General features: G+C 50.0%; 46 protein-coding genes and 2 pseudogenes (1 of these 48 running past the window's edge). 26 read left to right on the forward strand and 22 right to left on the reverse strand.

All coding sequences use genetic code 11. The features are described from left to right. Positions 1–152: 152 nt before the first annotated feature. Positions 153–1,748 (reverse strand): NuoM family protein, encoded by a 1,596-nt coding sequence (locus EKK48_14395; protein ID RTL41128.1) that lies wholly within the window; start codon positions 1,746–1,748, stop codon positions 153–155. 281 nt (positions 1,749–2,029) lie between these two features. Here EKK48_14395 and EKK48_14400 point away from each other — a divergent pair, with 281 nt between their 5' ends. The 4 genes from EKK48_14400 (at position 2,030) to EKK48_14415 (ending at position 7,607) form a co-directional block, all read left to right on the forward strand. Then, positions 2,030–4,054 carry an NADH-quinone oxidoreductase subunit L gene (locus EKK48_14400; GenBank protein RTL41199.1) on the forward strand — a complete coding sequence of 675 codons (2,025 nt, stop codon included), beginning with the start codon at positions 2,030–2,032 and terminating at the stop codon, positions 4,052–4,054. 20 nt (positions 4,055–4,074) lie between these two features. Then, positions 4,075–4,476, forward strand: a complete 402-nt coding sequence (locus tag EKK48_14405; GenBank protein RTL41129.1) for a hypothetical protein — start codon at positions 4,075–4,077, stop codon at positions 4,474–4,476. A gap of 223 nt (positions 4,477–4,699) precedes the next feature. Then, positions 4,700–6,694 carry a 2-oxoacid:acceptor oxidoreductase subunit alpha gene (locus EKK48_14410; GenBank protein RTL41130.1) on the forward strand — a complete coding sequence of 665 codons (1,995 nt, stop codon included), beginning with the start codon at positions 4,700–4,702 and terminating at the stop codon, positions 6,692–6,694. A 34-nt stretch (positions 6,695–6,728) separates the two neighbouring features. Continuing rightward, on the forward strand, positions 6,729–7,607 hold the full coding sequence (locus EKK48_14415; GenBank protein RTL41131.1) for a 2-oxoacid:ferredoxin oxidoreductase subunit beta: 879 nt from the start codon (positions 6,729–6,731) through the stop codon (positions 7,605–7,607). A 268-nt stretch (positions 7,608–7,875) separates the two neighbouring features. On the opposite strand, the gene EKK48_14420 is transcribed toward EKK48_14415, so the two are convergent. Next, the gene (locus tag EKK48_14420) at positions 7,876–10,113 is read right to left on the reverse strand and encodes a hypothetical protein (GenBank protein RTL41132.1); all 2,238 of its coding nucleotides are present in this window, start codon (positions 10,111–10,113) and stop codon (positions 7,876–7,878) included. 24 nt (positions 10,114–10,137) lie between these two features. Further along, positions 10,138–11,562, reverse strand: a complete 1,425-nt coding sequence (locus EKK48_14425) for a LytR family transcriptional regulator (protein ID RTL41133.1) — start codon at positions 11,560–11,562, stop codon at positions 10,138–10,140. Between the two features lie 310 nt (positions 11,563–11,872). Here EKK48_14425 and EKK48_14430 point away from each other — a divergent pair, with 310 nt between their 5' ends. Beyond that, on the forward strand, positions 11,873–13,105 hold the full coding sequence (locus tag EKK48_14430) for a hypothetical protein (protein ID RTL41134.1): 1,233 nt from the start codon (positions 11,873–11,875) through the stop codon (positions 13,103–13,105). Between the two features lie 1,394 nt (positions 13,106–14,499). Here EKK48_14430 and EKK48_14435 read toward each other — a convergent pair. Continuing rightward, positions 14,500–14,601: pseudogene (locus EKK48_14435) on the reverse strand (demethylmenaquinone methyltransferase). A 977-nt stretch (positions 14,602–15,578) separates the two neighbouring features. Between EKK48_14435 and EKK48_14440 the strand changes: the two are divergent. After that, positions 15,579–15,842, forward strand: a complete 264-nt coding sequence (locus tag EKK48_14440) for a hypothetical protein (GenBank protein RTL41135.1) — start codon at positions 15,579–15,581, stop codon at positions 15,840–15,842. A gap of 173 nt (positions 15,843–16,015) precedes the next feature. Then, complete coding sequence (locus EKK48_14445) at positions 16,016–16,624, forward strand: hypothetical protein (GenBank protein ID RTL41136.1); 609 nt, start codon at positions 16,016–16,018, stop codon at positions 16,622–16,624. Here the strand turns inward: EKK48_14445 and EKK48_14450 are convergent. After that, positions 16,614–17,546, reverse strand: coding sequence for an alpha/beta hydrolase (locus EKK48_14450; protein RTL41137.1), 933 nt, complete (start codon positions 17,544–17,546; stop codon positions 16,614–16,616). The genes EKK48_14445 and EKK48_14450 overlap by 11 nt on opposite strands. 150 nt (positions 17,547–17,696) lie before the next feature. Between EKK48_14450 and EKK48_14455 the strand changes: the two genes are divergently transcribed. Continuing rightward, entirely contained in the window at positions 17,697–18,560 is an 864-nt protein-coding gene (locus EKK48_14455; GenBank protein RTL41138.1) for a cytochrome c, read from the forward strand. A gap of 158 nt (positions 18,561–18,718) precedes the next feature. After that, positions 18,719–19,996, forward strand: coding sequence for a tetratricopeptide repeat protein (locus tag EKK48_14460; protein ID RTL41139.1), 1,278 nt, complete (start codon positions 18,719–18,721; stop codon positions 19,994–19,996). A gap of 17 nt (positions 19,997–20,013) precedes the next feature. On the opposite strand, the gene EKK48_14465 is transcribed toward EKK48_14460, so the two are convergent. Then, a complete protein-coding gene (locus tag EKK48_14465; GenBank protein ID RTL41140.1) occupies positions 20,014–21,717 on the reverse strand; it encodes an ABC-F family ATP-binding cassette domain-containing protein in 1,704 nt (567 codons plus the stop codon). Between the two features lie 529 nt (positions 21,718–22,246). Here EKK48_14465 and EKK48_14470 point away from each other — a divergent pair. Further along, positions 22,247–22,534: a hypothetical protein gene (locus tag EKK48_14470; protein ID RTL41141.1), complete on the forward strand. Its 288-nt coding sequence runs from the start codon at positions 22,247–22,249 to the stop codon at positions 22,532–22,534. A 67-nt stretch (positions 22,535–22,601) separates the two neighbouring features. Here EKK48_14470 and EKK48_14475 read toward each other — a convergent pair whose 3' ends face one another. Continuing rightward, positions 22,602–24,062: a hypothetical protein gene (locus EKK48_14475; GenBank protein RTL41142.1), complete on the reverse strand. Its 1,461-nt coding sequence runs from the start codon at positions 24,060–24,062 to the stop codon at positions 22,602–22,604. 335 nt (positions 24,063–24,397) lie between these two features. On the opposite strand from EKK48_14475, the gene EKK48_14480 reads away from it, so the two are divergent. Both EKK48_14480 and EKK48_14485 read left to right on the forward strand, forming a co-directional pair. Further along, positions 24,398–26,494, forward strand: a complete 2,097-nt coding sequence (locus tag EKK48_14480) for a 4-alpha-glucanotransferase (GenBank protein RTL41143.1) — start codon at positions 24,398–24,400, stop codon at positions 26,492–26,494. A gap of 174 nt (positions 26,495–26,668) precedes the next feature. Further along, positions 26,669–27,685 carry a DUF4331 domain-containing protein gene (locus tag EKK48_14485; protein ID RTL41144.1) on the forward strand — a complete coding sequence of 339 codons (1,017 nt, stop codon included), beginning with the start codon at positions 26,669–26,671 and terminating at the stop codon, positions 27,683–27,685. A 95-nt stretch (positions 27,686–27,780) separates the two neighbouring features. On the opposite strand, the gene EKK48_14490 is transcribed toward EKK48_14485, so the two are convergent. After that, positions 27,781–28,755, reverse strand: a complete 975-nt coding sequence (locus EKK48_14490) for an aldo/keto reductase (protein RTL41145.1) — start codon at positions 28,753–28,755, stop codon at positions 27,781–27,783. Positions 28,756–29,407: 652 nt separating this feature from the next. On the opposite strand from EKK48_14490, the gene EKK48_14495 reads away from it, so the two are divergent. Together EKK48_14495 and EKK48_14500 are read left to right on the forward strand one after the other, a co-directional pair. Next, complete coding sequence (locus EKK48_14495; GenBank protein RTL41200.1) at positions 29,408–31,432, forward strand: M13 family peptidase; 2,025 nt, start codon at positions 29,408–29,410, stop codon at positions 31,430–31,432. A 358-nt stretch (positions 31,433–31,790) separates the two neighbouring features. After that, positions 31,791–32,030, forward strand: a pseudogene (locus tag EKK48_14500) (termination factor Rho). Positions 32,031–32,167: 137 nt separating this feature from the next. On the opposite strand, the gene EKK48_14505 reads toward EKK48_14500, so the two are convergent. After that, positions 32,168–32,389 (reverse strand): hypothetical protein, encoded by a 222-nt coding sequence (locus EKK48_14505; protein ID RTL41146.1) that lies wholly within the window; start codon positions 32,387–32,389, stop codon positions 32,168–32,170. Positions 32,390–32,668: 279 nt separating this feature from the next. Continuing rightward, positions 32,669–34,111: a hypothetical protein gene (locus EKK48_14510; protein ID RTL41147.1), complete on the reverse strand. Its 1,443-nt coding sequence runs from the start codon at positions 34,109–34,111 to the stop codon at positions 32,669–32,671. A gap of 330 nt (positions 34,112–34,441) precedes the next feature. On the opposite strand from EKK48_14510, the gene EKK48_14515 reads away from it, so the two are divergent. Continuing rightward, positions 34,442–36,172: a M4 family peptidase gene (locus tag EKK48_14515; protein ID RTL41148.1), complete on the forward strand. Its 1,731-nt coding sequence runs from the start codon at positions 34,442–34,444 to the stop codon at positions 36,170–36,172. Positions 36,173–36,608: 436 nt separating this feature from the next. Continuing rightward, positions 36,609–38,006 carry a hypothetical protein gene (locus tag EKK48_14520; GenBank protein ID RTL41149.1) on the forward strand — a complete coding sequence of 466 codons (1,398 nt, stop codon included), beginning with the start codon at positions 36,609–36,611 and terminating at the stop codon, positions 38,004–38,006. Between the two features lie 20 nt (positions 38,007–38,026). Here the strand turns inward: EKK48_14520 and EKK48_14525 are convergent, their stop codons facing one another. From EKK48_14525 to rplU, 7 genes are all read right to left on the reverse strand, one after another. Then, positions 38,027–38,683 carry a hypothetical protein gene (locus EKK48_14525; protein ID RTL41150.1) on the reverse strand — a complete coding sequence of 219 codons (657 nt, stop codon included), beginning with the start codon at positions 38,681–38,683 and terminating at the stop codon, positions 38,027–38,029. Between the two features lie 19 nt (positions 38,684–38,702). Continuing rightward, on the reverse strand, positions 38,703–39,959 hold the full coding sequence (locus EKK48_14530) for a 1-acyl-sn-glycerol-3-phosphate acyltransferase (protein RTL41151.1): 1,257 nt from the start codon (positions 39,957–39,959) through the stop codon (positions 38,703–38,705). A gap of 197 nt (positions 39,960–40,156) precedes the next feature. After that, positions 40,157–40,855, reverse strand: a complete 699-nt coding sequence (locus EKK48_14535) for a polysaccharide deacetylase family protein (protein RTL41152.1) — start codon at positions 40,853–40,855, stop codon at positions 40,157–40,159. Beyond that, complete coding sequence (locus EKK48_14540) at positions 40,848–41,669, reverse strand: DUF4388 domain-containing protein (protein RTL41153.1); 822 nt, start codon at positions 41,667–41,669, stop codon at positions 40,848–40,850. Before EKK48_14540 ends, EKK48_14535 begins: the two co-directional genes overlap by 8 nt. Positions 41,670–41,744: 75 nt before the next feature. Beyond that, the gene (locus EKK48_14545; protein RTL41154.1) at positions 41,745–43,355 is read right to left on the reverse strand and encodes a UDP-N-acetylmuramoyl-L-alanyl-D-glutamate--2,6-diaminopimelate ligase; all 1,611 of its coding nucleotides are present in this window, start codon (positions 43,353–43,355) and stop codon (positions 41,745–41,747) included. Next, positions 43,292–43,543 carry a 50S ribosomal protein L27 gene (locus tag EKK48_14550; GenBank protein RTL41155.1) on the reverse strand — a complete coding sequence of 84 codons (252 nt, stop codon included), beginning with the start codon at positions 43,541–43,543 and terminating at the stop codon, positions 43,292–43,294. Before EKK48_14550 ends, EKK48_14545 begins: the two co-directional genes overlap by 64 nt. A 44-nt stretch (positions 43,544–43,587) precedes the next feature. Then, positions 43,588–44,055, reverse strand: coding sequence for a 50S ribosomal protein L21 (gene rplU / locus EKK48_14555; GenBank protein ID RTL41156.1), 468 nt, complete (start codon positions 44,053–44,055; stop codon positions 43,588–43,590). Between the two features lie 396 nt (positions 44,056–44,451). On the opposite strand from rplU, the gene EKK48_14560 reads away from it, so the two are divergent. The 4 genes from EKK48_14560 (at position 44,452) to hemL (ending at position 47,349) form a co-directional block, all read left to right on the forward strand. Then, the gene (locus EKK48_14560) at positions 44,452–44,673 is read left to right on the forward strand and encodes a hypothetical protein (protein RTL41157.1); all 222 of its coding nucleotides are present in this window, start codon (positions 44,452–44,454) and stop codon (positions 44,671–44,673) included. A 110-nt stretch (positions 44,674–44,783) separates the two neighbouring features. Next, complete coding sequence (locus EKK48_14565) at positions 44,784–45,323, forward strand: peroxiredoxin (protein ID RTL41158.1); 540 nt, start codon at positions 44,784–44,786, stop codon at positions 45,321–45,323. Between the two features lie 194 nt (positions 45,324–45,517). Further along, on the forward strand, positions 45,518–45,991 hold the full coding sequence (locus EKK48_14570; protein ID RTL41159.1) for a redoxin domain-containing protein: 474 nt from the start codon (positions 45,518–45,520) through the stop codon (positions 45,989–45,991). Positions 45,992–46,065: 74 nt separating this feature from the next. Continuing rightward, positions 46,066–47,349 carry a glutamate-1-semialdehyde-2,1-aminomutase gene (gene hemL / locus EKK48_14575; protein RTL41201.1) on the forward strand — a complete coding sequence of 428 codons (1,284 nt, stop codon included), beginning with the start codon at positions 46,066–46,068 and terminating at the stop codon, positions 47,347–47,349. 44 nt (positions 47,350–47,393) lie between these two features. On the opposite strand, the gene EKK48_14580 is transcribed toward hemL, so the two are convergent. Further along, the gene (locus tag EKK48_14580; protein RTL41160.1) at positions 47,394–48,167 is read right to left on the reverse strand and encodes a hypothetical protein; all 774 of its coding nucleotides are present in this window, start codon (positions 48,165–48,167) and stop codon (positions 47,394–47,396) included. 196 nt (positions 48,168–48,363) lie between these two features. Between EKK48_14580 and EKK48_14585 the strand changes: the two genes are divergently transcribed. Genes EKK48_14585 through EKK48_14595 form a run of 3 tightly spaced genes read left to right on the forward strand, consistent with a single transcriptional unit; the run spans position 48,364 to position 49,503 of the window. Next, complete coding sequence (locus EKK48_14585; GenBank protein ID RTL41161.1) at positions 48,364–48,606, forward strand: hypothetical protein; 243 nt, start codon at positions 48,364–48,366, stop codon at positions 48,604–48,606. Then, positions 48,599–48,943 carry a hypothetical protein gene (locus tag EKK48_14590; GenBank protein RTL41162.1) on the forward strand — a complete coding sequence of 115 codons (345 nt, stop codon included), beginning with the start codon at positions 48,599–48,601 and terminating at the stop codon, positions 48,941–48,943. Before EKK48_14585 ends, EKK48_14590 begins: the two co-directional genes overlap by 8 nt. Positions 48,944–48,963: 20 nt before the next feature. Further along, entirely contained in the window at positions 48,964–49,503 is a 540-nt protein-coding gene (locus EKK48_14595; GenBank protein RTL41163.1) for a cyclase, read from the forward strand. A 53-nt stretch (positions 49,504–49,556) separates the two neighbouring features. Here the strand turns inward: EKK48_14595 and EKK48_14600 are convergent, their stop codons facing one another. The 3 genes from EKK48_14600 to EKK48_14610 all read right to left on the reverse strand — a co-directional run bounded on the left by EKK48_14600 (position 49,557) and on the right by EKK48_14610 (position 52,252). After that, positions 49,557–50,816 (reverse strand): type II toxin-antitoxin system HipA family toxin, encoded by a 1,260-nt coding sequence (locus tag EKK48_14600; GenBank protein ID RTL41164.1) that lies wholly within the window; start codon positions 50,814–50,816, stop codon positions 49,557–49,559. Further along, on the reverse strand, positions 50,816–51,160 hold the full coding sequence (locus EKK48_14605; protein ID RTL41165.1) for a hypothetical protein: 345 nt from the start codon (positions 51,158–51,160) through the stop codon (positions 50,816–50,818). The genes EKK48_14600 and EKK48_14605 overlap by 1 nt, the downstream gene beginning before the upstream one ends. 180 nt (positions 51,161–51,340) lie before the next feature. Then, a complete protein-coding gene (locus EKK48_14610) occupies positions 51,341–52,252 on the reverse strand; it encodes an AraC family transcriptional regulator (protein RTL41166.1) in 912 nt (303 codons plus the stop codon). A gap of 247 nt (positions 52,253–52,499) precedes the next feature. On the opposite strand from EKK48_14610, the gene EKK48_14615 reads away from it, so the two are divergent. From EKK48_14615 to EKK48_14625, 3 genes are all read left to right on the forward strand, one after another. Further along, positions 52,500–53,516: an aldo/keto reductase gene (locus tag EKK48_14615; GenBank protein RTL41167.1), complete on the forward strand. Its 1,017-nt coding sequence runs from the start codon at positions 52,500–52,502 to the stop codon at positions 53,514–53,516. Positions 53,517–53,580: 64 nt separating this feature from the next. Next, positions 53,581–54,636: an NAD(P)-dependent alcohol dehydrogenase gene (locus tag EKK48_14620; protein RTL41168.1), complete on the forward strand. Its 1,056-nt coding sequence runs from the start codon at positions 53,581–53,583 to the stop codon at positions 54,634–54,636. Between the two features lie 149 nt (positions 54,637–54,785). Next, positions 54,786–56,858, forward strand: a complete 2,073-nt coding sequence (locus tag EKK48_14625) for a glycoside hydrolase family 15 (protein ID RTL41169.1) — start codon at positions 54,786–54,788, stop codon at positions 56,856–56,858. Between the two features lie 52 nt (positions 56,859–56,910). Here EKK48_14625 and EKK48_14630 read toward each other — a convergent pair whose 3' ends face one another. After that, a protein-coding gene (locus tag EKK48_14630; GenBank protein RTL41170.1) for a thioredoxin crosses the window boundary here: on the reverse strand, positions 56,911–57,671 show its 3' end. 1,165 nt of this gene lie beyond the right edge of the window; only the last 761 of its 1,926 coding nucleotides appear in the window; its start codon lies off the right edge, out of view; it ends in the stop codon at positions 56,911–56,913.

Here is a 57,671-nt window from a genome sequence, read left to right on the forward strand (position 1 = left end):
AACCACTGCACGATGCTCAACCACTGCACGATGCTCAACCACTGCACGATGCTCAACCACTGCACGATGCTCAACCACTGCACGATGCTCAACCACAACACGATGCGCAACCACAACAAAACGTTGAGCCGAAGCCCTAGAGTTGATACGCCTTATTGAACGTGTTGATTTTCCAGCATTCCAAGGTTCATGCGCTGTTGAATCGAATAAGCAATACGGTCGGCAACCGGTCCATACTCTTTGATCAGAATGTTCGGGCAGATTCCCAGTATCAGAATCATTGCGCACATTGACCACGCCAGAGCTTGTTCCAGACGTGTAGCATCGCTGAGATGACCAGCCCACTTCGGCTGTTCCGGACCATAGAAGAGTCTCTTCAATAGCCAGAGCATATAGCCGGCAGTGAGGATTACACCAGTTGCTGCAAGCCAGATCCACAGCCTTGTAACTTCTGCTTCGGGACTTGCTTGCGCAATCCACGAAGTGTAAGAACCGTAGAACACAGCTACTTCGCCAACGAATCCTGACAAGCCTGGCAAGCCAAGGTTAGCCATCGCGCAGAACATCCAGAAGTAGAACACCATCGGCATCTGCTTGGCCAGACCGCCACCAATTTCTGGAAGCAGTCGAGTGTGTGTTCGTTCGTAAACGACACCGACGAGGAAGAAGAGTGCAGCCGAGACGATACCGTGGCTGAGCATCTGGAAGATCGCTCCATTGATACCGGCGGCAGAGAGGCAGCCGATGCCGAGCAGGCAGAAGCCCATATGGCTGACGCTAGAGAAAGCGATGATGCGCTTCATATCCTGCTGTACGAGACATGCCATTGCGCCCCAGACGATGTTGAACGCGCCGAGTGCCATGACCATCCAGCCATATTTGATCAGTACGAGCGGGAAGAATCCCATGCAGATGCGGATCAGACCGTATCCGCCCATCTTGAGAAGCAGTCCAGCCAGAATCATTGATATCGGAGTTGGTGCTTCGACGTGCGCATCAGGCAACCATGTGTGGAATGGGAAAGATGGCAGCTTGATGATGAATGCCAGGAAGAATCCGAGGAACGCGATTACTTGCACGTGCGGTGCCAAAGTCGGAGCCAGACGAGTCAACTCGATGATGTTGAACGTGGCGCTTCCTGGACCTTCTGCAGCTAGCTGGAAGTAGAGATACAACAGCGCAGCCAGCATGAGAACGCCACCAAAGAAGGTGTACAAGAGAAACTTCATGGCTGCGTAACTGCGTCTTGGACCGCCCCAGATGGCGATCAAGAAGTACATGGGCACCAGTTCGAATTCGTAGAAGATGAAGAATTGCAGCAGGTTGAGTGAACAGAAAACTCCCATCAGCGAGAAGGCGAGCAGCATCAGGAAGCTGTAGTACAACTTCGAGCGTGTCTCGCCGAGCTTGGCGCTCGCGTAGACGGAGAGCAGGGTCACAACAGCGGTCAATACACACAGACAGAGGCTCATGCCGTCCACACCGACGTAGTACTCAAGTGGGAACGGTGTTGAAATCCAGTGCGCTTTCGACTCGAATTGCAGCGCTACCTGGTTCGGATTGAACTGGAAAGCCATCATGCCGGCAGCGATACACATCACTATCGACGTGATTCGCGCCACTGTTTTGGCAGCTGTTTCGCTCGACAACATGATGATGAATGCGCCTGCTAGCGGCAGGAAGAGCAAGATGTTTAGTAAGTTTGGTGCTTGTGTCATGATCCTGGCAACGTCAGTGCTAACCGGCATCAAGTATATCGGGGCCGGCGCAGCCTCTCTACACTAAATAGTTTGATGAAGTTTGAAAGCCGACAGCTCCAACTCAGCTTTGGCCGCTAATTTAGGCGCTGGCGCACGTCTTTTCTGTTGATAACCATATTGAAGAATTATTGAATCGAAGAATCTTTTCACACCGGTGCAACCTTCCTTTATCTAGCGTCTTCGCGCATGTATATTGTGTAACGTTTAAGTAGTGTGAGTCGACTTACCACTTTGAATTTGGAGTACCAGGTTTGTTTTCGCAAGAAGTTCTGCGGTCTTTCCTTAGTAACGCCGGTTGGATTGTCCTGGCGCCGTTCCTCGTCGGGCTGACAATCATCCTCTTCGCGAGGCGCTCAAAGCCGTTGTCAATGTGCCTTTCGCTGGGTGCAGTCATATACGGTTTCGCGCATTCGCTGCTCATTTTTTATGCGTTAAACCAACCAGGTGTTACGGGTGGTGTCGTCCTTGACATGCCGTATTTCGTTTCTGCATCGCTCAATCTCCATGTTGGTGTTCTGGTTGACAACCTCGCGGCGATGATGCTGATTGTCGTGACATGCGTGAGCTTGCTGGTGCAGATATATACGCATGGATATATGCGTGAAGATCCTGGCTACTCTCGCTTCTATTCCTATCTATCTTTGTTCACCGGTTCGATGCTCGGGTTGGTAATTTCTACCAATCTCTTCCAGATGTTCTTCTTCTGGGAGCTTGTAGGTGTTTGCAGTTACTTGCTGATCGGTTTCTGGTGGTACAAGGATTCGGCAGCCGCTGCCTGCGTCAAGGCTTTTGTCATTAATCGCGTTGGCGATTTCGGATTCCTTCTTGGAATTTTGATGTTGCTTGCCATTACTTCCGGTTATCAGCAAGGTCAACCAACCAACCTATGGGGTTCGACACCACTACTCTCTTTCTACGGCGCCGGCGGTGGTCCTGACCTGGCTGCGGTGATCAGACGTGCATACGACATCGGTGCCGTTACCTACTGGGGCGTCAACGGTCTGTTTGTAATGGCGTGTTTGATGTTCATGGGACCGATGGCCAAGTCTGCTCAATTCCCGCTGCATACCTGGCTTCCTGATGCTATGGAAGGTCCTACGCCGATTTCCGCACTGATCCACGCTGCCACCATGGTTGCTGCCGGTGTCTATTTGGTCGCGCGCGCTTACCCGATCTGGGTGGCACCACCTGAGGTTCACGGACAACCCGCACTCTTTGTAGTTGCAGCCACAGGCTGTCTCACCTCATTTATGGCCGCCACCATTGCCATGAGCCAGTTCGATATCAAGCGAACTCTGGCCTGGTCAACGGTATCTCAGCTTGGATACATGTTCGTCGGGCTGGGCGCTGGTGCGTTCACCGGCGGATTGTTCCACTTGTTCAACCACGCCTTCTTCAAAGCCATGCTCTTCTTATGCAGCGGCGCCGTCATCCACGGACTGCACGGTGAGCAAGATATGCGCAACATGGGCGGACTGAAGAAAGATATGAAGGGCACTGCCATGTGCTTCCTCATTGGTTGTATCGCTATCTCAGGATTCCCGCCATTCAGCGGCTTTTTCTCAAAAGACGAAATCATCGCATCGGCGTGGAACTTCAACCACTTCATCGGCGGCATGATGATTCTCACCGCTGGCTTGACCTCGTTCTACATGTTCCGCGCTTATTTCATGACCTTCTCGGGCTCATATCGCGGCGGCGACGTCAAACCGCACAATTCGGGACCAGCGATGGTTTATCCATTGATTGCTCTGTCCTTGCCATCAATGCTTTCCGGATTCCTCGGCGCTAACTTGAATTCCTTCGCCAGCATCAACTGGAGTGGGGAAGAAGGCGGCGTCTTTGCCAATCCGTTCGGCAGCTTCGTGTATTACTTGCATCCGCACTTTGAAGGTATCAACGGGCTGATTATGCTTGTTTCAATTGCCTTTGCTACAGCAGGATGGTTCGTTGCATTCGTCATGTACAGAGAAGGTAAGCTGAATTGGAATACCTCCATTGCAAACAGCAAGTCACCGTTGGTTGGCGGAGCTTATCGCTTCTCGTTCAACAAGTGGTACTTCGACGAAGTCTACACAGCCTTCTATCAAGCCGTTCTTAACATGTATAAGGCAGTGTGGAATTTCATCGACATGATGATCGTCGACAACATAGTCAACGGCACCAGCCTGGTGACAGCCGCTCTCGGTCAGTTTTTGAAATATTCGCAGACTGGACGCGGTCAGTCTTACGCGCTCGTCATCTTTGGATGGGTGGCGATATTGACTGTGGCTGCATATTTTATAAAACCGTAATTGTTGAGGATTGATCCGATATGTCTGACGAACCTAAACACGACGATAAGGCGGAAGCCAAAACCGACGAGCACACGCACTCACACGGCGACGCTCAGGCGCAGGGTGACAGCCATGGACATGACGACAGCCACGGTCACGGAGACAGTCATGGGCACGGCGACAGCCACGGGCACGGTCATGATGACCATGCTGTGCCGGCCGACGCCATACCAGAGAACAGCGCCTACGACTCGGTTCTGTCAATGTTGGCACTGCTAGTCGGCGCCGCTCTTATTGGATTAATTGTTTACTGGTGTAGCTTAAAACCCGCTGTTGTTGCCGAGGGAGAAGCAGGCGCGGAACACGGCGCACAGCACGCGGTTGAGCATGTGACCGAGCCGGCAACTGCTCCAAATTCAGCTCCGGCCGAGTCTCACTAGCTCTCAATCTGGCGTTACGTCAAGAGATTCACTTGCCATCCGTATGCTATCTTATTACGCTGGGAGTTCAGATTTGCACGCCCATAGCGACGCCGCTGTAGCAGGCGGCTGGATCAGTTGTAGTCAGCGAATTCACGGATTCGACTTAACTGCAATTCATTTATTCGGCAACGAGTAGACACGCTAAAAGAAAGTCCTGACATAAATTTGGTGAGGAGATCAAATGCAGGAAGTCACAATCGGAATCGCAGGAGCTGCCGGAGACGGTCTGGACAAGTCCGGCGACACCCTTGCAAAAACATGCGGCAGACTCGGTCTTCATGTGTATGCATACAACAGTTATCAATCAATCATTCGCGGCGGACACATCTGGCTGCGAGTTCGCATTGGTTCAGACAAGGTCTATTCACACGGCGATCATTTGAACGCTGTGATTGCTCTCAATCAAGATTCAATCGAGCGTCACGCTCCAGAAATTGAAGAAGGTGGAGTGCTCGTTTTCAATTCGGACAAGTTCAAGTGCGATCCTTCGCTGGTTAACAAAGGCGTGCAAGTTTTGCCACTGCCGATGAAGGAAATCACCGCCGAAGTCGAGAAAGAACACGGCGCATTGCAGCCAATCATGCAAAACACGGTTGCTGTCGGCGCGATTCTCTATCTCGCTAATCTCGGTCTTGAAGAAGCATCAGGCGTTATGTCCGATACTTTCAGCCACAAAGGTCAGAAGGTTATCGACCTCAACGTCAGCTTGTTGAAGGTTGGATACGAATACGCCAAGAAGAACGCCAAAACATTCACCTCTGAGTGGAAGTTCTCGAAGAGACGTCGTCCGTTCATCACAGGCAACGAAGCAATTGCTTTCGGTGCGACAGTAGCAGGATGCAAATTCTACTCTGCATATCCGATGACACCAGCGTCAACCATTCTTCACTGGATGGTCAACCATGCCAAGCAAACCGGTGTTTGCATCAAGCAGGGCGAAGACGAAATCGCAGTAATCAACATGGCAATCGGAGCCGGTATCGCTGGCGCTCGTTCCATGTGCGCAACTGCAGGTGGTGGCTTTGCATTGATGACAGAAGCAATCGGAATGGCCGGCATCATGGAAGTGCCGGTCGTTTGCGTTGAAGTGCAGCGTGGCGGACCGTCAACCGGTCTTCCGACTAAGACTGAGCAAGCAGACTTGTATCAGTGCCTGGGCGCTTCGCAGGGCGAGTTCCCTCGTATCATCGTTCATCCATACGATGTCGCCGACGCCTATCAGACAACAATCGACGTATTCAACTACGCCGACAAATATCAGCTGCCAGTCATCATCATGTCTGACTTGCTCTTGTCGGAACACCCCGAAACCGTCGACCCAGACAAGTTCACGCATGATCCTAAGATCGACCGCGGCGAAATCGTCAAAGAGTGGAATCCTGAAGAGAACGGCAAGTTCAAGCGCTTCAAGTTCACTCAATCGGGCATCTCACCACGTGCATTGCCTGGTACCCCGAACACCGTGTTCGTCAACGCATCAGACGATCACGACGAAGAAAGCATCCTGATTTCAGACATGTTCACTTCACCACCTGTACGCCGCATGATCATGCAGAAGCGTATGCGTAAGATGGAAAACCTGCTCAAGGAAATTCCAGCACCGCAACTCGGTGGCGAAAAAGACGCTGATGTCACGCTGGTTTGCTGGGGCTCCACATACGGTGCCGTCAGAGAAGCCGCTGAGCTTCTCACTGCTCAGGGAATTAAAACTAACTACCTGTGCATCAAGTGGATCGTTCCGTTCCACGCCAAAGAAGTTAGTGAGATTCTCAGCAATGCGAAGAAGAAGATTTCTGTTGAAGTCAACTTCACCAGCATGATGTCCAAGTACATCAAGGGCGAGACCGGCATCAGCATGGATCACCACATAAACAAATATGATGGTGAGCCAATGGAGCCACACATGATCGTCAATGGTGTCAAAGAATATATCGCCAAGAAACAGATTAACCTCGAGTTGAGCGAGCTGGAAGCGAAAGAAATCGCTTATCACTACTTGCGCACTCACTATGCTGAAAAGCTCCGTCCGACCAGCGTCACTCGTGAATCAGCCAATGGTCACGGTGAACCGGTTTACAACGTTGAGCTCTCTGAGCGCGCCACCGGTAATAAAGGTGGAACGATCAGAATCGGCACAATGACCGGCGCGACGTATTCGTTCGAAAAGCATGACTAGTCGTTGCAATCGCAAAATTTTAAGAGGATAAAAGATGGCAACTGTTATTGAACTCCCATTAGATACATACAAAGGACCAGTCGATCCAGACTGGTGTCCAGGTTGCGGCGACTTCGGCGTCTTGCGTTCAGTGCAAACAGCGGCTGGCCGACTCGGCATCAAGCCAGAGAATCTGTTGATTGTCTCTGGTATTGGTTGCTCGTCGAACTTGCCCGGTTTCATTCACGCTTACGGCGTACACAGCTTGCACGGTCGCTCTGTGCCTGTAGCAACTGGTGCTCACCTGGCGAACACCGATTTGAAGGTAGTCATCACTGGTGGTGACGGAGACGGATACGGTATCGGCGTCGGTCACTTGATTCACGCGATGCGCAGAAACCTCGACGTTACTTACGTTGTGATGGATAACCAGATCTACGGCTTGACCACTGGTCAGACCTCACCGACAACCGGTATCGGCATGAAGACCAAGTCGACACCGAACGGCAACTTTGAATCACCGTTGAACCCGCTCGCTCTAGCCATTACTTCAGGCGCAACATTCGTTGCTCGTGGATTCTCTGGTGAAGCGAAGCAGTTGGCTGAATTGATTCAAGCCGGTATGGCGCACAGAGGCTTCTCGTTAATCGACGTGTTCAGCCCCTGCGTAACATACAACAAGGTCAACACTTATCCGTTCTTCAAAGAGCGCGTGTATAAGCTGGAAGACGAGAATTGGGAAACCGGCGATTTCCACAAGTCGCTTGCAAAAGCGTTCGAGTGGGGCGACAGAATTCCTCTGGGCGTCTTCTACAAGAGCGAGCAACCAATTTACGAAGACAGCGAACCGGCCTTCAAGAATGGACCGCTCACCAAGCAGTCTCTCGGTTTGGACAAGAAAGTCTTCGATGAATTGATCGAAGAGATGATCTAATTCCTGGAACGCATGGAACGCACTCGTCCCGAGTGCATCTAAAAATCACTGAAAAGCCCTCGATTATTCGGGGGCTTTTCACTTCGTGCTCCAACAGAATTGTTGAGCGAACATGACTTCGGTGTTCCCCCTTAAGGAACGCAGTGACCGGCTCATGATGTGGCGCAGCGTTGAAGTCGCGATCTAGTCCCGCTCAGACTGTAGGGACTCGTTGTAGTCCTGTTGTAGTCCTGATGTAGTCCCGATGGAGTCCCGATGGAGTCCCCGCTCAGAATGTAGCGTCTGCGTTGAAGTTGAGTTGTAACCCCGCCGTCACGGGGCGTGTCGTCAGATTCTTCAATTTCAGCGCATCGAAATTCTTCTTTCCATTTGGAAATAGTTTGACTTTCTTGTCATTAAATTCGAGGTGCAGTGGTTTGATTTTTTGAATGCTTTTCACGACCGCATTTCGTTCGGCCTTCTCCAGCAGTCCATCATTGACCTGCGACCAATCGAGATCAATATCATCAGGCAGTGGCAGATCTACCGAAGCGCTGTAGTCTAACTCGCTGTTGCTCAACGAATTGTTGGCGAGAATTTTGTAATTCACTACTCCCGTGCCTACTAGACGCGCAGAAGCTGACCATGGGCGTTTCTCCCATTTGGCTGGACCCTTTATGACTGAGAGAATTCCGCCTTTTTCGATTGTGCCTTTGGCGTCGGCATCACCGCTGGCTGTGAATTTCGCTACACCCGGTGAAGTCATCTCGATTTTATCGAGTCTTGGATCATGCAAGGTGATGTCACTGACAACGGCGTTCCTGTATCGCCATTTCCGTTCGGCAAGCATTGTTTTATTGACCGGAAAGACCTTGTCGTCTGGCAGGTGTTCTTCGATTTGATCTTTGAGCGCTGCTGTCGGAATAACCACGCTGCAATTTCTGAGTTGAGCTCTGGAACTGCCGTTCTTAGATTCGACACTGAGCCCATTGACGGTCACGTCAGTTTTGTTTGACCCAAAAAGATTCGAGTTGGCAACAGAGAAATTTATTTTGCCGTCGAGATCGACACCTTTGTCTATTTTCAAAATCATGTTGCCAGTTAAATTCGACAGACCGAGTTTCATTGCGTTGCTGGAGAGTTTCGCCTGCCCTAGTTTAAGCGTCATTGGCAGAGTGCAAGTGATTCCTTCCTGATCCTTCACAAGGTCCATCGACATGCCCTTGGTGATGGAAAGTGTTGAGCCGCCAGATGTGTCGAGAGTGAATCCGTGATCGTCACTTCCCCAGCTTATCTGCCTCAGTTTGGCATTGCCGTTAGCTAGTGAAAGCTGCAAGTCACCGAACTTCGTAATTGATATTGGACCCACCAGTGCATCTGCGAGTTTGACGTTGACGTCCTCAGTCTGGCGGTGCATCGTGATATCTGCGTTAGCAGCCGGAACAAGATTTGGAGTGTTGAAATTAGTTTCCATCAACCCCTCCTCCTTCCTGTCTATGTCGAGCTTGGCGGGCACAGAGCTCGGGAAATTGGCAAGTAAGTTCAACTTCGTATTGAGAATGTGCAAGATTGTCTTTTGCAAGACCATGTCTGACGAAAAGTGGATGGCCGGCTTGTCTGTACCTTCCGTTTTCTGCCAAACGAAGCGCTTTTCGTTTAACAGCACCACTTCAGCGTGTGCGTTTGATTTCTTTTCTCGTCCGAAACGATAGATGCAGTCGGTAAGGCGAATTGGTTTTTGCTGACCTGGCGCCGTTAGCGTCACAACGCCGTTTTGACGTTTGGCGTTGAAGTTTATGAGCATCGACCCGCCGTTAAAATCCAGGTCGATTTTGGTGCCTCTGTAGGTGTTTTGATCGGCAAAATTTACGTCAACGATGCACTGACCGGTGTAGTTGAAATCAGAGTCGACAATCAGGTCTTTAAATGTCAGTCGTGAGTTTTTGCCGATGTGAACGTGTTGCTTGCCGAGCTCCATAGTTGAGTTGGGGCGCATCTCCAACGATGACTTATTGATTGTCAATTCTGCAAACGCTTTCTTCCAGTCTCCGCCTCCTTCCGCCGCTACATCTTGATGTTCCAGAACATTGAAGATAAATATGCCGATCGTGCGAACGATGTCGACGTCACCGGTGACGGTGCCTTTCTTGAGAATCAATTTTTCAGGCGCAGGAATTCCATTTACAGAAATAGGTTGAGATGTGGTTAGTTCACCAGTAGCACCTTTGGTGCTGATTATGTTGGGATCATCAATGGGCAGTGTCAGTTTGAGAGTAAAAGTGGTATCAGGGGCGAATTTCATGGTTTTGTCGCGCACCATGAAAGAACCGCCTTTGAATTTCCCCGATGCTTCCAGATCGAATCGATCGGTTATGGCGGTGATTCGGCGCACAACCGGATCTTCCACTTTTATTCGAACATCGGCTTTGACAGTTTGTTTTTGAGGTTTGATTTCTGCGCAGCCGTGAACAAGCAGCATGGACGCAATCAGTGTGACAATCTGACGAAATATGTGGGTGTTATGCACCGGAGGTTCTCTATGACGGCGGTCTTACTGGCTGACTGCAGTCAATTCGGTACGCTTTTCAAGAGACGTGGGCGTAACCGGTTTAGCTGTGTTTGCCGTGAGAACAATAACAAAATCTGACGCGGCGTGCTCGTCTAAATTCACAACAACCGGAAATGACGCGAGCCCGGGCGATGACTCTAACAATTTCTTGGTCAACAGATCGTCCGCCTTGTAGCTGTTCTGCACGATTTGCTCGTGTTGGCAGTCGCCTACATCAGCCCGTAAGACGTATTTTATTTTGTAACCGGCAAGACCAAGTTGCTTTTCGTAAGCCCGGGCTGTTTTTTCGAAGCCTCTAGGGTATTTGATCGTAACTGTCGTCGGTTCCGCATTTGTTGAGGCATCAGGCATGGTGGCAGCATAAGCGCTGTTCGACGGAACGGACGGCGCGGCGGCAGTATCTGAGTCAGGCGTCATCGGATTGCCCGCCAACCGGTTCAATACGACTGCTGAACCTTCATAATCGGGCAGCCAGTAGCTGCCGCCGTGAATGCAGGTCGCGTGTCCGGGCAGCGTCGCTGAAGCGATTTGATTCGGTTTGATATCTTTGCCGAATGAGGCGATTTTTGCCATCTCTTCTGCAGACAAATCCGTCACAACATATTGGTTCGCTAGCTTGAAGAGCTCGGGCAGTTTCAAGAGCACCGACGGTTCCTTAAATTTGTTGGCAAGAGCCCGCAAGAACCATTGCTGCCGCTCGGTTCGACCTATGTCTCCTCTAGGGTCATGCCGAAATCGCACGTATTCTTCGGCCTGGACCGGGGTTAGCCTGTGGACGCCTGGCTCGAGAGCAACATGCAGCCCGCCGGCCCAGTCGTTGTAATGCATGGGGCGCTCGACGACCACTTCTATCGGCCCAAGCACCTCAAATACTTTCTTCAGACCCTGTACATCAATGACCATGTAATGGTCGATTGGTATGTTGAAGTTCTCTTCTACAGTTTCGACTGATAACTTGGGTCCACCCAGCGCGTGTGCGGCGTTAATTTTGTCGACCCCGTGATCGCCAGCTAGCTTCAGCCGGCTATCTCTCGGAATGGAGATCATGCCGACCTTCTGGCTTTCAGGATCGAGGCTGACCAGAATCATCGTGTCAGAGCGTGTTCCGGTGAAACGTTGAGTTCCGCGCCCATTGGAGTCGACTCCCATGAGCAGAACGTTCATGCGCTTTGACAGGGTTGGAATGACCGAAAGATGCTGAGCCGTCGATTGAATATCCTTGCCGACCTGTTCGATCTGCTGGACTGTGCTGCGCTGCTGAACGACTGTCCTGACTGGTGCGGGGTACATGCTCTGCACATACCTGTTGCCGACCAGTCCCAGGCAGACGCCGATCGCGGTGGCGAGCAAAATTTGGCCGGAGGTGACCGGCCCGCCTGAAGATGAGCGATTGTCAGAAGACTTCACTGGATGTCGACTACTGAAACGATTGCCTAATGGTAACGCCTGACAAGTTGGCTATACCACGCCAGGAATAACTTTTCCCAAGACTTTACCCAGTCTTATCAGAGGTTTTAAGGTGCAAGGTGATGACGCGGTTCGGGAGAATTTAATGGTTGACCGGTTTTGCTGTTGTCATGAGCGCCCCGGGCTTCGTCTGAAAAGTCCGCAAATCGGGTTGGGTGTTGAGCAGCCGTTCTTGCTACAATCGGCTTACTGATTCATACACGGATAACGCATCGGACCGTTAATCGGATTTATCCTTTCTCGAGTGGATATGACAGCTGTGAGCTCTGTGGAACCGCATAAAGTACATGGACCGAGTGGGTTCTTAGAATTGCACGGACACATGTTGGTGGTCGACTACGGGCAGGTTTACATGGATGGAAACCCGGTCGGCTACTTGTTTGAAGACGGCTATTTGAATCAAGCGAAAATTACCAAACCAATTGAAGAGATTCATGGCTGCGTTTTTCGGGGCATCGACGCAAACGGAATCGCTCTTGAACTCCCGACCGCGAATAACGGACCGACCGGCAAGTTGACATACAACGGTGTCACCCTCAACGTCACCAACGGGCGTATCGGCACTCCTGATCACCGTCTTGTCGGTGAAATGGATGACGACGGCACCATTTATATTCGCGACACAGTCAACAAAGTGGCGCGCGTTAAGTTGGATGAAAACAGTCAGCTGACCACGATTTTCGAAGGACACAAAAGTGATGGTGAGCCGTTCAAGCATGAATTTGTGCGACCACTATATCGCAAAGACAAGTCTTACAGCGACAACGAAATCATTCGTTATTTTGCTGATTTCGATAAGCTGAAAACAGCGCAGAAAAAGTATGTATGCGAAAGTATGAATATCTGGGCTGCGTCCGGTGTGCTGCAGGTGGTGCGAAAAAGTGAAGGCAATTGCATGCTGGGCAATGTGAAACATGGTGCTGCCGGGGTGACGGGGGTGCGCACAGGTTACGTCACTCTTGACCGGGAAGAATTCGAAAAGGAAATTACGCTCTTTGCGAAGTTTGGCTCATCGGCAGTCGTTTCCACCAGGTTTAAGCCATATCTCGAAGTGCGTATCAATCTCGTTGTCGCTCATGAATTTGGCCACCAGCTCGAATTTTGCTTGTCTCAAGCAACCCAAAATCGGATTCGTGATTTGTATGAGGCGCGTGTTCGTTTGTGTGATAGCAAGCATCCGCTCCCTCCTGAGTACGAAGGCATGTCTGAACTACTGACACCACAGCAGGTGCCGGAACGTTTGTTCATTTCCGGTTATGCGCGCTCCAGCAAGCATGAATATTGGGCTGAGTGTGTGGCTGCGTTTTCTGTCAAAGACAGTCGCGACTATTTGAAAAAGCTAGACCCCGAGATCTACGAGATCCTGCGAGAAGTTATTACTAAGCCTGAAAACGTGATGAGAAGAGTGTTCTACGACAACGTTCTGGAACTGCAATCTAGCTTGCGCGTTGGCGGCGAACTAACTGCCAATCTGATTAATTAGTATGGCTAATGAATTGATGAAATTGGGCCTGGTGTCGCTTTTGCTGTCATCATATTGCACCCCGTTGCTCTCTTTGGCTGCCGGATCCCCTGCACTGCAGGCTATCGATCCATCACAAGCCAAGACTGATAAAGCACCTGCTGCAGCAGCGCCGCCACCAAGCCCGAACCCTCTCGGACGTGTCAATGGAACGCCTGTCTCGGGAAATCGTCAGCCTCCGGGTGTTCCTCAGGCACCATATCCGGTGCAGCCTGGTTATCCATACCCTTATCCTCCGGCTGGATATCAGTATCCGCCAGGGTATTATCCTCCGCCCGGTTACGCGTATCCGCCACAGGGATATCCAGCCGGGTATCCGCCGCAAGGTTATCCCCCTGTCTATCAGCAGCCTTACGGTCAGTCGGCTTACCCACCGCAGGGCTATGCCCCTCCGGCTTATCCGCAAACTGGTTATCCACCACAGGGCTATGCCCCTCCAGCTTATCCGCCGGCTCAACAGGGATACCCTGCACAGCCCGGATACCCTGCACAGCCCGGATATCCTGCACAGCCAGGATTCCCAGCTCAGCAAAGCGCCTATCCGCCATCCGGATATCCGCAAGCAACGTATCCACCCGCCGGTTCGTACCCGCCTCAAACGTATCCGCCTGCAAATGGTGCATATCCACCGGTCGGTGGAGGTCAACCCGCTGCGGGACAGCCTTCTTACAGTCAGCCGACAGCTCCCACGGTGAGTCGATCGCCATCCGGGTATCCCAGTGAAAACATGATTCCCGACTACAATAACCGAGCACTACCGGCGGTGCCGCCGCGACCGCCTGGATCACCTGCTTTGCCACCGGGTGGTCAGGGTTGGGCAACGAATGTTCCGGTTCCGACGCCTGCAAACAGCGACGAAGACAGAGTGATGCGGCTCGAGCAAACCGCGTTTGGATCGACCTATCCTGAGCACGAGGTTGAAGATCGCGTTGACCACCTTGAGAAGGAAGTTCTGGGCGGAAAATCTGATGGTTCGATGTCAGATCGTATCGCCAAACTGGAAGCCAAATTAGGCGGGGCGGGTGCGTTCGGACATACGAATACGCCGGGAGCGAGCACGCCTTCATCCAGCCTGCCTGCCTCGGGTCTTCCTTCATCGAGTCTTCCGGCGTCGGGACGTCCGTCATTACCTGTGTCTGGAACGCCTCTATCGAGCATGCCACCTTCCACTGTGCCTTCATCGGCGCCAACTCTGTCTGATGTCGGCCCTGCTGATGCCGACCATGCCTCTGGTGACCGCGGAAGTCAATCGCAGGTGCCCTTCCCGGCTGCACAGGACGAGCAACAACCGCTAGCGGCGGTGGCTCAATCTCTGACCGGTCCGACTCCTGGTCAGGGTCTCTCGGCTGTGCCGCCCCAGAATCAGCCGTCCCAGAGCAAGCCGCCCCTGGGCATGCCGCCCCAGAGCAAGCCTCCGCAGGGCCAGCCGCCCCAGAGCAAGCCGCCCCAGAGCAAGCCTCCGCAGGGCAAGCCGTCACAGAGCAAGCCGCCCCTGAGCAAGCCCCCGCAGGGCCAGCCACCGTTGAGCGAGCCGGCGACGGGTACGCCGCCCACGGGAGCGCCCCTGCCGCACGTTCCTGTGACTTCGCCGCTTGAGCCTATTCCTCTACCTCAATCGTCGAAAGCGTCGGCGAATCAGCCTCCAGCTCCGGTTCGGGGCTCGGGTGCCCATCCCTCCAGGAACTCGGCGGCGCATCAGCCGAAAAATGCCGTCAATCCTCCTGAAGTTCAGGCAGTGGTGGACACAATTCCCTTCGATGCAAAAGCAGGAGATTATTTCGCCGCTGTAAAAAAGTTCGATGGCGACACTGTTGCACGTTGGACTTCGTTTCCTATAACGCTGAAATTGCCGGCTGAATCGCCCGATTCATGGAAGAAAAATCTGCACTTTGGCATTACGGAGTGGAATCGCTATATCCCCCTGCAAACCGTGACAGGTACAGAGAATTGTGACGTTGAAGTTTCATGGGTCAACAAATTGTTGCCTGGCGTGCTCGGTGTCACCCGTCTGACCACGCCGAAAAAGGGCAGTATTCACGTTGAAATCTGGCTCTTGCGACCGACTTTCTATCCGCCTGATGTTCCGGAGCATGCATTGCAGGTTGCCTTTCTTCACGAACTTGGTCATGCGATTGGCATATTCGGGCATAGCAGCGGTCAGGACGACCTTATGGCCAGCGCCGAACTGTCTCTAGCGGTGAAGGGCAAGGCATCAGCAAAGTCGTTGACCGTTGAACCTAAAGACCTGAACACGCTTAAGCAAATCTATAGTGCCCCTGCGCTGCCCAACAGTTTCATGCTTCCCGTTCCTCTCGAGTGGTCTCTTTCACCGCGACATTAAATGTGTCGGGCTCTGTCGAAAATTGTGTGGAGGCGTATAGACCTAACCACGCGATGGAAAAGCGCTTTGAAGACAGACCTAGAGGACTCAGTAATGATGAACGAGCAAGCAACTCAAGCAACTTACGGTTCCGGTGCCGACAACAGTTTTTCGGCTGCAAGCAACTTCCTCTTCAACGCCGGCAGAGATGTAGCCAATTACTATGAAGGGAAGACCGATTTGTTCACTATGGGCAGGGACATTCTCGGAAATACGAGAGATGGTGCCTTCGCTATTTTCGGCGCCGCCGGTGACAGAATGACAGCAAGATTTGACCCCCGCAACACTTTCAACAATGCATTGTTGAACGGCTATTAAAATTGTCCGCAGCAATTTCTTGCTGGATGATTCTATTGGATATTAAGACTGCCAGTGGCGTTTCAATAAAGGATCTAAAAGTTCCGGCTCCAGGTCGGAACTTTTCTCTTTGGCGCTCGCCACTGTTTCAGAGACCAGGCAATTGCGCTGGATAGCGGCGCTACAATATCTGTATGTTGAATACTCATCTGTCTGCCGAACAAACTGGTCTTATCAAACTCGGCAATAAGTTCGAATATTGGACGATGCTCTGGAATTTGCTGGGGCTCGGAATATTCTCGTGGGCAATAAGTCTGCACCCCTCTATAGCTTTGCTTGGGATGCAGATTCTCTCGCTCATTCATCTCTTCGCCTCCGCTGTAATTCTCTCTCAGATCACTGGAATTGACAGATATCGAGAGCATCTTGCTTTGAAGGTAATTGCCTTCGCATATGGTGCCGCTACGTTGTATATGCTATCCAAAACAGTTGTGAGTTTGATGATCGGAAAACATTACGACGACAATTATCTGGGCATTCTATGGCTGGGTGTGACATATTTTGTCATGTTGACTTTGTCTCGAAAAAAGCGACGAATTGGACATTCACTTCAAAATCAGCTATTCATCAATGTTTCGGACATGAATCGCGTTGATGCATATTTGGCGCTCGTAGTGGCCGCGGGACTGCTTCTCAGTGCCATTTGTAAGTTTTTCTGGGCTGATCCTGTGGCATCTCTGATTGTCGTTGGTTATATGTGTGAAGAAGGAATAGCCGCATGGAAAGCCACAATTAGTTCTTAGGCAGTGAGTTCATGAATTGTGCAATGCACGATTGGAATGCGGCCGATAGACAGATATCGTTGTGCCCGCTACCATCGAATTTGACAAACTTCTTTGGCTCGCTTGCGCCTGCAAATGACTTGTAGGCATGCTTGATGGGAAGCACTACATCAGCGTCTCCATGCATAATCAGTAACGGTGGATGCGGTCCATGCAGGTATGCTACGTTATCCATCTCGACTCCATTGAAGCAGAAAGACGGATAGAGTTTAAGCCAAATCAAACGGTCTTTTGCTGCATCACTCAACGAAGAAAACCCAGACTGAATTACAATTGCTGCTGCTTTCCGATTCTGGGCTATATAGGTCGCCACACCAGATCCAAGAGATTCGCCGTATAGAACGATGTTTTCTGGCTCATAGTGAAGAACATTGTGCACATAGTCGTATGCAGCCAGCCCGTCCTGTTTTACTGCTTCCACCGAGGGCTCGCCTGTACTTTTCCCATAACCTTCGTAGTCATAGAGCAAGACTGAACCATTTGAATACAACAGTGGAGCGAGCAGCAACACTCTATTTGCAATATCGCCGCCATTTCCGTGATTCACTATAAAGATTTTAGTGGCGCCTGATTTTTTCCATAGCATGGCATTCAGTTTTTGCGTGCCACTAGGAATGGTGACGTCGATTTTCTTCGATTTTGTGCTCGCCTCGATCTTGGCATAGATTGCCTTCATATCCGGAGCATTGCTGAATGGGACAAACAGCAAATGCTTATAAACGACCATTCCAATACTCGGAGACAGGACAATATACAAAAGAAGCAGTTTGGCTACGTCGAACTTTGACAGCTTGAAGGCATGGAAAAATTTTTCCTTTGCCGTCAGTGAAGATGTTAATGAATTTTTGTCAGCAGGCATTGTGGAGTCGGCAGATAATTGCATGGCTGCGAAGTGACCTCATGTTCTGATTTTACAACCCTATTTGGTCTAAGCAGGTTTCTCCAGTTGCGGCCAAACAGTTTGGCAACTGTTGTTCGGAGGCTTTATAGTGTAAGTCGATGCGTCACTGGGCAATAACTGTAGAGTAAGTGCATGAGGAAAGTAGCATTGAAGCAAATATCGATAGCTTCGCTACATGTCCGGTCGCTCCTCATTTTTGCGATTTGCGTTATTCCGATTGTCGTCTCGCACCCGTGTAATGCGCAGAGTGGCAGCGATCCCGCGAAACTGGATGATAAGTCTCCGCACCTGGTGAAGGTTCCTACGTCCGGCTATGTCCCTGCGGCGACATCTGCAGAGAGCAAGCGTGGCCAGGCGCTTTTTCAGAATGTCGGTTGCATGTCCTGCCATTCCGTCCACAATGTCGGTGGTGATCTGGCTCCGATGCTAGATGGGGTCGGCGCTCGACGGAGCGAGGACTTCATGATTGCGCATCTTTCCAATTCTCCGGCTGCAATAGAACAATACAAAAATATGCGTGGGAAGAATTACATAAGTCCGTTGCCTCATTCGCGCTATTCGCTGGAGACAGTGAAGGCACTTGTCGCTTATTTGAAGACGATTCCTGAGCCGCCTGACGGGTTTGTTATCGAGCCGCACGTTCCGCGGCTTCCAGCTTCGCCCCCGTCGCCTTCCGGTCAAAAGTTTAAGCCCGAGAAAAGCTCTGAAAGCAGCATTGAGGGACAGAAAGTTTTTAACAAACGAGGGTGTGTCGCATGTCATGCCGTTGGGGATGTCGGCGGATGGCTTGCCCCCCGATTAGATGGCGTCGGCGGTCGTCACTCCAGAGAATTCATTCAGGCGCACGTAACCGACGCCCAGGCACATGCTGCAGCTCTTTCAACCAAGTCGGGCAAGGTATCTTCGAAGATGCCGCGATTGACACTTTCGCCGTTGGAATCAAAGCAAATTACCGATTATCTAATGACGTTGCCGGATCTCTCTAGTGATAAGTGACGGGTGCTCTAAATTCCAGATGCGCAAGTGAAGAAGCATGCGTTCGTTGACAGGCTTGTTGGCGTTCGCTGACAGTTTTGTTGCTGAAGATGCTTATACTATCGAGATCGTAGTGGGCATATTAGTGAGGGTTGGCAGACAAAGGATTCTTCCGAGCTATGGAAAGCACACAAGACACGATCACCTGGGATTCTTACATCAAGGCTGCATCTAAGGCGGCAGAACTATCGCAATATAGTGATGCCGAAAAACTTTATCAGAAGGCTCTGGTGGAAGCTGAGACAGTCGGAAAGGAACGAGGTGACGGCAGCACAGACGATGTGAAGGCGCACATCTTGCTCTCCCTTGGAGATCTTTATTGGACTCAAGGGTGGCACGCTGAAGCCGAACAGGTCTACAAATCGGCACTTGATCTGCGTCAGAAAAATGAGGGAGAACAGTCACTCGGGGCCGCTGAGTGTCTGAATAAAATTGCCATGGTTTACAGAGCCCAGGGGCGCTATGGCGAGGTCGAACCTTACTTCCGTAAGGCTCTTGCGATATACGAGGTTGCCGCTGATCCCGATGACTTGAAAGTGGCGAGCACGCTCGAAAGTCTTGCCGACTTCTATAAAGCTCATGGAAAGTACGCACAGGCAGAGCCACTTTTTCAAAAATCAGTTTCTATTCGCGAACGTGCTCTCGGCGAAGAGCACCCGAGTATCGGCGATGATCTGACAAATCTGGCACTCGTCTATCATGCTTCTGGAAAGTACGACCATGCAGAACCGCTCTACGAGCGTGCCTTGAAAATCGCCGAAAACAATTGGGGCTCTGACCACCCGAGTGTTGCGACAGTTTTGAACTACCAGGCTGAGCTTTATCGAATGAAGAGTAAGTTCGAAGAGTCGGAGCGAGTGCATTGGCGTGCTCTGAAAATTCGGCAGAAGGCGCTTGGATTGGAGCACCCCAGTACTGCTCAAAGTTTGAGCAATCTGGCGCTTCTTTTTCATTTGCAGTGCAAATATCATCAAGCAGAGCCGCTCTATAAAACTTTGCTCGAAATCCGCACCAAAGATTGGGGTCCCAATCATATGCACGTTGCGGAAATTCTGAACAATTTAGCCGAGGTCTATCAGGATCAGGGCAATTGCGCGGAGGCTGAGCCACTGTACTGGCGCGCTTTGACGATTACGCAAGAAAACCTGGGGCAAGAGCATCCGAGTGTTGCGAAAGCACTTCGAAATCTTGCCGAATTGTATGAAGAGCAAGCGAATTTCGATGAAGCTGATCGGCTCTATAAATGGGGCTTGGGCATGAGTGAATCATTGGGCACTGAACATCCCGATGTTGCAGCGCTAATGTCGCGCTACGCCGCATTGCAGAAGAAGATGATGGATCACGAATTCGACGAAGACGCAGATGATGCGCCGCCATGGCGAGATAATTCGAACTGAGACGATGCCAGTCTCCACTAGATCTCCAGTATCCACCTCTCTGTGATTGTTTTATTGTGAACATGCCAGATGCGGTCCGGTGAGAGTTTTTCCAGAAAATATCTATCGTGGCTTACAACTATCATTGCGCCATGATAAGCCTGCATTGCCTGTTCTAAACAGTCTATGGTCTCCAGATCGAGATGGTTCGTGGGTTCATCCATGATAATCAAGTCGAGGTTGCAAGCCATAAAACTAGCGAGGACGAGCTTGGTGCGTTCCCCTCGGCTCAGTACTTCTGTCTTCTTGAAGACGTCGTTGCCGGCGAATTGAAATCTGTGCAACAGGGTTCGAATGTCACCGTCGGCGGTGAATTGGCTATGAGTTGAGTTTGTTCGCATAGTTGACGAAAAATCCGACATACGATCATCGTGAAGCGCTATGAGAGCCTTAAATTGCTCGATTACTGTTTTGTTGTCTGCAAGTTGGCTGATTTCATGATGCTGTGGCAAGTAACCGAGCCTCAGTCCATTTTTGCCGGTTACTGTGCCAGCGGAAGGAGCTAATTCCCCCGTAAGCAGTTTCAGCAAAGTTGACTTGCCACTGCCATTGTCACCAGTGACTGCAATTCTTGATGAACCGACGATAGAGAGATTTAGATCTGAAAGAATCGTCTCTTCATTTTTGTATGTCAGATTCCGTGCTTCGATCAAATTTGATGAATGCTGATTGCAGCCGCTCAAGGATATTTTCGGGCGTTGCACAAATCTCGGACTTTCAATCTTTTCCAGATCCAGTATTTTCGTCAGCCGCGTTTCACGTGCCTTTGCCTTAGCAGCAACCTTCTTCGAACGACCGCGTAGATAATCGTTCTGTGTGCTTCGTTCGGTGGTTAGCGCCTGGTGTTTCACCGCTTGAATATCTGCAGTTAGCTTTTTTATCTTGATTTGCTGTTCTTTGAACTGGCGCAATTGACGGTCTTCTTCCTGGCGCTTGCGCTCTCTGAACCAGCTATAGTTGCCTGAGTAGTTTGTTATGCGAGAGTTGGTGCGATCGATTTCCAGAGTTCGAGTTGTGACGCGGTCGAGGAATGTTCGGTCGTGCGACACGATAATGCAGGCAGATTTTGATTGCTGTAAATTTCTCTCGAGCCATTCCATACCTGCTTGGTCAAGATTGTTCGTTGGTTCATCGAGCATCATTAGATCTGCAGACTGCAACAGAAGCCGTCCCAGCGCTACTTTTGTCCGTTCGCCGCCGCTCAAAGTCTGAAAGTTGCGATAAATGTCGATGTTCGCAATGCCCAGCGACGCGATAATTTCGTTGAGTCGATTTTCCAATTCGTATCCGCCGTTAGCCTCAAATTCGGCGAATGCAGTGGCGTAACTATTCAGCAGATACTCTGTCACATTCGCCTTCGAGGGACTTTTCTGCATCTCGCGTTCTAGAGATTGAAGCTTGTGAAGCGCGTCGAACCAGTCGTGCGCCAGATAGCTTCCAACGCTGATGTCGAGCAAATCGTCGAATTGCTGCGGCAAGTATGTTGTTGAAAGCGGTTTAGGCACATGGATGTGTCCGGTATCCGCATCAATCAGCCCTGCTAGTATCTTCAACAGGGTAGATTTGCCGCTGCCGTTGGCTCCAACAACTCCTATCTTCTCGCCTTCTTTGACGGTCAGGTTGACTTGCTCGAAAAGCAGAGTTTCCCCGTAGTGTTTGCTTATGTTTGATATTCGCAGCATAAAATTTCCCTTCACAATAGAATTTGCTCAGGAAGGCGAATCTGTGCGGCACCATTTGCGGTGCATAACTTCACGAGGCAAGACAAGCTTGCGTCACGATGATTATGCATCCTGATGGCGCCCGTGGCTTATTGTTGAGACGTTGCTCTGCGGGTTTGCAGCCGACTATTGCAATTTTAAGTGCGAAAGCACGAGCAATAATTAGTGTGAGATCCCACACGTGTTTACAAAACAACGCCGCCACAAGCCAGACCATTCACTTGCATCGAAGTGAACTATTTCCTGAAACCTGCTTAGCGACTTGCTTTGTCAATCATCGTGGGCGTTCCTCTGTATGATGTTCCGGTCTTTTACCGGTGAAATTTTGGTGCGTTTTCTGCAACGCAGATTTTCAATATACATTAAGACTACATCTAAGTCAAAGTTGCTACAGGCAATTTTACGCTCATTTTATAGTGACTCCGCCAAACTTTAGAGGCTCAGCCATAGAACTAATGAAGTGGCTGCATCCGATTTTTGAGGTTTTCTGATGAGCATACACGAAGCCCGTCCCGAGCGAATTAGTAGCGCAGCCGTCGAGTCACATGGCGCAGCAGCAGCAGCAGCAGCTCATTCTGCTTTCCACGCTGAAGCTTACGGTGCTTTTGGTAGAAGTAGTTCTCAATCTGAGAGACAAGCATTAGCGAGTAACGACAAGTCACCGGAGCACTACGTTCCCGCACCGGGAGAGATCGTTCATAACGGTCATTTTGTGGACGAAAAGGGCGAAAAAGTGCCTGTGCTCATCATCGAGCAGCCTTTCGACGACTTTAAGTAAGTTTCGCCTATTGCTGTGATGACGTGCTGCGAAGACTGTTTCCACTCGCTTTTTTCTGGCTGCAGTTTTATCTAACTGCTGTCACCGCAGCGGTAGTGGTTGTCGCTGCCGCAGGTTTGACGGCTTCTTTCACTTTTTTGCGCACGCCTTCACCGGCCAGAAGTCCACTACTTGCTGCTTGTCCTACACCGCGCGTCCAGCTGCTCGAGTCGCCGATGATGAACAGGTTCGGAATGGTAGTTTCCATGTTTTTGTTGACAGTGATGGAGTCCGGATAGCTCTTGCATTCCGGCGCATACAGCAATGTGGAGTCGTCGGCAACGCCGGGGCAGATTTTGTTGAGTGCATCGAGATACTCGACAATGCCCTCCAAAATGCGATGTGGATATGCCAGCGAAATGTCTCCGCATTCCGCCTCCAGCGTCGCTTTGATCAAGTTGTTGGTCAGGCTTTTGGTTCTGCGTCCTGCGCGTAAGTCGCCGAGCCGCTGAATCAGCGGTCCGCCGCCGGCAAGCATGTTGGCGATCTTAGCAATCGTCTGTGAGTAAAGCTGCGGATCTTTGAACGGTCTCGTGAATGTTTTCGATACGAGTACGGCGAAGTTGTTGTTCTCCGATTTTTCGTACATTTTCGAGTGTCCATTGACCAGCACATAGTCGCGGTGATTCTCGGGAGTGACGAAGCCTTTTGGATTCGAACAGAAGTTACGCACGACGTCGTTTGCGTGTTTGCTTCGATAATAGAGTTTTGGTTCGTAGAAGCGTTTGTCGACTTCTTCGGTGAAATAGCAGCTCGTTTCGACGCGCACGCCGATATCGACCTGGCCCGGGTGAATATCCAGCTGTTTGTAAAACTCTTGCTGTGTTAGCCAGGTGGCACCGCCACGTCCGACAGAAAGAATGCAGTAATCGTAAGCTTCTGAACCCTCGTCTTGTCCGGGATTTCTGTACCGCGAGTGCTGAACGACGAATTGTTCGCCTTTGCGTGAGACTGAGTCGACCTTTGTATCCCAGTGGAAGATTATGTTCGGTCCCTTCTGGATGATTTCGTCGAGAATGCTCGAATTGATGGCTGGCGCGTTGTCGGAGCCGCAGTGCAGCAACTCCTGGTAGTGATAGACCATGCCTGCTATCGTGGCTTTCTTCTTGATCCACTCTAAATCTTCGCCATTGGGGCTGACCACGGGAATTTCGCACGGAGCGTGGTCCAGAATTGTCGTGCGGATTGTGTCTAACCGCTTTTGCAGTTCTTGCTGCCCGATCAAGTCATAAAGGCGTCCGCCGATTACAGGCGAGGCAGAGAGAATAACTTTGAAATCGTTCCAGCTGCCCGCCGATTGCCCCGGTGCGCAGTAGCTGCACGCTTTGGGCGGGCAAACGGTCAACTTACCCTGGTCGATCGGGCATGCATATCGCTTCTCGTAGACAGGTCCAACATCGAATACGTGTACTTCAACGTCGGCTCCTGCTAATTCCTTTAACGCAAAGAGACCTGACGCACCTAAACCTACAAGAGCTAGTTTTTGCATTACCTCTTTCTACTTTGTTGACTGTTAGTTGAAACTAATGAAACTTAAAAATCTGACTGGCGCCCGGAATTGCGACATCTGGCACCGGTTGACCACTTATCAATATATCACCGTTTACCGCTTTTGCCGCGCTTTTCTCTTCAAAACTAAACGAAACTCAATGTCTGGCGAGCCGCATTAGCCGCATCTCACGGGGCTTTGAGAGGCTGGCTCGTGATCTCGTCGTCGGAGTGACGACGATAGCGATGCTTCGGTTTCCTCTTGCTGGCACCAATAGCGGTGCGTTGCAGGCGATTGCTGAGAAATAGGTAAGCCAATATAAGTCTTGCAACGAAATGGATGAGGTTCCGACTCCAAATCACTCCGCTCTGTACAATACGTTGCTGTTATTTCGCGACCGAGCGCAGTATGCTCCACACAATCAAATGCCAATAAAAGAATCTTCTGCCGCTTCGCCAATGAGCAAACAAAAACCCGGAATCAGAACATACTGCCCTGTGCAGTTGGAAGTGCGGGAAGCGCTATCGCTTTTGGGCACTGACCGGCTCGTTCTTGCCATACATGACCAGAGTTTTCCCAGTGCTGCTGAGGAAGAGATCGGCAGAGGCTCACCATACACAGAAGGTGGTACCAGGTTTATTCACTTCATTCGGTCCCTGGGATTTACAGGTATTCAGTTTGGACCGCAGGGAAAAACTTCGCAAGGAAATCCATCACCTTACGATGGAACACTTTTTTCTAAGAGCGAATTGTCGATATCTCTCAAAGCCCTTGTTGAAAATCCAGAGTGGTGCGGCTTACTGGACATGGCCACTGTAACTGAAATTGTTGCGGCGTGCCCAGCTTCAAGTCCACAGAAGAAGGGGGCTTTCGATTACAAGTATGCATGGCATGCACAGCAAGCTGCTTTGCGAAAAGCCTTCAAAAAATTCATGAACAGTGAACGCGAAGTGCCGGATCTCTGGAATTCCTTCAATGAGTGGACAGAGGCGCAGCGCGCACTGGGAGAGGATTGGCTTTTCCGCGACGCTATTTTCGAAGTGTTGACAATTGAGTACGGAACAGATGATTGGCGACGGTGGTCTCTCCTTGATCAGCGGCTGTTCGATCCTGCGCCGGGCGACGAAGCCGCCAGTCAAGCTCGTCTGAGTGATTTACGTGAGCAGCAAGGTGATGAAATTCGCTTCTATTTTTTCTGCCAGTTTGTCGTTCACACTCAGCATGCGGCGTTGCAGAAGTTCGCGGCTGACATCGGCTTGCGCTTCTACGGCGATTTGCAGATTGGCTATTCATCGTGCGATACGTGGAGTTGCAGGCACCTTTTCTTGCCCGGCTACTTGATGGGTGCTCCGCCAAGTCGGACTAACCCTGATGGACAGCCGTGGGGATTCCCTGTTCTGGACCCTCGCAAATATTATGCCGATGGAAAAAGTTCAAACTCGAACGATGGAGATGAGCCTCTTGGCCCAGCGCTCTCTCAGTTTAAGAGTCGTATTCAGAAAATGTTGAAAGAGTTTGATGGTATCAGGTTGGATCATCCTCACGGGTTGGTTTGCCCGTGGGTTTATAACAGCACTGATTCCAACGCACTACACGCGGTGCAAAACGGGGCGCGTTTGTTTGCATCGCCAGACGTAGAAGGGCACACTAATCTCGCGAATTTCGCCATCGCACAGAAAGAGCAACTGAATCCAGACAAGGACACTCCCAGGTACGCTGACAACTGGGTGGTTGAGTTACGCGATGAACAGGTTGCAAGATTCGCTGTGTTGATTGACCTGGTTATCGATGTAATGTCCCGGCAGGGTTCACCCGCATCTGATGTTGTTTGCGAGGTTTTGAGCACCTGTCCGTACCCTCTCCGACGAGTAATGGAGCGGCATTCGCTTGGACGGTTTAGAGTCACCCAGAAAGCTAGCTTGACTAATACCGACGACGGATATCGCAGTGAGAACGCAAAGCCTTCCGATTGGATAATGGTTGGTAATCACGATACGAAGCCAGCCTGGCGTATCGTCAATGACTGGAAAAAATCGGGTGAGATCGAGGCGAGAGCTAAATACATGGCTGAGCGTCTTGAGCCGGATGCTGAAAAACGCGCCGATTTCGCTGCTGAGTTGATTCGGAATCCAAATCGGTTGTGCGAGGCAATGTTCGCAGATCTGTTTGCCAGTCCGGCTCGCAATGTTTCGATCTTCTTTCCCGATTTGCTCGGTATGACAGATGTTTATAACGAGCCAGGCACCATTAGCGATACTAACTGGTCCCTGCGGGTTCCGCATGATTATGAATCTTTGTATCACGAAAGACTCAGCGCAGGCGCAGCGATTTCCATTCCACGCGCTCTCATTATGGCGCTTCATGCCAGGTATCCGGAGCCCACTGCCGAGGTGACCGATTTGATTGAAAGGCTCAAAGCGGTACCGGCTTAGACTTTTCGATTTGATTGGGTGGCGCTCGATCGGATCGGCTTAGACCTTGTCGATTTGATTGAATGGTTCTCGAGCGCACCGGATTTAGACTATTGCCGGTTGAAATAATCGTATTTGCGTTGTAGGCTGTCAGCTTCATTTTGAAGAACCGAATTCGCAGTTAAGGAGAGCTAGATGTCGAACCATTTCACTGGACTGAGCCTTGGACCTCCTCTTGGTGACCAGAGGCTCGATTTGTGTGACCTCTATGCCTTTCAGTCGCCCAAAGATTCATCTAGAACGGTTTTGATTCTCAATGCAAATCCGCAAGCTGATGCGTTGCATCCTGATGCGATTTACAGATTGGCTGTGGACAATAATGGCGATTTGCTCAACGATATTGCCTTCAGCTTTGTCTTTTCGAAGCCTGAAGGTGGAAAGCAGACGTACAGCGTCTTTGTCGCGAAAGGTGAGGAGTCGAGATCTGCTGAGGCTGTCGGAACGAAGGTCGTTTCCGATGCAGAGGTTTCGTTCGGACAGACGCCGAATATTGTAAAAGCTGGACAGTACACCTTTTTTGCTGGCGCTCGAAGTGATGCGTTTTTCTTTGACTACGACGGCATCAAAAATTTGTACACAGAGAGAGGCGAAAAGAACTTTACCGCGCTGAATTATGAGCCCGGAAAATCCCCATGGACTGGAGTTGACTCGAATACAGAAGCCAATGTTTGCTCGATGGCTGTTGAATTGCCGACGAGCGAACTGCAAGCGAATCCGATGGTACGCATCTGGGGGCGCTGCAGCATTCGTGAGAACGGTAAGCTTGTGCACGTAGATCGCGCCGGTCACCCTTCCGTTAGCAGTTTTTTCAACACTGATGAAACTAAAGAAGAGTACAACGCCAGTGAACCGGTCAATGACTACAAGCGATGGCTTGAGCTTTTCGTGCACTTGATGGGTCACACGGGTGACTACACGCGAGAAGAAGCGATCAAGGCGATTGAGGACACGAGTTTGTTGCCTGATATGCTTTGCTTCGATCCATCCAAGCCAGCTGCTTATCCGAATGGTCGCACGTTCAAAGACGATGTGATCAATGCCCGCCTGGCATTTTTATCGAAGGGTGAAATTCCGCCTGATGGTCTGAAGCCGCACACTGATACGCTGCAGGAGTTCCCTTATCTTGGAACGCCTCATGCGTTGAAGGGATAGCAGCTTCAGAGCGTGTTATGTCCGCGCCTAGGCGGAACAAGGCGGGCGCGTTTTTGTTTCCTGTTTGAGCGGCCCTTACTGCGTGTTGCCTGCGCCTATGCTCCGGCCTTTGCGCCGGCATAATCACTAGCTTCGTTGAGCAGTGCAAGTGATGTCCTATCCAGCTCAATAATTGTCGATGCGATCAAATCTTCCAACTGTTTTTCGTTTGTTGCACTTACTATCGGTGCTGTGACGGAAGGCTGCGCCATCAGCCATGCGAGTGCCACCGCTGATGGTGTTGAGTCGACAGTCTTCGCTACTTTCTCGAGCGCATCGACTACTCTGAATCCTCGTTCATTCATATATTTTTCGACGCGTGAACCTCGGTCGCTTTTTGACATATCCTCTGATTTCTTGTATTTCCCGGTGAGGAATCCGCTTGCCAGCGAGAAATAGCTGATCACTGCGATGTTCTCTTTTAAACAAAGCGGAGCGAGATTCATTTCGAAGTCTTCGCGCTCCAACAAGTTATACAGAGGCTGAAGACTTTCGTAACGCGGAAATTTTTTGTCGGCGCTTACTCTCAGTGATTCGTTCAATCGTTCCTTTGTGTAGTTCGATGCACCGATGACGCGTACTTTCCCGGCTTTGACGAGATCGGCATAGGCTCCGAGCGTTTCTTCTACGGGCGTGCTTTCGTCATCTTTGTGTGACTGGTAAAGATCGACGTAATCCGTTTTTAGTCGCATTAGTGAGGCGTCAATCGACTTTCTGATGTAGTCTTTGCGCAGCCCGCTTTTACCCGGTGCCATTTCCATTCCGACTTTGGTTGCGAGAATGACCTGGTCGCGGTTTTTTCGCTCTTTAAACCATTTGCCAATCAACGTTTCTGATTCACCGCCCTGGTTTCCTGGCACCCAGGTCGAGTAGATATCAGCGGTATCGATGAAATTGATTCCGGCTTCCAGGCAGCGATCTAGAAGTTTGAAAGATAGTTTCTCGTCAGTTACCGTCCATCCGAAGACATTGGCTCCGAAGCATAAAACAGATACGTTGAGTTCGCTGTTGCCGAGCTTTTTCTGACGCATATATTGTCTTTTATCCCCATCTATATTGATTCTTGTTCCCTGATATTCGGGGCATTGTAGCAGCACCCTTTCACAGCGGTTTCAGTCCTATAACACGCACTTGCACGCTTAATCTTAAACCTGCAAAAAGCACCGTTTGAGGGATAGCATTTCGGAAGATCTTTTGATAGATATAAGTAATGGAAGGTTTCGCATCCTTCCGGTTTAGGTCAATACGTTTGGAGGCATTCCTAGCGACCATCCTAAGCGAATAAAAAAATACGAATTTCATCAAATAACACCAGCGCATATAAGCTGGATGAACGACGTATTAGGGCAGCTGCACGAACTTGCGGCTGCACTGTCGTCTTTAATTGTTTGTGTGGTGTTACACTTGTCTGCACCACTGGTGGTGCCCAAATCAATCGGATGTATTAACCCCTTTGCGGCTTTGGCCAAAGCGCACGTCATTTTTTTCGCGCGCAGAGATTTCTCGCTATCTAAATTGCCTTGTCTCTATTTTTTCGGTGCTATTCCTGCATAGATTCTTTGCTAATGAAAAGATGACTTAGCCCACAAGACGGGTTTTCAGGCTGCTAAAATGTGCCTCTCCCAATCTTTTCAAGGTAGGTCTATTTTGCTTCGGATATCGAATTTTCTCAGCCGCACGGCAATTGCCGGCACTTTGACTGTTATTTCAGCTTTATTGGTTCCGGTCTGCGCCGCTCCGGAAAAGTCGTCCACGATAAATGTCGCCAACATGGATAAGAGTGTCGCTCCTTGCAAGGATTTTTTCCGATACGCAAATGGCACCTGGCTGAAAAATACTCCGATCCCAGACGAATATGCCAACTGGGGCGTTTTGAACATTATTAACGAGCAGAATCTGAACCGCGTCCATAAGATTCTTGAGGATGCCGCCGCCAAAACCAACCTCGAGCCTGGAAGCGTCGAGAAGAAAATCGGTGATTTTTGGTACAGCGGCATGGATACCAAAAAAATCGAAGCTGACGGTGCTAAGCCGCTTAAAACTGCGTTTAAACGGATAAATGCCATTGCGAATCTTGCTGACCTGCAATCGGAGATCGCCCATCTAAACCCCCTGGGCAGCGCCGAGCTCTTCAGGTTTTCAGCCGATCAGGATTATAAAGACAGTTCTCAATATATAGGCTCAGCCTGGCAGGGCGGGTTGGGACTGCCTGACCGCGACTACTACACGGGTACAGACGAAGATTCTAAGAAGAAACGTGCCGAGTACGTGGAGCACATCGAGAAATTGTTTGAGTTGTTGGGCGACAGTAAGACTGTTGCAGCCGAAAAAGCCAAGAAAGTTATGGCTATAGAGATGACACTCGCTGAAGCCAGCATGAAAAACGAAGACACGAGAAAGCCTGAGAACATCTATCACAAGATGACCGTTGCTGAATTCGATAAGTTGACACCGCATTTCTCCTGGACCCGCTACTTAACGGAAATTGGTCATCCAAATATTCAGTACATTACCGTCGGGCAGCCTGAATTTTTCAAAGTCCTGGATAGTCAGTTGGAAAAGGTTCCGCTGCAGGATTGGAAAGATTATTTGACTTTTCATTTGATAGATGACGCTGCACCATATCTGTCATCTCAGTTCGAAAATGAAGATTTCCATTTCCATGGGCATCTTTTAGAAGGCAAAAAGGTGATCATGCCCCGTTGGAAGCGCGTCGTCGAGGCGACCAACAGTGCGCTCGGTGAGGCGGTGGGCGAAGTTTATGTCCGCACAGCATTTCCTCCTGAGTCTAAAAAGAAGGCACTGGAACTCGTGAATCAATTGCGTGATGTGCTTAAGAACGATTTGACGAGCCTGGAGTGGATGAGCCCTGAGACTCGCAAAAATGCACTCGTCAAAATCGATGCTTTTGCTGAGAAAATTGGCTACCCTGATAAATGGCGTGATTATTCTAAGTTACACATCAGTCGTGATGGTAGTTATCTGGGTAACGTAACCCGCGCGAACGAGTTTGAGTTTAATCGTCAGTTGAGTAAAATCGGTAAACCAATCGACCGAACCGAATGGTTTATGAACGCGCATACGGTGAACGCCTACTACAGTCCGGAAATGAACGAGATTGTCTTTCCTGCTGGTATTTTGCAGCCGCCCGTTTTTGACGTCAAAGCCGACGATGCCACTAATCTTGGTGGCATGGGAATGGTTATCGGCCACGAAATGACTCATGGTTTCGACGATCAAGGCAGCAAATTCGACGCCAAAGGAAATCTCCATAACTGGTGGACAGATGAGGATATGAAGCAATTCGAGAGTCGTGTCGATCTGATTCGCAATCAGTATGATGGCTATGTCGTTGCCGGCGATACTCATCTAAAAGGAAAGCTCGTTTCTGGTGAAGCTGCAGCGGATCTTGGCGGTATGACTATCGCTTACAAGACGCTGGAGAAGATCTTGGGCGATAAACCGCGCGAGAAAGACGCAAATGGATTTACACCTGAGCAGAGATTCTTTCTTGCTTTTGCGCAATGCTGGGCGACAAATTATCGTCCGGAGCGTGAGCGCCTGATTGCGAAAACGAATCCACATCCAACCGCGGAATACCGAGTCAACGGCACGCTTGCGAACATGGATGCATTTGAGAAGGCTTTCCCCTGCGATGGAAAAGATTCGATGATGCTGCCGCCTGAGAAGCGCTGCAGATTGTGGTGATCTGAACGGTAATTATTGGAACTTTCAATCAGAATTCGGTGTCCTGTTTCTACGCCGAGTTCTGATTTGAATTTGAATTGGAATTTTGAATCGACTCGGAAATATAGATTGATAAGGTGCAGTGTGTCATGGAGCGCGCCCGTCCCGGGTGCCGTGTGTCATGGAGCGCGCCCGTCCCGGGTGCCGTGTGTCATGGAGCGCACCCGTCCCGGGTGCCGTGTGTCATGGAGCGCGCCCGTCCCGGGTGCCGTGTGTCATGGAGCGCACCCGTCCCGGGTGCCGTTGCTTAACAGCATCAATATTGGTCAACTCAATCCAAGTTAGAGACTGACGATAGTCGGAACTCAGGGAGAAAATTATGCCTCGAGGAAGTAAAGACAAATACACAGACAAACAGAAACGAATGGCTGAGCATATAGAAAAAAGCTACGAAGATAAGGGCGTCGGAGATGATGAAGCTGAGCGCCGCGCCTGGGCGACCGTCAACAAAGAAACTGGTGGTGGTGAGAAAAAGGGTGGCGGCGGAACTACTAAGTCTGCGTCCGAGAAGAAAGCTGCTCGCAAAGATGTAGGAAAACGTGCAGCGGCGAGTCGTAAAAAGAATGCAAGCGCGAAAAAATCTCGCGCAAAGAAATCGACTGGTACAAAAAGGAAATCAGCGGCAAAGAAATCGGCATCGTCAACAAAGTCAGGTGCGAAAAAGAAATCGGCGAGTACAAGAAAGAAATCGGCTAGCTAATTGTGAGTCAGAGGCGGGAGACCGACACCGTAGTCTGAGCGTTGAGGTGCTCTTTGTGATGCGCTGTGCGAACCAATTAGTTCGTTAGACAACTTCTCATTTCGATTGTTCTTTTGATTTCTTCCAGAATCGATTGTTGATTCGTGCCCTTTATTGTTGAGAACAAGTCCGTCAGCCATTTTGCGGAAGAAATCGTGAACTTGAGCTGAAGTGTTCATTGGTAATTCCTTTAAAAATCAAATGCCGCGTGCGAGGGTCCGAACGGCTAGCGGCAGTTCTCGAAGGGGATGGGGTTGTTCGGGATGTTTTAAATATAGACGGCATTTGTGACTTAATTGTCACCCGGGCGTTTAACCTTGCGCAGCCTGGTTTAACCTTTCGCGACCTGGTCTAAACTTGCGCAGCCTGGTCATGGTCCAAGCCGTTCTTGGGCGTATTCGCGCCGCTGCATCAGGTCTGTAGTCTTCTCTGGCTGGTTCGGTTGGCCAGGAGCAGTGCTATCGGCGTGGCTTGTTGGTAAACATCGAATCGTGCAAATCTTGTAACGGCACGTTTTGTAGATCCTGCTGCCGACCCCATTGATTTGAAATTTGTACAGTCTGGGTTTCTGGGTTGTAGCCCGTTACTGATAAGACGTGCGCGCCGCGCATATTGCGGTTGCGGAACATCGGTCCGTCAGCTTCGACACCCAGGACAATTGGAAAGTTGTTTGTTGCTCTAGCTCGTTCCAGTGCTTGAGCAAGCTCCCGCACATTGCTTACTACTGTAGTACCATCGGCTGCATGCGCGTCTCCGGCACGGCTATGTCCGATGATGTAGTTCTCCCCCAAGCCCAGACTTTCGCCCATTCGATTGATTCTTGGGAGATTCATACCGATGAATCGGCGTGCTGCTCTTGCTGCTGCGGGTGAAACACGGTCGTTGTCGGATATGACAATTCCTTCCCCGGTGGGCGCCATAGCGTCTGGGTTAGCCATAGCTCGCATGTCTCTTTGCACATACCGGACGTTAGGATTGCCTCTCTGGTAAAAGTCGTTCAGGACTGCTACATCAAAAATCTGACTGGCATAGTTTCTTAAACCATCGCCGTTTGAAGGCAGCACTCTGGCTTCACTATCGGGTAGAAGCGAAGTGCGATCTAAGGTGGGTCTGAAACCCGGTGTGCTTGTGAAGCTGCCTGTCAATCCAACTTCTGCGACGATTGCTGCAGCCCGTGCTGGATTGAGTGTATTGAGTCGTTCTTCCAGTACTGTCACGTTGCAGGTTTCGTGTCTGCCCTGGTCAATCTCGCTGGGTCTGGCGGCATTATCGAGAATCCCCGTAGCTAACAATTGCCGTTGCGCGAGTGTCAGCGGTGAGGTTCGATTGCGGTCTTGCAGAAGTCGTTGGGTTGCCTCGTAAACTCCTGCTATTTGCTCGTTTGAGAGTGGAGGCGTGCGATTTTCGAGCACTCGCATGCTTTCCGTTATGTCTCGAGCCATTTGACGCGGCATTCGGCTTATTTCGTTAGTCAATGCGGTGCGTCGAGCCGCTAGGTCTTCATCTGTAACCGGTATGGGTGCAGCTGTTTCCCTGATTGATTCAGGCGGCGGGGTTCTGCCTTGGATTTGGCGGTCAGCAGGAGTGCTGGCTCCGAGTTCCGCAGGGCTGTTGGCTCCGATTTCCCCGGTGCTGCTGATTCTGAGTTCTTGCGGTGCGTTTATTCTCGTGGCGCCATTGGTTCTGATTTCTTGCGGCGCAGCTGTATAAAGTGCGTCAGGTGAGCCGAAATCGATTGCGCCCGACTGATCGATGATAGGTTCAGTGCGAACAGGACCGCCCCTCATAGCGCGTGCTTGAAAGATTTGCATGTCGGAGAGTGAGACCAGTGACTGGTTTCGGTCGAATTGCTCCGTCGGCCAGGCGCGATCATCCGCCCGAGTCGATATTCTATCGCTCATGTTTTTAAAATCCGGGTTAGTAAAAGGAGACTATTAGAACTTATCGGTTTGCTGTGACAAAGTTATGGCGCGTTTCTTATCCCTGATCCCAAGCCCGAAGCACCGCCGGCTTGCCTCCTCTTGGAAATTAAGGTGATTTGCGTAGTTCCCCCACTAGGCTTGTACGTTTTTAGCAATTATTCTGTGTTCCTCTCCAGTCAACTTTTCCTTCCAAGCATTCTCATCTGAGAGAACAAGCGAACAAGCACTCCCCGCCTCCACGAGGGATGCGAATCGCACACGCTCCGGCTGACGAACGCAACCAGGCTCCCTCCCAGGGGCAGCTCGGCTATGGCATGGATTATTTCAGAAGGTGTAAAAATGGGAAAACCTGAATCGGAAATCGGCAAAGGAAACAATGTCCCTAATAACGTAGAACAACAGACTCTCCTGAGTCAGCAAGTGCAGTCACAAGCGCAGCGCGATGCCATGACTGCTGCACCTTCTGGTGCAGGAGAAAGAATCTGGGATGTCACCAAAGAAGGCATTTCCAAAATTCCTGAGGGTTTCATTAATTCACTCGATCCACACAACATTTTGCCTAACGTCGGTATGGGTGTCGCCATCGGTGCCGCGGCAAGGCTGATTTTGCCTGAGGCTGGACCGGTCGGAAAGGTAGCGGGGGCAGCGTTGGGAGCCTACTTCGTCGGGGAACCGCTGGTGAAGTCGTATTCTCTGGCTCTCGCAGCAAAAAATATGAACGACATGCACATCGCATCTGACCATCTAGGTAACACGTTGGGTGGAATGCCTGTAGCGATGGTGGAAGGCGGAATCGGTGCGAAGATCGGCTCGGGTCTGATGGGTAGAGCGCTAGCTACTGAAGCCGCTGCACCATTCACAAACTGGAAAGCAAGTATGTACGGCAAGGCTGATATCAGCATGCAATCTGGAATGGCGAGCGTTCGCAATACGATGTTCGAAAGACTTGGAGTTGGCACTCCTGATGCCGGTCCTTACGCTCAAGGAATCGTTCCTCCATACATGCTCGAAACTCTGGCGAAGAATAATCCTGGAAATCCTGACTATTTAGCTACAATCAAGCGCGCTAACGACATGAGAGCAGCTGGTCAATTCGCTTCGAGGAACACTGCTCGCACTAACGAAAGCGGTGCTCGTGAAGTATATGATGCGGGCGGTGAAGAGATTCATCCTGGAAAACTGATCCGCAAAGAAGGTCAGGGACCAACTGGAAATTCTGATGTCGACAACGCTTATGACTACACTGGTGATGTCCGGAAATATTATAAGGAAGTTCATGGCCGTGATTCGATTGATGGAAAGGGGATGAAACTTTCTTCTACCGTTAACTATGGAGATAACTTCGAAAACGCTTTCTGGGATGGTCAACAAATGACCTACGGACGACCAGGTGCGCAGAGTCCATTCAAGACATTCATTCAACGTATGATCACCGGTCATGAAATGACTCATGGTGTCACAGAATTCGAAGCTAACGTGACATATCGTGGTCAGCCCGGAGCTCTCAATGAAAGTCATTCCGACGTGTTTGGTGCGCTGGTTGAACAACGCGCCCTCGGACAGACCGCTGATAAAGCGAACTGGTTGGTTGGCGATGGCATCTGGAAAGAAGGTGTTAATGGACGTGCTCTGCGCGACATGAAGAATCCTGGAACTGCCTACGACGATCCACAACTCGGTAAAGATCCTCAACCTGCACATATGCGCGATTTTGTTCGCACCAGTAGAGATAATGGTGGCGTGCATATCAACTCGGGTATTCCAAACAAGGCATTCGCCGACTTCGCTACTGCAGTTGGTGGCAACGCCTGGGAAGCACCTGGGAAGATCTGGTACGAAGCTCGCGCAAATGCCGGCTCTGATCCATCGTTTGCTCAATTCGCCTATCAGACAATTGAAGCTGCTAAGCGCATTAGCCCGAACGATGTGCCGAAGTTGGAGAAAGCCTGGTCTGATGTTGGCGTGACTCCATCAGCAAAAGCCGCTGCTGACGTTACACCTATCGTTGTCAACGATAATTCAGACAAGAAGTCCGCATAGTTTGCCGCTAGTCCATCGGCATGATACATGTCGATGGATTTACTAACCTGTCACAGTCTTAGATATTTTTATGGACCCGCACCTGTTCTTTACGCTGACCGATCCGGAATGGTCTGCGATATATACTGTGCTGGCTTTGGCATTTGTGGTATTTTCAATCATTTTAGTGGCGGTCTGCTGGTGGAAAGACGACGATTACCGCGGCTACAAGTGAGCAACTCGCATTTTGGATAAGCTTGCATACCTGTGTTTAATTGTGTGGTGTCTGGCGGCACCGATAGTTCCCGCATTTGCTGACGCGACTGCGTCGAACTGGCAAACGTACCAATCGCCGTCTGAACCATTCTCAATTAATTATCCTGCGGGTTGGCACGTCAGCTCCGATCCAAAGACGGGGCGCATTGACATTAATGACAGTACATCAGGATGCCAGCTTTTGGTTCTTCCATTCTCTATGGATTCTGCATTGCCGCCAGACAAAGCATCGAGCATTTTTGCAGCTTTTCTGCACGCGTTTGCGCCTTCCGAATCGTGGTCGAATCCTGAGGTTCTGAATCCAACGACTTTGCGTTCGGTGCACTCTGATGAGACGTTTAAAGCTGCGGCTGTTTTCGTTTTTAGTGGCAGCGGTCAAGGCACGCAAGGAAAGTTTTGCATAGCAAAAATGCCCAGGAATGTTGCGGCGGAATCTATGAATCTTTTTGCCGAAATGATGAATAGTTTGAAGTTCACAGGGACGAATTCAGAGGGCAGTAAGCAATTGCCGGGTAACAGTTTGAACAACTCGCTGGGCGGTGGTTCTAAGGAATTGCCAGGGAGTGGTTCAAAGGAATTGCTTAGCGGTTCGAACCAAATGATGGGAGCTCTTCCGCCTACTCCCTTTGCTGGATACCAGCCGTTCGCAGATCCAGACGAACATTCCTTCACTTGCGAAGTGCCAATTGGTTGGAAAGTTGAAGGCGGATTGACTCGCGCATCTTCAATTGACGCTCGGCCCTGGGTGAAAGCAACATCTCCGGATGGCTTGATTGTAGCGTTTATTGGTGATGGAAAGATTCCGCCATATTCCATGCCTACTGCTACAGGAACTATGTTGGGGTTCGGTGTTGGTGCTAAATATGGCGGCGGTGAGGTCCGTTCGTATGTGCCTGCGCGTAAATATGTCGAGCAATACGTGCGCAACAGCTTGGGGCATTATCTCTCGAACATTCAAGTTGTAGAAGCTTACGATCATCCCGATGTTGCTGCTGCGGTCAATGGCACCGTAGGTGCCACCAAGTCGGAAGCTGCGTCGATTAAGTTTACCGGAATGTACAAGGATATTCCCGCTGTCGGATATTACTTAGTCTCAACCAAAGCAACTGTCGCTTACGGCACCGGAATGTGGTGGGTGTCTCTAATTGCCGGCGAACTGAGCCCCGCCGACAGAGCGGATGGCGGTTTGAGTGTGATTTTGCATATGCTTCAATCTTTCAAAATGGACCCCGTCTGGTCAGGGCAATCCGTTGCAAATGCTGGTGCTGTCTCGCGACAATACACGCAGCAAAGTCAGGCTGTATCGAACTCCATTATGAATCGATATTGGAGCCAGCAAGCCGCTAATGACGCTAATCATGCCGCTTACTGGGGGCGACAGGCGGCACAAGATCACGCAGCAGATAACTTTTCCGACTACATTCGCGGTCAGCAAACAGTAGAAGATCCAGGTACAGGAACACAATACAAGGTCAATTATGGGCCCCAGTATCATTGGATGGATGGCGCGGGCAATTATACCGGCACCAATTATGGTGCTCCTGGTCCGGACTGGCGCCAACTCATGAACGTACCATAGGTTCTGCTTTACTGCTTCTTCTACTTGTTTATTGCAGGACCGGTAAAGATGTGCGCTTCCCAGTCGCCAGAATTTGCTGATGCTTTCGGCTTTTGATTTTTGTCCGCAAAAGGCTGTGCGCTCCATTTCCCCTTAGCTATAACCGGCGTCAGTTCTGTCGCAGGCGTAAATGTGCCGTCATATTGGGCGGGTGGATTGACCTGCGTGCCTTTGTAAGTGCGCTTGAAGGTCAGTCCATTGTGCTCCGTCAACGTGCCGGTCAATAAGACATCACCGTATTCATCGACACCGCTTGCGCTAAGAGACGAACCTTTCTGCGTTACTTTTACCGCCATGATGTGAGTCTTCGGCGAGCTTCCTTCGTGTACCTTTATGTTCCAGGTACCAGTTAGATTTATACTTGCGACAGCAGCTTTGGTGGAGTCTTTGGCTTCGGAGCCTTTGGTTTTGGAGCCTTTGGAATTGGCGTCTTTGGAATTGGCGTCTTTGGCCCCGGCGCTTTTGTTAGGAGCGCTTTTGGACCCGATCGTGCCAGTATTTGTCGGCTTAGCTGAAACCTTAGCCGCTTGCTGCCCCTGCGTTGGTGCGGCTAGTGCCGCTCGCTCTGATGCTGTTGTTACCGTCAGCGCTGCTAGTGCTGTAGCCATGACATATTTGGTGCGGTTCATTCCGTGCATTCAAACTCCAGATAGCTGTTCAGGAAAGGTGAATCGGTTTTCGATATTGATCGAGACTGGTGAGCATCTCTGAAATTTGGATGGAAATTTCTTCGGTTACTTTCCCGATGGTGGCTTTCTTAGCTGATTTATAGTCAGCGTAGCGCTCCGACAAATTAATCGGAACACCAACATCCATAAGCACAATTCGCGAGCCTCTGAATGAGGGTTCTCGGGTGCGCAGAATTTCGCGTTCAAGTCGATCTAAGATATCTGCGAATCGTTCCTGAGTCATGTTGTCTTTTAAATAGCCGTCGTAAATTGCTATGAAATTAACAACTCGATCCAGGTCGTTGTAGAATCCTCGCAATGTGGATGCCCGCTCTTCATGCACTTTTCGCTCGTACTCCGAGAAGTCCTTTTCCGGCGCATAAATGAAATCATCGACGTGATTGCGGAGTATGCGCACCATTTCCAGTTGGCGAACATTTGTTGGTAATTCGATTTGCAATTGATGACCGACGTTTGTCAAAATCGATTGTCTCAGCGCCGATACCCTCTCGTTCAAATCGGCACCAGTCTGGGGTTTCATTCCGTATTCTTTTTCGAGGGTGAGAAGCAATTTCTCTGAAATCGCACGCAGCCTCTGGTACACCGATGCGCCACTGACTGTCTTGATTCCGAGATTGGCCTCGAGTGCGCTGAGAGTAATTTTCAGTCCGTTCTCAATGTTCTTGGGATACGTATACTTGATCGCGATCGGCATCAGATAGACTGGCTCAAGAGCCGCACCAGCAGCATGTTTTGCTAGTTCTTCTACCGCCCAGAACGTTAGCTGTGCCGCGCCTGATTCGAGCGGCATAAGAGTGTCATTTTGACGTGAAATTTCTCCCTCGGGAAAGAGCACCAGTTTGTTCTTTCCTTCTGTAAGAATTTTCTTTGTCATCTTGAAGGATTCGCGATCTGCGGCTCCCCTCACCACTGAGTAGCAACCCAGGTGCTGAAGCCACCAACCATTGAAGCCGTTCTGCCAGTCGAAGACTTCGCGCGCCGCGACATAGTTGAACGTCTCACCAGCCAGGCGAGAAAATTCGAACATGACTTGCGGATCATGTCTGTTTGAATGATTCGGACAAATCAAGGCGCGCTTGCCTTTATATGACTTGAATCTCTCTAATGCTCCAGGTGCCAGTTGCACTTTGGTGTCACAGAGACCAAATTTCATGTACAACGGCAAAGTTAGGTTCACCAGCGCAATCAGCGGTGGGCTATCCAGTGGTGGTCTGAAATCTAGCATCGTTTGTTTGGGTTTCCCCGCGAGGTTCTTCGAACTTATGCGAGTATATCAAGTCGCTCGAAGCACACCATCTTGCCAACTGGAAATGGCCAGGGTGAATCGCCCGAATGAGTTGCCAATCAATTGACCGCGTGGAAGTTCTAAAGTGAACCGGAGTCGAACTTTTATTCGCCTGAAGCCTTTGACAGGACTTCCTATCAGCTGGAGAGGTTTGTGCCAACCGGCGCGAATGTATAACCGGCTCTCCTGGCGAATTCGATTACGCCACGCGTCGCTTCCAGTGTTTGATGTGGGAACCATTTTTCATGCAGAACAATCAGCGCTCCGTCATGCAATTTACGAGCGATTCGCGAAACGACCTTGCTGTGTCCAAGCGGCAGCCAATCTTCCGAGACGCAGCTCCAGTACACTGGCTTCATGCCTCGTTCTTTCAAGCAATCTGCAACACGCGCGTCGAGCACCCCATATGGTGCTCGGAATAAAACAGGACTTTCGCCTGTTGCCTGCAAAATCACGTCATTAGTTTTTTGAATTTCTTTCTCGATTCTATTGGTCGTCAAAAGCGGCATGAATTCATGATGCTGCGTGTGATTGGCGATGATGTGTCCGGCATCTGCCAATTGTTTGACCAGCTCTGGATGTCTCTCTGCGTGCTCACCAATCAAGAAAAAGGTAGCGGGAATGTTTTCTTTCGCCAATAACTCAATCAATTGAGGCGTTGTTTCTGGGTGCGGACCATCGTCATAGGTCAGGTAAAGACGCGGATGCTCTCCGTTATTCTCCTGGTGACCAGCCCAATAACCCGAAGGCAAGAGGCGCTTGCCGAGCCAGGTTAGCATATCCATTTTCGCGTGGGTCCAATCGTCTGAGAAATCGCTTTTGTGTTGATCAGACATTTGCTGTTTCGCTCATCTTCGTAGTGTTTTGGATGAGCAAATGAATTGCCCGTCTCGCCTTATCTCCTACTTCAGACGATCGGCGCTGGGCAATTGATTCAATAGCGCTGGCAAATGCATAAAATCTTTCGATTGACATGTGCGTTGATTTTGGATGAGGCAACAGGCTGCGCATGTATCCGCGCAGGTTATTGCTTTCCTTTTCGCTTAAAGGTTGAACTATGTCAAGTAGTGAGCGCAGGCTCTTAAGGCTCACCAGAGGAGTTTGATAAGTCAGGGCAGAGCGGGAAAGGGCTCGATGCAGAAGCACGCACTGGGGTAACGGCGCGCCTCTGTCGTTGTCACCACGGGGAACTGCCAGCAGGAAGTCGTTCCATTTAGGGAAGTCGTAGAGGACGTGCAGGAGTGAGTCGACCTTGCGACCGTCGCTGGCTTGCATAGGCAGCATGCCGTAGATGAACGGACGAGATTCGCATTTATCGACATCTTTAGAGACGTTGAGCATGACACCGGACAAACTTGACGCTCGAACGATGATGGCTTGCTCGTTTAGTTGTGAAATGCGGCCAGGCGCGAAACTGACTTCTTTCATCGCATATTCCTGACATAAAAGCATGTCCAGAACTGCGTCTCCGACGATTGCGCCAAACTCAGCGGTGGTTACGTTACCGGTGACGAAATAGATTGTGCTCTCAGGAAGTTGTCGGCCAAACGAGATAGTGAGAATGCCAGTGACTTTCTCAAGGCTGAGGAATTGCATCACATTGAAAATCGTGCCTTCCCGAACAGATGTAATGTGAAAGTTAATGCCCACGTGATTCCCCGACTTAGGCAGCAAGTCAGCCAGCGCCAGTTTAAATTATACCCACAGCGTCAGGGGATGCCCGCTTTATCGGGCAGCTTTCAGACGATCTGAGAGAGCGTTTCTTACTTCGATTCTATCGTCAAAATCGATTGTTCTGTCGGCCAGTATCTGATAAGTCTCGTGTCCTTTGCCCGCAACGACGACAATATCTCGATTAGTGGCTTCCTTAATTGCAAGAGCGATTGCTCTGGCGCGGTCTTCCTCAACGTGCAGATTCGTTGTTCGCTTAATGCCACCCAGAATATTGTCGATAATCGACTTTGGTACTTCTGAACGTGGATTATCCGAGGTGACTATTACCAGGTCTGCAAGCCGATCGGCTATTCCACCCATTTGTGGACGCTTGGTCGCGTCACGATCGCCGCCACAACCGAACACGACGATCAATTTCCCATCAGCAGGAACCAGTGCACGTGCGGCTTTTAGAACGTTTTCAAGACCGTCTGGCGTGTGTGCGTAATCGACGAGACAGAGTGGTTCTTCCGTCTTTCCGCCTGTGGTAACGGTTTCGAATCGTCCCGAAACACCTGTGAACTCTTCCAGGGCGTCTTTGCAAATTTCGAGATCCACTCCTTCTGCCAGGCAAATCAGAAGTGCGGCCATGACGTTGTAGACGTTAAACCGTCCGTTCAGGTGGAGGCGCAAATCCAGCTCGCCGTGCGGAGTCTCAAGCGTGAGGTCTGTGCCTCGAAAATCGAAGGATGCATTTTTGACGTACATGTCGCCCTTGTCCCAACCGTAGGTCCAGACCCGCACATCTGAGTCTTTCACTGCTTTGACGAACTCGGGAGCCAATTCGTCGTCTCCGTTGATTACGGCTGTCTTGTTTGGCTGGCGGCTTTTGACGAGCATCTCGAAGAGAATTCGTTTGGCCTGCCAGTAGTTTTCCATTGTCTTGTGGAAGTCAAGGTGGTCCTGGGTAATGTTCGTTAAGCACGCCACCGCGAAGTCGCAGGCACGAACTCTTTCCAGCGCAAGCGCATGACTCGACACTTCCATGGCGACGTGAGCAACATTGTGGCCGGCCATGTCTGACAGCAGCGCCTGCAGATCTGATGCCTGCGGGGTTGTGTGATGGGTGTCGAGATATTGTGAAGGTTGATTCGCTTCTGACCAGCGAGCTCCTAGCGTGCCAATCAAGCCGATTTTGCGATGGTCTTCCAGAAAAATGTTTTCAATGAGATGCGTCGTTGTTGTCTTTCCGTTTGTGCCGGTTACGCCAATCAAGCGGATCTTGCTGCTCGGTTCATCGTGATAGTAAGCCGCCAGATCGGCTAGTGCAGCGCGCACGTCCGGCACTTTGACGTATGGAACCGGCAAGGTCTCTTTGTTCTCACGCTGCGAAACGATGCAGCCGGCACCCAGCTTTATAGCGTCGCTGATGAACTTGTTGCCGTCGAACTTCTCGCCTTCGATACAGACGAAAGCATCACCTGGTTGCACTTTGCGCGAGTCGTAGCAAACACCGGAAAAAGTCGCAGCCGAAGACGACTGCGACTCTGATGACAAAACGCCCCCAATTCGTTCAAGCGCAGGCAGAAGCTGCTTGGCTGGACGCGACTGGGTCGACACTATACTGGATAAACGTTCGCAAGCTTGGCGCCGCGACGCATTTCGAACTTGATGACGCCTGATGCGATGGCATACAGGGTGTCATCGCTGCCGATTCTTACGTTCACGCCCGGGTGAATCTTCGTTCCGCGTTGACGAACGATGATGTTTCCTGCGATTACGTGCTCGCCGCCGTATCTCTTAACTCCGAGGCGTTTGGGTTGGCTATCGCGTCCGTTGCGAGTAGAACCGCCGCCCTTCTTATGTGCCATGACTTATCACTCCTGTTCATGCGCTTTTCCGCGCATACTTTTGATTAGCTCTTGCTTTTCTTTTCGCTTGCTTTAGGCGCAGCTTTTTTCTCGGCTGGCTTCTTCTCGGCGGCTTTGGCTTTCTTCGGCTCTGCAGCTGTTTTGTCAGCAGCCTTCGCCGGTTTGCCTTGACGCTCTTCAGCCTTGGCGAGCACTTTGTCTTTCAATTCAATTGTATCGATCAAAATGCGTGTGTAATGCTGTCTGTGTCCTTGTTTCTTACGTGTGCCTTTCTTTGGCTTCATGTGATAAACAATGACTTTTTTAGTCTTGTGGTGGGAAAGAATTTTTCCACTTACCTTGGCGCCTTCGATGAAAGGGGCGCCCAATGTGGAGTTGGCACCGTCGACAATCATCAAGATTTTGTCGAATACGAAAGCAGTTCCTGCTTCACCTTCAGTCAAATCGACGTCGACGAAACGACCAGCTTCTAGCTGATACTGCCTTCCGCAAGCTTCTACTATGGCAAACATCTTTTTGTCTCCGATCCTCTCTCTACTTGTCCGTGCTGGGTTGTCCCTGCGGCGATGCCGACTCGATGCCGATTCGCTTACTAATCAGTAAATTCGTCAGCAAAGTTTTGCTGCCCATTGAACTTTTTGCGGCTACCTTACGTATTTCAAGTAGCGGGCAATGAAGCTCATTCCGGCACAATTGAAGAAGAATACTATCAAATACTAACCTGGAGGGTCAAATCAAGAATTTCCTAACAACTGCCGGGCAGCGCATTCGGCGCTTTATACAGCATAATTGTTGTTCCAGTCTGGCAAAAGCCGATCCGGGCTGAACGTAAAGCTGCGCTTAATCATTGTTACGTGCCTTGCGCCCACGTCCTTAGTAGTCCACGCACAGTCAGGAGGAGCAGCAAGATGGCTGAGAAAGAAGAAACCGAGTTGGGCAGAAGCAAAGAGCCTGTCACTCCCGCTCAGCATCTCATGCATCTGCTGACAATTGGTTGGAGTCCCACTTCTCCCCTCATTCAAAGATATGTGGCTGAGAATGGGTTGTCTCGGGACCTGTCGCAGTGGCAAGCCATTCAGGGAGACTTCGCTTCACGCCAGCCTGCCAAGCCTGCCGGCAAGCAAAAATGAGCCCGGTTTCCTAATTGTGCAATTTCCATTAACACTTTCCACTTTTAGACTCATTCGATCTAAGCTTTTTCATTAACTAATCCCCACCATTGTCGTCGGAGTAAGTCTCTATGTTGCAAGTTGGAAAAAGAGCTCCAGATTTTGACATGCCCTCAACCAAGGACATGAAAGGTCTCAAAGAGAACGTTCGTTTGTCAGACTACAAGGGCAAGTTCCTTGTTATGTTCTTCTATCCATTGGATTTCACTTTCGTCTGCCCAACAGAATTGAAAGCATTCAGCCATAAATATGATGAATTGAAGAAAGCCGGTGCTGAAGTATTGGCAGTATCGACTGACTCTGTATTCAGTCACCGCGCCTGGATCAACACTCCAGAAGACAAGGGTGGACTCGGTTCACTCAACTACGTACTCGCTTCAGACATCACCAAAGATGTTAGCCGCGACTACGGTGTATTGATGGAAGACAAAGGCATCGCTCTGCGTGGCTTGTTCATCATCGATCCAGATGGCATCCTCCAGTATCAAGTTGTACACAGCCTCAACATCGGACGCAGCGTCGACGAAACACTTCGTGTACTCGAAGCTCTCAAGACCGGCGGACTTTGCGGCGCTGACTGGAAGCCAGGTCAAAAACCATTGACCGTCTAATCACGTCAAGAACGAATTGCGAACCGCCGGGTCTCTTGGCCCGGCGGTTTCATTTAGATAAGAATTGGAACTTGGCTATGTCGAAACGCTGATTATCTGCCTACCAGCGTTAAAATTATTAGGCGATGCGTGACTGAATGGACGAGTTGCGCAAGTTGGAAAGAATGCCGGTCATGTCCGGCCAAGGAGGAACCATGCCGCTTCGTATGGACAGTCCGTTGCCTTCGCTCAAAGGCGGCACCGACTGGTTCAATTCAGCTCCTATCACTGATGAAGAGTTGAAAGGATCGCCAGTGCTCATACACTTCTGGGCAATCAGCTGCGGTACTTGCAAAGAATCATTGCCTGACGTAAGCCAGTGGATTGAGAAATACGGCCCGCAGGGATTGAAAGTAATCGCCGTCCACATGCCGCGCCAGGAAAGTGATACCAAGGTCGAAGACGTCAAGGCTGCTATCGAAGAGTACGAAGTCAAGCAACCATGCGTCGTTGATAACTGGCACGAAATCACGGATGCCTTCGAAAATAAGTATGTACCTGCCTTCTATCTCTTCGACAGAGAAGGCAAGATGCGCGATTTCAAAGCCGGTGAAAAAGCACCGAAGATGGTGGCACAGGCAATCGAGCGCATCATGTCCGAAGCTCCTGTGAAAGAAGAAGCTAAGTAAGACGGGCGCAATACTCCACGCGCGGACCAGATTCAGGTGAATGCCGAATCGGTCTGTTGCATCATAATCAGGTGATGATAATGACTACAGCCGCTGTTGCAACACGTTCACAACAAATATTCGAGCGAGCCAAGTCGGTGATTCCTGGCGGAGTCAATTCACCTGTGCGCTCATGCAAATCGGTTGGTTCCGATCCTATTTTTATGGATCGGGCAGACGGACCTCATTTGTACGATATCGATGGTAATCGCTACATAGATTACGTCGGCTCCTGGGGTCCGATGATTCTCGGACACCGTCACCCTCGAGTGCTTGAAGCGATCGAGTTGACACTCAAGCAAGGAACCAGTTTCGGTGCTCCGTCTAGAGCCGAAGTAGAGATGGCTGAACTGGTCTGCAAACTGATGCCGTCAGTTGAGATGGTACGCATGGTCAATTCCGGAACAGAAGCAACCATGTCTGCTATTCGTCTGGCTCGTGCTTTCACTAAGCGCACCATGATTGTCAAATTTGACGGCTGCTATCACGGGCATGCCGATTCATTCCTGGTTAAAGCAGGTTCGGGATTGGCAACGTTGGGCATCTCCAGTTCGCCGGGCGCTCCTGAAGAAATCACCAAGCTGACAATGTCCATTCCTTTCAATGATGTCAGTGCCTTGAAGAAAACATTCGATGCGCATGGAAAAGAGATTGCAGCGGTTATTCTCGAGCCGATCGTTGGCAATGCCGGATTGATTCTTCCGGAAGAAAACTATCTCTCCAAAATTCGCGATCTCTGCACCGAACATGGTGCGCTTCTGATATTCGACGAAGTCATGACTGGTTTTCGTGTCGCGCTGGGCGGTGCCCAGGAGTTGTATAAGATCAAGCCTGATTTGACGACTCTTGGAAAAATTATCGGCGGCGGATTGCCAGTCGGCGCCTATGGTGGAAGAAAGGACATCATGGAAATGATTGCTCCATCCGGTCCCGTTTATCAAGCCGGCACATTGTCTGGAAATCCTCTTGCTATGGCAGCTGGCATTGCGCAATTGAAGACATTGCAGGCGCCGGGCACTTATGCTCATCTGGAGCAAAACACACAGCGCTTAGCTGACGGTCTGAAAGGACTTTCTAAATCAATTCAGGTCGTCTCTGTACCTGGAATGTTAGGTGTGTTTTTCAGCAACAAACCAGTAACTGATTTTGAGAGCGCCCAAAAGTGTGACACCGAGCAGTTCGCAAAAGTCTGGCGCAGTTTGATCGAAAAAGGTGTTTACTGGCCGCCGTCGCAATTCGAAGCCGCATTTATTTCTCTGGTTCACACCAAGAATGATATTGATGCCACCATCGAAGCATTTAAAGAAGCGATCAAGTAATCGCGATTGTTAGAATCGGTCAAATCACAGGATAGTTCGAACCGCTACTTCAAGTTGATCGACGAAACGACTTTATCGAGCACGTCCAGACTTGGCGAATATTTGTCGCGCGATAATTTCTGGCAGTACTGATTGCTTTTTTTGATTGGCAGACCATTAGGCAGTCCAGTAGCTTTAACGGGCCAGAAGAATGAGACGTAATACTTCGAATCGGCGGTAATCCCCTGAAACGCATAAATAAAATCAGATGCGGAAAGCGGCGGGTCCCCATTACCGTAAGCCGTAACGAACGATACGCCAGTGCCACCATTTTTATTAAAAGTCAAATATTTTTCCTGCAAATGACAAAACTGTGCGCCATCTGATTCTGGCAGAACAGGTATTTCTTCAACGCCCGTTGATGATTTGTTGGCTATGATTTTTCGCAGCATAGCAATCTGCTTGTCGAATTCGACTTTCTTGTTTTTGGGAAAGATGGCACGATATTCGGCTAGTGGATAAACCAGTAAATGTGGCTGAGAGAAATCGTTATCACCATACTTGCTCTTTTTTCCGTCAAAAGAAACATAGATGTGTTTTGGTGCTCCATTTAAGTAGATGATCTCTTCATCGGGTTCGTATTTTTCGGCAGCTCGGATCTCGACTTTCACCGTTTTCGCGACGCCCGTCGCATCCAGTTCAACTTTCAGCTTATCGACGCTGCTAGCGGCGGATGGGGGCTTACTGGGAGGAGCGGCGAGGCTAGCTGTGTTCGTCAGTAGCGAAGTTCCCATGCAGGTTGCTAGCAGTACTGCACATGCCAACTTCTTGAATGCCATCTTTTGATTCTCCGGAAAGTGAACCCAAGCCAGGGAATATACCATCTCCTGGTTTAAAACGTGCGCGTGTATCTGGTTGACACCGCAGACTGCGTCCATGCTGCCTGATCTGTTCACGTACACAGCGTGTTCACGCACCCGCATTAGTGTTTTAGGAGGAGAACACTTTGTTAACTCTTCGAGTTGAGGTGGCGGTATGAACGAAACAACAGAAACCAAAAACTGGCCAGACCTGGCGATTGGTCTTTTCGAAAGGTTAACGGGTCGAGGAGCTGAGATTTGCTACGACTTCCGCAATATGGAAGTGCAGGTGCCAAGCAAGGTCGGCACCGACGCCGATCACGCTTTGTGGAAAGTGAATGGCGTGCTCATTATCAGGACATGCGAAACCAATTCTCATCAAGGCAAATCAAGCTCGAACGGTCGAGAAAATGAGTAGGATTGAGGTTCTGGGAGCCTTAATTGCCGAAAGTCAAACAGGCAAAATAAGCCTGAAAGCCGATGGTGAAAGTTGCCAACTTATCTGCAACAACTTCCCCAAAAGCGCATTGCTGTCTAATGTTCTCTTTCTCGCGGAAGAAGAAAACAGACAGCGACTGAAGAATTGTCACTCAAGCTTCGCAGCATTAGGCTTGTCGGTGGATGTGCTTGTGAAAGGCACGGTCGTCGCTAAGATGGGCAGAGAGGCTCAACCGGGTGTGCTGTCCAGACTTCTGGGGATGGGATCGATAGAACTTAGAGTCATCCCTTTTATGGCAAGTATCCTCACGACTTAAGTGGTTTAGGTGCTTGGTTCATGGTGGTGGTTCTGCATCTGAGGCTTTGGTTGGAATACATCAAGATCACCGGTGGCACGTTGAAAACACAACACAAAATATTCAAAAAATCCTCAACGATACCAGCAAGCGCAGAAGAGGTTTTCGATTGGCATACGCAACCAGACGCGCTTCTCAAGCTCACGCCGCCGTGGATTAAATGTCGCGTCAAACCGACGCGCGATGGCATTCACGATGGCAATCGAGTACTGCTCAAGATTCGCCGGGGACCAATTTGCATAAACTGGTTGGCCGAACAGCGAAACGTGGAAGTAGCCAGACGTTTCGAAGACATTCAGATCTATGGACCGTTTGGCTATTGGCACCACGTCCATCGCTTCATTCCGATAGATTCAAGCCACTGCATACTCGAAGATAGCATCGAATACGACATGAAACTGAAGCCGCTTCTCAACCCGCTCGCTGGTCTGCTGGTGGAGCCGGATTTAGAGAGGTTGTTCGCGTTTAGACACGCGGTGACTATTGCGCAATTCGAGAAGAAACCGAGCAACAAGTTCTGACTGAGGCTGACTTTGTTTCTCTGTGACAGTATCTCTAATGCCTTCGCTGCTCATTATCGATGAGTTCCGGCAATCGATTTTTTCAAGTCCTCATGTTCGAACGCGGAAGACATGCGTTCAATTTCACTGGATTTGATTCCTAAACCTGCGGCTACGACAGACCAGGATGACACTGCCATTCCGACTTCATACGCTATAGCCCGAGCTTCCGGAGCACTGAGATCAAAATATGCGGCTACTTCAAGCGCCAGGTCCAGTGAGGCCGTAGCATCGTCAAGATCAATGGATGTACTGAGTATGCGCGGTCTAATATCAATCGGCACAGGATTTAAATCGTATGCTGGCGATAACTGCCAGCCAGCGGTATCACCGTATAAAAAGCCATGATTACGCAAGTGGTCATCGGTATTGGAAATAAGTATGTTCAGGACCACGCGTCTCCAAAGTTGCTGCAAATCATGTTCTACGTTGCGCCCGTTCTGTCGTAACGCGTCCACGATGTCCAGATAGCTTTTTTGTTCGTTGTCCTTCGCACCGAGCATGCTCATAGCTGATACAAATGGGATACGTCTTTCATTTTGACGGTCGAATCTGCGTAAAAGAAGAATGTCCCTGTTTCCAATCTTTTCTAATCTCCATGGAGGTACGTTGATACCAGATTTAGTGGCAAGTGTAAGAGCTACTGCTTCCCACCGTGATGTATCGATCTCATCGCCATCATGCGGGAATTTTGCGATAGCCAGATGTGCATCTTTATCTCGCACTGATGCTTTTGGCCGTGCTCCTCCAAGAGATGAGCCTGGTGCTAGCAACAATCGCATATCGTCGTCAGATTCTTTGTCCCGCAGCACGTGTTGAGCTGCGGTAAGGAGTTTCGGGAGATCGACTAACGGTGGAATTTTGCTTGTTGGGTCATTTGCTAAAAATGGTCCGCCAGCGGTTTTAGCGAATCGCAGCGCTCCCTGTCGAGTCTCGTCATCAACCAATAACAGGTAGTCGATTTCACGTAATGTGCGTGGAGTTTTTCCTTCACTTTTAGCTCGCCGCCTTTCAGCCCGGCGCATGAGCGCGCGACCCCATCTGTCGGGGGCCGAATCGCCAATGGCACCAAAAAGTGCTCGATCATTGCTGTGAAACGGTCCAGGACCGAGTGCTAGTGCGGGTTCCAGCGAGAAGTGCACTGGATTCAAAAGCCAGTCTCTGTCATATTCAAACGACGCGGTGTGCTTATCGTTGCGTGTTCTGGTCCAAAGTTTGCCGACGAGGTGGGTTTTCTCGAACAAATCTATATAGACCAGTGTTTCGCTTTCCATCACGAACCACCGGCTTCATCTTGCGATTTGGCTTTACGAAGTCTTATTCGTTTAGGCAGTCGTTCTTCATCAAGCTGGCGCCCAAGTGAATCTTGGCTTACATCAGCAAGGTCGTTGACTCGTTCAATCATTCCGAGAGCGAATAGAATCGTTGCATAAGTGCCAAATGAAACGTTTGGGTCACCATTCTCGACGTTATACAACGTCATGCGGCTGATTGAAGCTCTTTCGGCGAGAACTTTTGTTGGAATGCGGCGACGCAATCGAGCGTCGCGGATGTCTTGTCCGAGTTTGCGAACAGCGCGTTTGACTGGGTTGGGAATGTGCGGATTGATTTTTTGCATAACGTCTAATTTGTTTGCTCTTATATGTTTTACTGTAAACGATACTTGACCTAAAGTCGAGCCCGTTTTGATGTTATGCTCGTGAATGTAAGGTCAAGTATGATTGACCTTATAGTTTATATGGACATCTATATTAGGCCTTATGTTGCTCGTCCATTGATTCGGGGCATGCTGGACGCTTTAAGCCGATGCCAGCTGTTTGAAACGACCGACATCGCGCTTTGGTGGTTCGCCAAAAGTGCGTTTGTATTCTCGGCTGAATTGAGAAGCATCGTCGTATCCAACCATTTCGGCGGCGGTGCTGGCATCGATGTCTTCCGTCAGTAAGAGACGTCGTGCTTCCTGCAGGCGAAGGGTCTTCTGGAATTGCAGTGGGCTCATTGAAGTGGCTGTTTTGAAATGTTGATGGAAGCTGGATACGCTCATCCCCAGTTCCTGAGCCAGACCTTCTATATTGATATTTTGATTGTATTTGCTTCGCAATATCTGTACTGCTTTAGTGATTCTGTGCGCGTTTCCGCCAAACACCGCCATTTGTCGCAGTCTCGGACCCTGATCGCTTTTGAGTAATCTGTAGATGATTTCACGCATCACCATAGGCGATATCACTCGATAATCGTCGCTATTGTCTGTAAGTCTGAACAATCTCAACAGTGCGTCGAGCAGTTCGTCTTGCAGGCTGCCTACTGCCATTGATTTCACGCTGGCCTCGTTTCGTCCTGCTGAGATACCCGTTTCGACGATTACAGAAGCTATTGTGGTAGGGTCGAACTCTAATTTAAATCCCAGGTAAGGCTTTGCAGGCGTAGCTTCTACCACCTGGCTGACAACCGGAATATCCATCGATATGAGCAGATAATTGGTAGGGTCATACCTCAACCGTTCTTCACCGAATGTCACTTCTTTCGCGCCCTGCGCAATCACGCACATAGAAGGCGAGTATAGCCCGTGCTTCGGTGCAGTTGGATTCGACCAGCGATAACATTCCAGGTTGTCGACGACACAGTTCGTGCCTTCCTCGACTGTAAGTGCGGCTAGTTTTTCAACGAGTTCTTTCTGGTTGGCGTCGAAACGGCTGTTTTTGGCGTTCATGGCGAATTTATTTCAACTTTGGAGAATTGTCCAATCTTTTTGGAACTTTGTTATACCAAACTGGCACTAAACCAGCATAACATAGTGTTTGTTAATGGACGGCTGCGAATTTTATCCAAGCCGCGCTAGCCACATTTATTAGCCCCGGTACATCGAACTCGGTAATCGTCAAAAGACCGTCCCGATTTTGAAGACTTTTCGGCGCACTTGATTTGGTGGCACTGCCATCACACAGACGGAGAAGGTAATGAAAAAGAGAAAACTTGGAAATAGTGGATTGGAAGTTTCTGCGCTGGGTTTGGGTTGCATGGGTATGAGCCATGGATTTGGACCGCCGAAAGATAAGCAAGAAATGATCGCATTGATACATGCCGCAGTTGAGCGCGGTGTTACTTTCTTTGACACAGCTGAAGTGTACGGGCCATACACAAATGAGCTTCTCGTGGGTGAAGCCCTGCAACACCATCGGGATAAAGTGGTGATCGCCACTAAGTTTGGTTGGATTCCAGATCCTAAAGGTGGTACCGATGGTCCTAATGGTGGACCGAAGTGGTCCGCACTCTGCAGTCGACCTGAACATATTAAGAGGGTCGCAGAAGAGAGTTTGAAGCGATTGCGCATTGAGGTGATCGATTTGTTTTATCAACATCGTGTCGATCCGGATGTGCCAATTGAAGAAGTAGCCGGCGCTGTCAAAGAATTGATTGCGCAGGGAAAAGTTCGGTACTTCGGATTGTCTGAAGCTTCCGCCAGTTCTATTCGTCGAGCTCACGCTGTTCAACCCGTAGCTGCTGTACAGAGTGAGTACTCGCTCTGGTTGAGAAAGCCAGAACCGGAAATATTGCCAACCTGTGAAGAGCTCGGAATTGGATTTGTTCCCTATAGTCCACTCGGCAGGGGCTTCCTGACTGGTAAAGTCGATGAGACTACTGAATATGCCGATAACGACATTCGGAAAGTTCTGCCCAGATTTTCTGCAGAAAATCGCAAGGAAAATCAAAAGGTGGTTGAGCTCCTGACTAATTTTGCAGAAAGCAAAGGTGCTACACCCGGTCAGATTGCGCTGGCATGGTTGCTCGCACAGAAGCCATGGATAGTCCCGATTCCTGGCACTACCAAGTTGCATCGTCTGGAAGAAAACATTGGTGCTGCCGAAGTGCAACTCAGTGATGCTGATGTTCAAGAACTTTCTGCTGCCGCTGCCAGGCTTGAGGTGAAAGGAGAGCGGTACCCGGAAGCGATGGAAGCTTTGTCTTATCGCTAAAGAATTTGTGCCATCAGGTGCGCAGAGATGAAAGTCTCGCGAGGACTCGAACAGGAGAATTGTAATGACCAAAACAGCTATAAAAACCAAAGCGTATGCTACTACCGGTGCGCACGAAGAAGTTAAACCATTCGAAATAGAGCGGCGCGAGCCTGGTCCTAACGATGTTTTGATTGACATCAAATTCTGCGGCGTATGCCATTCTGATGTGCATCAGGCTCGAGATGAGTGGGGTGGTTCTATTTTTCCAATGGTGCCGGGCCACGAAATTACTGGAGTCGTTGAAAGAGTCGGCGAAAAGGTCAAAAACTTTAAACCTGGCGATCGCGTCGGTGTCGGCTGTATGGTTGATTCCTGCAAAGAGTGTGGATCTTGCGCGGACGGCGATGAAAACTACTGCGAAAAAGGAAATGTTCAGACCTACAATGCCATTGGCCACGATAATGTTCCGACGTTAGGCGGATACTCCGAAAGAATTACGGTTCATGAGCGATTCGTTGCGCGTATACCAGACAACTTGCCGCTTGATAAAGCGGCACCGCTACTCTGCGCTGGTATCACCACCTATTCACCTCTTATCCACTGGAAAGCTGGTCCAGGCAAAGCAGTGGGTGTAGTTGGGCTCGGCGGACTCGGTCACATGGGCGTAAAACTAGCTAACGCACTTGGTGCAGAGGTTACTGTAATCAGTCGCACGAATAGTAAGAAGTCCGACGCGGAAGCGATGGGCGCGAAGCATTTCATCGCAACTTCTGAGCCATCTGCGGTCGAAAATTCGAAAGGAAAGTTCGACCTGATTATCAATACAGTCTCTTCTGCTGCTGATATGAACTCATATCTTGGAATGTTGAAACGTGATGGCGTGATGATTCTGGTTGGTGCACCCAGCGAACCGTTGCCTATTGAAGCTTTCAGTCTGATTCCACGCCGCATTTCGCTGGCTGGTTCGACAATTGGCGGCATGCGTGAGACCCAGGAAATGCTGGACTTCTGCGGCAGGCACGGTATCACATCCGATATCGAAGTTATTCCAATTCAGAAAATCAATGAAGCTTACGAACGTATGCTCAAGAGTGACGTGCGATATCGATTTGTCATTGACATTGCGTCGCTGAAGTAAACCCCAGGCTGAGCGAACGCGAGCCACCTCAACGCCTTACAAATTAGAAGCGCTTGAATCTTGTGATATCAAGCGCTTCGTTCGCGTAGGTGTTGTTGCACACCGAGGTTGGATCGAATAAATTGATGCGGTCTGTCTGGGGAGAATATATGCGAAAAGGTTTCCAACTAGTAGCAAGCGTCTGCGCCGCTCTTGTGTTCGGCTCGTCCACAATGTCAGCGCAACCGGCACTTGCAACTATTGCGCCTGATTCGACTAACAAGCCAGTTCACCAACTTTCGCCGATGGTAATTGGTAATGGATTTGGTTTTGCCGTCGTCAATCCCAGTTGCGAAGTGACAAGATTCTATGCACATCCGTATCGTTTCGAGCGACCGAACGAGGACGTTTCAAAGGACGGCGATTCAACGGCTAACTATTTCAAAAAGGCGGTCTGGAGTAATTCGGGAGCAACCAAATCTCCAGTGCTCGAATATGTAGGGCAGTCTCATGTGCTTGCGTCACACAATGGTAGCGAGACGAATTATTTTTTCAATCCTTTTGGTGTCAAACACAATGTTTTCGTTTTGCTCAACCAGTCGATTCCTGCGACTACGAAACATGCTGTTCCTACCACTACGAAAGGTTCTGTTCCCACAACTGAGAACGGCTCTGCTAGTGCGACTGGGAACGGTTCTGTCAAGCCGTCAGTAGAGCCGTTTTTGTCAGTTGAATGGTCTGCGCCGATTGAAAAAGAAGAAACTCTTACGATCTCCGGGCGCTCAACGCGTATTCTACAACTCAAGGGAATCAAGGAACCGATTGCGGTCCTGTCCACTGCTTTGGACGGTCGTGAGTTGGTTTCTTCTACAAAGCTAGTCGGTGCTGGTTGGGCATTTATTTCTGCAGATGACCGTAAATCTCTGGAAACAGCAGTGCAAGACTTTATTCGCTGGCAACAAGGGGATGTTGGTAAAAGTCTGGTGGATCGCGAGGTAAAGAGTCTTGACGATTGGCGTCTGCCACCACGGGTTAAATTTGCAAACGATAAGGAAAGGCTGTTGTGGCGCCAGAGTGAAACGTTTTTGCGTATGGCGCAAATTCAGGAACCTGACATCGACGGTCGGCATAGCAAAGGATTGATTCTAGCCAGTTTGCCCGATGGCGTCTGGTTTACGCCCTGGGTCAGAGATATGGCTTATGCGCTTGTTGCGCTAACTCGCATGGGACATACAGCGGAAGCGAGAGAAGCGATCCTCGGCTATTTCAATGCCCGCCCGGTAGGCAGATGGAAGAATGAGACTAAAGGGCTTGACTATCAGATTTCTGTGACTCGATATTATGGTGATGGTTCAGAGGAAGCAGATTATTCCGGATTACAAACGCCAAACGTTGAGTTCGACGACTGGGGGCTGGCACTGTGGACGGTGGCAGAGTACTGGCAGAAAACTCATGACCTTAGCTTGTTGACCGCTAAAACTTACAGAGGTCCCCTCTATGAGTCGATGCGCGACTACGTTGTAATGCCGTTGCTGGGTAATCTCGATCCAGTCGGAAACGGTGGACTGATAGTTGCGGCAGACTCCTCTTGCTGGGAGGAGCATCAGCAGAATAAGCGGCATCATGCTTTTGACAGCATAACCGCGATCAACGGACTGCGTGGATTTCTAGAAATTGCAAAGGCGAAACATGACGATAAAACTGTTCAACTCGTTAGCGACAAAATTAAGGCGCTGGAAATTGGCTTCAAATCTGCATTTGTGAAGGATAACTCGATTAGAGGCACCGTTGAAACAAGTTTCAAAAATGAGATTGATGGCTCCGTGCTTGAGGCCTTCAACATGGGCGTGATTTCGGATCCTGCGGTGATGAAAGGCACCATCGATAAACTGGAACTTTTGAAGACGGCTTCTGGCGGATACCGTCGCGTGCGCGGCAGTACGAACTATGAGAAACACGAGTTCCTATTTATCAATTTCCTTTTGGCTAGAGTTCTTAACGCCCAAGCCGAAAAGTTGACCGCTCCAGCTGCGGAGAGGGCAAGAGCAGCGGCGATTTTGAGCGACATGGTTGAAAGTGCCGTAATCGATCATGGACTGATTCCAGAGATGTATGTATCTGAAAAGTCTTCTGACTATCCGGGAGAAATAGGCGCTCCAGCCGGTTCCATCCCCATGGTCGGTTATGGCGCGGGTATTTATGCCATCACACTTCTAGAACGAGAAAACGCATCAGCAAAATGATAGTACTTCGGCGAAAGGATAGACTTGCCGCAGCAAACAGGTAGAACTTGAACTACCGTTTTGAAGCTTTACGTCTCGCCCATTCTGTCATGCCCTGATTGACGAAGTATTGGAGTGTATCAGCAGCTTCCTTCTCTGAGTAATCCTTTTTCCGCTTCGGATCCACAAATCCTTTATGTCGTTCTGGAATGATCTCCTCAAGACCATTTCGGTTCCGATCATTGGGCACTGGTCGGGCAAACTTCGTGATTGGCACTCCTTGATCTGCGCCGAGGCTTAGAGCCAGATCTTCCGTGTTTTCATAGAGCACACGAATGACTGCCGCCTTGCCTTTTAGCGCTTCTTCTTGTTCCTTCATTGCCGGCGCCATTTCATGACATGGTCCGCATGATGTCGAGCCGATTTTAACGATGACAGGCAGTCCTTTGTCTGCAGCATCCTGAAGCGCCTTGTAGTATTCTTCAGGCGTTTTAACAGCTTTTTCTTCGTCCTCTTTTATGAGTGCTTTGAATCGCTCGACTTCAGCTTTTTTCTTTGTTGCTGCGTCCGCTTCAGCTATCTCCTTTTCTTTTGCCGTTCGCACCCTTGCTTCTTCGGCTTTCCTGGCTGCTTCTACTGCGTCGGGTTTTTCTTCCGGCGTCGGTGGTTCGTTTGGTTTTGGCGGTTGAACCGGCTTCTGCTGTTCATTTGGTTTCGTTGATTGAACGGGCTTGGAGGATTTTTTTCCATCGCCTCCATACTGATAGAGATCAGGATTTGTTGGAGATGCGTTCGGTTGCGTGCCCTCAGGTGTGGTGTCTGATTTCTTGCCAT

The sequence above is a fragment of the Candidatus Melainabacteria bacterium genome, from assembly GCA_003963305.1.
Lineage (GTDB): Bacteria > Cyanobacteriota > Vampirovibrionia > Obscuribacterales > Obscuribacteraceae > PALSA-1081.

Excerpts from the sequence above, each read along its gene's own strand:
- EKK48_14395 (RTL41128.1), bottom strand. The coding sequence starts at position 1,748 with ATGCCGGTTAGCACTGACGTTGCCAGGATCATGACACAAGCACCAAAC.
- EKK48_14405 (RTL41129.1), top strand. The coding sequence starts at position 4,075 with ATGTCTGACGAACCTAAACACGACGATAAGGCGGAAGCCAAAACCGAC.
- EKK48_14410 (RTL41130.1), top strand. The coding sequence starts at position 4,700 with ATGCAGGAAGTCACAATCGGAATCGCAGGAGCTGCCGGAGACGGTCTG.
- EKK48_14415 (RTL41131.1), top strand. The coding sequence starts at position 6,729 with ATGGCAACTGTTATTGAACTCCCATTAGATACATACAAAGGACCAGTC.
- EKK48_14430 (RTL41134.1), top strand. The coding sequence starts at position 11,873 with ATGACAGCTGTGAGCTCTGTGGAACCGCATAAAGTACATGGACCGAGT.
- EKK48_14440 (RTL41135.1), top strand. The coding sequence starts at position 15,579 with ATGATGAACGAGCAAGCAACTCAAGCAACTTACGGTTCCGGTGCCGAC.
- EKK48_14445 (RTL41136.1), top strand. The coding sequence starts at position 16,016 with ATGTTGAATACTCATCTGTCTGCCGAACAAACTGGTCTTATCAAACTC.
- EKK48_14450 (RTL41137.1), bottom strand. The coding sequence starts at position 17,546 with ATGCAATTATCTGCCGACTCCACAATGCCTGCTGACAAAAATTCATTA.
- EKK48_14455 (RTL41138.1), top strand. The coding sequence starts at position 17,697 with ATGAGGAAAGTAGCATTGAAGCAAATATCGATAGCTTCGCTACATGTC.
- EKK48_14460 (RTL41139.1), top strand. The coding sequence starts at position 18,719 with ATGGAAAGCACACAAGACACGATCACCTGGGATTCTTACATCAAGGCT.
- EKK48_14465 (RTL41140.1), bottom strand. The coding sequence starts at position 21,717 with ATGCTGCGAATATCAAACATAAGCAAACACTACGGGGAAACTCTGCTT.
- EKK48_14470 (RTL41141.1), top strand. The coding sequence starts at position 22,247 with ATGAGCATACACGAAGCCCGTCCCGAGCGAATTAGTAGCGCAGCCGTC.
- EKK48_14475 (RTL41142.1), bottom strand. The coding sequence starts at position 24,062 with ATGCAAAAACTAGCTCTTGTAGGTTTAGGTGCGTCAGGTCTCTTTGCG.
- EKK48_14480 (RTL41143.1), top strand. The coding sequence starts at position 24,398 with ATGGATGAGGTTCCGACTCCAAATCACTCCGCTCTGTACAATACGTTG.
- EKK48_14485 (RTL41144.1), top strand. The coding sequence starts at position 26,669 with ATGTCGAACCATTTCACTGGACTGAGCCTTGGACCTCCTCTTGGTGAC.
- EKK48_14490 (RTL41145.1), bottom strand. The coding sequence starts at position 28,755 with ATGCGTCAGAAAAAGCTCGGCAACAGCGAACTCAACGTATCTGTTTTA.
- EKK48_14505 (RTL41146.1), bottom strand. The coding sequence starts at position 32,389 with ATGAACACTTCAGCTCAAGTTCACGATTTCTTCCGCAAAATGGCTGAC.
- EKK48_14510 (RTL41147.1), bottom strand. The coding sequence starts at position 34,111 with ATGAGCGATAGAATATCGACTCGGGCGGATGATCGCGCCTGGCCGACG.
- EKK48_14515 (RTL41148.1), top strand. The coding sequence starts at position 34,442 with ATGGCATGGATTATTTCAGAAGGTGTAAAAATGGGAAAACCTGAATCG.
- EKK48_14525 (RTL41150.1), bottom strand. The coding sequence starts at position 38,683 with ATGCACGGAATGAACCGCACCAAATATGTCATGGCTACAGCACTAGCA.
- EKK48_14530 (RTL41151.1), bottom strand. The coding sequence starts at position 39,959 with ATGCTAGATTTCAGACCACCACTGGATAGCCCACCGCTGATTGCGCTG.
- EKK48_14535 (RTL41152.1), bottom strand. The coding sequence starts at position 40,855 with ATGTCTGATCAACACAAAAGCGATTTCTCAGACGATTGGACCCACGCG.
- EKK48_14550 (RTL41155.1), bottom strand. The coding sequence starts at position 43,543 with ATGGCACATAAGAAGGGCGGCGGTTCTACTCGCAACGGACGCGATAGC.
- rplU (RTL41156.1), bottom strand. The coding sequence starts at position 44,055 with ATGTTTGCCATAGTAGAAGCTTGCGGAAGGCAGTATCAGCTAGAAGCT.
- EKK48_14560 (RTL41157.1), top strand. The coding sequence starts at position 44,452 with ATGGCTGAGAAAGAAGAAACCGAGTTGGGCAGAAGCAAAGAGCCTGTC.
- EKK48_14565 (RTL41158.1), top strand. The coding sequence starts at position 44,784 with ATGTTGCAAGTTGGAAAAAGAGCTCCAGATTTTGACATGCCCTCAACC.
- EKK48_14570 (RTL41159.1), top strand. The coding sequence starts at position 45,518 with ATGCCGCTTCGTATGGACAGTCCGTTGCCTTCGCTCAAAGGCGGCACC.
- hemL (RTL41201.1), top strand. The coding sequence starts at position 46,066 with ATGATAATGACTACAGCCGCTGTTGCAACACGTTCACAACAAATATTC.
- EKK48_14580 (RTL41160.1), bottom strand. The coding sequence starts at position 48,167 with ATGGCATTCAAGAAGTTGGCATGTGCAGTACTGCTAGCAACCTGCATG.
- EKK48_14585 (RTL41161.1), top strand. The coding sequence starts at position 48,364 with ATGAACGAAACAACAGAAACCAAAAACTGGCCAGACCTGGCGATTGGT.
- EKK48_14590 (RTL41162.1), top strand. The coding sequence starts at position 48,599 with ATGAGTAGGATTGAGGTTCTGGGAGCCTTAATTGCCGAAAGTCAAACA.
- EKK48_14595 (RTL41163.1), top strand. The coding sequence starts at position 48,964 with ATGGTGGTGGTTCTGCATCTGAGGCTTTGGTTGGAATACATCAAGATC.
- EKK48_14600 (RTL41164.1), bottom strand. The coding sequence starts at position 50,816 with ATGGAAAGCGAAACACTGGTCTATATAGATTTGTTCGAGAAAACCCAC.
- EKK48_14605 (RTL41165.1), bottom strand. The coding sequence starts at position 51,160 with ATGCAAAAAATCAATCCGCACATTCCCAACCCAGTCAAACGCGCTGTT.
- EKK48_14610 (RTL41166.1), bottom strand. The coding sequence starts at position 52,252 with ATGAACGCCAAAAACAGCCGTTTCGACGCCAACCAGAAAGAACTCGTT.
- EKK48_14615 (RTL41167.1), top strand. The coding sequence starts at position 52,500 with ATGAAAAAGAGAAAACTTGGAAATAGTGGATTGGAAGTTTCTGCGCTG.
- EKK48_14620 (RTL41168.1), top strand. The coding sequence starts at position 53,581 with ATGACCAAAACAGCTATAAAAACCAAAGCGTATGCTACTACCGGTGCG.
- EKK48_14625 (RTL41169.1), top strand. The coding sequence starts at position 54,786 with ATGCGAAAAGGTTTCCAACTAGTAGCAAGCGTCTGCGCCGCTCTTGTG.